The sequence below is a fragment of the Acrocarpospora sp. B8E8 genome, assembly GCF_039871605.1.
GTDB classification, from domain to species: Bacteria; Actinomycetota; Actinomycetes; order Streptosporangiales; family Streptosporangiaceae; genus Acrocarpospora; species Acrocarpospora macrocephala.
The window spans coordinates 114,317-171,987 of record NZ_JBDPLV010000011.1 but is presented as its reverse complement, the minus strand read 5'-3'; the positions used below and the strand labels follow the sequence as shown (position 1 = coordinate 171,987).

50 protein-coding genes (2 of these 50 running past the window's edge) are annotated in these 57,671 nt (G+C 69.2%); 29 read left to right on the top strand and 21 right to left on the bottom strand.

All coding sequences use genetic code 11. The annotated features are described in order from the left end of the window. A protein-coding gene (locus ABGB08_RS13245; RefSeq protein WP_347589864.1) for a hypothetical protein crosses the window boundary here: on the top strand, positions 1–921 show its 3' portion. The gene continues 435 nt to the left of window position 1, outside the view; 921 of the gene's 1,356 nt are visible here — the last part of the coding sequence; the start codon falls outside the window, past its left edge; its stop codon occupies positions 919–921. Here ABGB08_RS13245 and ABGB08_RS13240 read toward each other — a convergent pair. Both ABGB08_RS13240 and ABGB08_RS13235 read right to left on the bottom strand, forming a co-directional pair. Then, entirely contained in the window at positions 875–1,630 is a 756-nt protein-coding gene (locus tag ABGB08_RS13240; protein ID WP_347589863.1) for a hypothetical protein, read from the bottom strand. The two genes, ABGB08_RS13245 and ABGB08_RS13240, sit on opposite strands and share 47 nt — an antisense overlap. A gap of 45 nt (positions 1,631–1,675) precedes the next feature. Further along, on the bottom strand, positions 1,676–2,242 hold the full coding sequence (locus tag ABGB08_RS13235) for a peroxiredoxin-like family protein (protein WP_347589862.1): 567 nt from the start codon (positions 2,240–2,242) through the stop codon (positions 1,676–1,678). A gap of 73 nt (positions 2,243–2,315) precedes the next feature. On the opposite strand from ABGB08_RS13235, the gene ABGB08_RS13230 reads away from it, so the two are divergent. The 5 genes from ABGB08_RS13230 to ABGB08_RS13210 all read left to right on the top strand — a co-directional run bounded on the left by ABGB08_RS13230 (position 2,316) and on the right by ABGB08_RS13210 (position 5,334). Beyond that, the gene (locus ABGB08_RS13230) at positions 2,316–2,939 is read left to right on the top strand and encodes a TetR/AcrR family transcriptional regulator (RefSeq protein ID WP_347589861.1); all 624 of its coding nucleotides are present in this window, start codon (positions 2,316–2,318) and stop codon (positions 2,937–2,939) included. A gap of 244 nt (positions 2,940–3,183) precedes the next feature. Further along, positions 3,184–3,309, top strand: a complete 126-nt coding sequence (locus tag ABGB08_RS13225; RefSeq protein ID WP_347589859.1) for a hypothetical protein — start codon at positions 3,184–3,186, stop codon at positions 3,307–3,309. 37 nt (positions 3,310–3,346) lie between these two features. Continuing rightward, on the top strand, positions 3,347–3,847 hold the full coding sequence (locus ABGB08_RS13220; RefSeq protein ID WP_347589857.1) for a hypothetical protein: 501 nt from the start codon (positions 3,347–3,349) through the stop codon (positions 3,845–3,847). Positions 3,848–4,170: 323 nt separating this feature from the next. Beyond that, positions 4,171–4,632 (top strand): hypothetical protein, encoded by a 462-nt coding sequence (locus ABGB08_RS13215; RefSeq protein WP_347589855.1) that lies wholly within the window; start codon positions 4,171–4,173, stop codon positions 4,630–4,632. 201 nt (positions 4,633–4,833) lie between these two features. Continuing rightward, positions 4,834–5,334 (top strand): hypothetical protein, encoded by a 501-nt coding sequence (locus ABGB08_RS13210; RefSeq protein ID WP_347589853.1) that lies wholly within the window; start codon positions 4,834–4,836, stop codon positions 5,332–5,334. 311 nt (positions 5,335–5,645) lie between these two features. On the opposite strand, the gene ABGB08_RS13205 is transcribed toward ABGB08_RS13210, so the two are convergent. From ABGB08_RS13205 to ABGB08_RS13190, 4 genes are all read right to left on the bottom strand, one after another. Further along, complete coding sequence (locus tag ABGB08_RS13205) at positions 5,646–7,088, bottom strand: ATP-binding protein (protein ID WP_347589851.1); 1,443 nt, start codon at positions 7,086–7,088, stop codon at positions 5,646–5,648. Positions 7,089–7,200: 112 nt separating this feature from the next. After that, on the bottom strand, positions 7,201–8,028 hold the full coding sequence (locus tag ABGB08_RS13200; protein WP_347589849.1) for an ABC transporter permease: 828 nt from the start codon (positions 8,026–8,028) through the stop codon (positions 7,201–7,203). Positions 8,029–8,092: 64 nt separating this feature from the next. Then, a complete protein-coding gene (locus tag ABGB08_RS13195) occupies positions 8,093–9,019 on the bottom strand; it encodes an ABC transporter permease (protein WP_347589847.1) in 927 nt (308 codons plus the stop codon). A gap of 136 nt (positions 9,020–9,155) precedes the next feature. Beyond that, positions 9,156–10,352: a spermidine/putrescine ABC transporter substrate-binding protein gene (locus ABGB08_RS13190; protein WP_347589845.1), complete on the bottom strand. Its 1,197-nt coding sequence runs from the start codon at positions 10,350–10,352 to the stop codon at positions 9,156–9,158. Positions 10,353–10,494: 142 nt separating this feature from the next. On the opposite strand from ABGB08_RS13190, the gene ABGB08_RS13185 reads away from it, so the two are divergent. The 3 genes from ABGB08_RS13185 to ABGB08_RS13175 are packed head-to-tail and all read left to right on the top strand — an operon-like array spanning position 10,495 to position 14,640. Next, positions 10,495–12,117, top strand: a complete 1,623-nt coding sequence (locus ABGB08_RS13185; protein ID WP_347589843.1) for an NAD(P)/FAD-dependent oxidoreductase — start codon at positions 10,495–10,497, stop codon at positions 12,115–12,117. Next, positions 12,114–13,238, top strand: coding sequence for an aromatic ring-hydroxylating dioxygenase subunit alpha (locus ABGB08_RS13180; protein ID WP_347589841.1), 1,125 nt, complete (start codon positions 12,114–12,116; stop codon positions 13,236–13,238). The genes ABGB08_RS13185 and ABGB08_RS13180 overlap by 4 nt, the downstream gene beginning before the upstream one ends. 1 nt (position 13,239) lies before the next feature. Further along, a complete protein-coding gene (locus ABGB08_RS13175) occupies positions 13,240–14,640 on the top strand; it encodes an aminotransferase class III-fold pyridoxal phosphate-dependent enzyme (protein WP_347589839.1) in 1,401 nt (466 codons plus the stop codon). On the opposite strand, the gene ABGB08_RS13170 is transcribed toward ABGB08_RS13175, so the two are convergent. The 9 genes from ABGB08_RS13170 to ABGB08_RS13130 form a co-directional block, all read right to left on the bottom strand. Beyond that, a complete protein-coding gene (locus tag ABGB08_RS13170) occupies positions 14,613–14,870 on the bottom strand; it encodes a hypothetical protein (RefSeq protein WP_347589837.1) in 258 nt (85 codons plus the stop codon). The genes ABGB08_RS13175 and ABGB08_RS13170 overlap by 28 nt on opposite strands. Positions 14,871–14,941: 71 nt before the next feature. After that, positions 14,942–15,793 (bottom strand): helix-turn-helix transcriptional regulator, encoded by an 852-nt coding sequence (locus ABGB08_RS13165; protein ID WP_347589835.1) that lies wholly within the window; start codon positions 15,791–15,793, stop codon positions 14,942–14,944. An 80-nt stretch (positions 15,794–15,873) separates the two neighbouring features. Next, positions 15,874–16,080, bottom strand: a complete 207-nt coding sequence (locus tag ABGB08_RS13160; RefSeq protein ID WP_155343741.1) for a hypothetical protein — start codon at positions 16,078–16,080, stop codon at positions 15,874–15,876. A 203-nt stretch (positions 16,081–16,283) separates the two neighbouring features. Further along, positions 16,284–17,978 (bottom strand): acyclic terpene utilization AtuA family protein, encoded by a 1,695-nt coding sequence (locus tag ABGB08_RS13155; RefSeq protein ID WP_347589833.1) that lies wholly within the window; start codon positions 17,976–17,978, stop codon positions 16,284–16,286. Then, complete coding sequence (locus ABGB08_RS13150; protein WP_347589831.1) at positions 17,975–18,739, bottom strand: enoyl-CoA hydratase family protein; 765 nt, start codon at positions 18,737–18,739, stop codon at positions 17,975–17,977. Before ABGB08_RS13150 ends, ABGB08_RS13155 begins: the two co-directional genes overlap by 4 nt. 3 nt (positions 18,740–18,742) lie before the next feature. Beyond that, the gene (locus ABGB08_RS13145; protein WP_347589829.1) at positions 18,743–20,665 is read right to left on the bottom strand and encodes a biotin carboxylase N-terminal domain-containing protein; all 1,923 of its coding nucleotides are present in this window, start codon (positions 20,663–20,665) and stop codon (positions 18,743–18,745) included. 5 nt (positions 20,666–20,670) lie between these two features. Continuing rightward, on the bottom strand, positions 20,671–22,266 hold the full coding sequence (locus ABGB08_RS13140) for a carboxyl transferase domain-containing protein (protein ID WP_347589827.1): 1,596 nt from the start codon (positions 22,264–22,266) through the stop codon (positions 20,671–20,673). A 37-nt stretch (positions 22,267–22,303) separates the two neighbouring features. Beyond that, entirely contained in the window at positions 22,304–23,791 is a 1,488-nt protein-coding gene (locus ABGB08_RS13135; protein ID WP_347589825.1) for a serine/threonine-protein kinase, read from the bottom strand. Between the two features lie 43 nt (positions 23,792–23,834). After that, positions 23,835–25,187: an FAD-linked oxidase C-terminal domain-containing protein gene (locus ABGB08_RS13130; RefSeq protein WP_347589823.1), complete on the bottom strand. Its 1,353-nt coding sequence runs from the start codon at positions 25,185–25,187 to the stop codon at positions 23,835–23,837. A 124-nt stretch (positions 25,188–25,311) separates the two neighbouring features. Here ABGB08_RS13130 and ABGB08_RS13125 point away from each other — a divergent pair, with 124 nt between their 5' ends. From ABGB08_RS13125 to ABGB08_RS13095, 7 genes are all read left to right on the top strand, one after another. Further along, positions 25,312–25,545 carry a hypothetical protein gene (locus ABGB08_RS13125; protein WP_155343747.1) on the top strand — a complete coding sequence of 78 codons (234 nt, stop codon included), beginning with the start codon at positions 25,312–25,314 and terminating at the stop codon, positions 25,543–25,545. Beyond that, the gene (gene frdA / locus ABGB08_RS13120; RefSeq protein ID WP_347589820.1) at positions 25,535–27,280 is read left to right on the top strand and encodes a fumarate reductase (quinol) flavoprotein subunit; all 1,746 of its coding nucleotides are present in this window, start codon (positions 25,535–25,537) and stop codon (positions 27,278–27,280) included. The genes ABGB08_RS13125 and frdA overlap by 11 nt, the downstream gene beginning before the upstream one ends. A 230-nt stretch (positions 27,281–27,510) precedes the next feature. After that, positions 27,511–28,221 carry a succinate dehydrogenase iron-sulfur subunit gene (sdhB, locus tag ABGB08_RS13115; protein ID WP_347589818.1) on the top strand — a complete coding sequence of 237 codons (711 nt, stop codon included), beginning with the start codon at positions 27,511–27,513 and terminating at the stop codon, positions 28,219–28,221. Then, positions 28,218–28,586, top strand: a complete 369-nt coding sequence (locus ABGB08_RS13110) for a hypothetical protein (RefSeq protein WP_347589816.1) — start codon at positions 28,218–28,220, stop codon at positions 28,584–28,586. The genes sdhB and ABGB08_RS13110 overlap by 4 nt, the downstream gene beginning before the upstream one ends. Further along, the gene (frdD, locus tag ABGB08_RS13105) at positions 28,583–28,924 is read left to right on the top strand and encodes a fumarate reductase subunit FrdD (protein ID WP_347589814.1); all 342 of its coding nucleotides are present in this window, start codon (positions 28,583–28,585) and stop codon (positions 28,922–28,924) included. Before ABGB08_RS13110 ends, frdD begins: the two co-directional genes overlap by 4 nt. A gap of 230 nt (positions 28,925–29,154) precedes the next feature. Continuing rightward, on the top strand, positions 29,155–31,983 hold the full coding sequence (locus ABGB08_RS13100; protein ID WP_347589812.1) for an immune inhibitor A domain-containing protein: 2,829 nt from the start codon (positions 29,155–29,157) through the stop codon (positions 31,981–31,983). A gap of 17 nt (positions 31,984–32,000) precedes the next feature. Beyond that, on the top strand, positions 32,001–32,930 hold the full coding sequence (locus ABGB08_RS13095; protein WP_347589810.1) for a diacylglycerol kinase family protein: 930 nt from the start codon (positions 32,001–32,003) through the stop codon (positions 32,928–32,930). On the opposite strand, the gene ABGB08_RS13090 is transcribed toward ABGB08_RS13095, so the two are convergent. Further along, positions 32,853–33,137, bottom strand: coding sequence for a hypothetical protein (locus ABGB08_RS13090; RefSeq protein WP_347589808.1), 285 nt, complete (start codon positions 33,135–33,137; stop codon positions 32,853–32,855). The two genes, ABGB08_RS13095 and ABGB08_RS13090, sit on opposite strands and share 78 nt — an antisense overlap. Continuing rightward, positions 33,137–36,184 carry a DEAD/DEAH box helicase gene (locus ABGB08_RS13085; protein ID WP_347589806.1) on the bottom strand — a complete coding sequence of 1,016 codons (3,048 nt, stop codon included), beginning with the start codon at positions 36,182–36,184 and terminating at the stop codon, positions 33,137–33,139. Before ABGB08_RS13085 ends, ABGB08_RS13090 begins: the two co-directional genes overlap by 1 nt. 110 nt (positions 36,185–36,294) lie before the next feature. Here ABGB08_RS13085 and ABGB08_RS13080 point away from each other — a divergent pair, with 110 nt between their 5' ends. Both ABGB08_RS13080 and ABGB08_RS13075 read left to right on the top strand, forming a co-directional pair. Next, complete coding sequence (locus ABGB08_RS13080; RefSeq protein WP_347589804.1) at positions 36,295–37,488, top strand: transposase; 1,194 nt, start codon at positions 36,295–36,297, stop codon at positions 37,486–37,488. A 174-nt stretch (positions 37,489–37,662) separates the two neighbouring features. Then, entirely contained in the window at positions 37,663–39,420 is a 1,758-nt protein-coding gene (locus tag ABGB08_RS13075) for a hypothetical protein (protein WP_347589802.1), read from the top strand. Here the strand turns inward: ABGB08_RS13075 and ABGB08_RS13070 are convergent. Both ABGB08_RS13070 and ABGB08_RS13065 read right to left on the bottom strand, forming a co-directional pair. Beyond that, positions 39,417–39,929, bottom strand: a complete 513-nt coding sequence (locus tag ABGB08_RS13070; protein ID WP_347589800.1) for a M56 family metallopeptidase — start codon at positions 39,927–39,929, stop codon at positions 39,417–39,419. The genes ABGB08_RS13075 and ABGB08_RS13070 overlap by 4 nt on opposite strands. Positions 39,930–40,338: 409 nt before the next feature. Then, positions 40,339–40,557 (bottom strand): hypothetical protein, encoded by a 219-nt coding sequence (locus tag ABGB08_RS13065; RefSeq protein ID WP_347589798.1) that lies wholly within the window; start codon positions 40,555–40,557, stop codon positions 40,339–40,341. Positions 40,558–40,734: 177 nt separating this feature from the next. Here ABGB08_RS13065 and ABGB08_RS13060 point away from each other — a divergent pair, with 177 nt between their 5' ends. The 11 genes from ABGB08_RS13060 (at position 40,735) to ABGB08_RS13010 (ending at position 54,988) form a co-directional block, all read left to right on the top strand. Next, a complete protein-coding gene (locus tag ABGB08_RS13060; RefSeq protein WP_347589796.1) occupies positions 40,735–41,211 on the top strand; it encodes a hypothetical protein in 477 nt (158 codons plus the stop codon). A gap of 33 nt (positions 41,212–41,244) precedes the next feature. Beyond that, entirely contained in the window at positions 41,245–41,688 is a 444-nt protein-coding gene (locus tag ABGB08_RS13055; protein WP_347589794.1) for an Rrf2 family transcriptional regulator, read from the top strand. Positions 41,689–41,762: 74 nt separating this feature from the next. Beyond that, on the top strand, positions 41,763–42,947 hold the full coding sequence (locus tag ABGB08_RS13050; protein WP_347589792.1) for a globin domain-containing protein: 1,185 nt from the start codon (positions 41,763–41,765) through the stop codon (positions 42,945–42,947). 12 nt (positions 42,948–42,959) lie between these two features. Further along, positions 42,960–45,506, top strand: a complete 2,547-nt coding sequence (locus tag ABGB08_RS13045) for a multicopper oxidase domain-containing protein (RefSeq protein WP_347589790.1) — start codon at positions 42,960–42,962, stop codon at positions 45,504–45,506. After that, complete coding sequence (locus ABGB08_RS13040) at positions 45,503–45,940, top strand: hypothetical protein (protein ID WP_347589788.1); 438 nt, start codon at positions 45,503–45,505, stop codon at positions 45,938–45,940. The genes ABGB08_RS13045 and ABGB08_RS13040 overlap by 4 nt, the downstream gene beginning before the upstream one ends. A gap of 114 nt (positions 45,941–46,054) precedes the next feature. Then, positions 46,055–47,242: an MFS transporter gene (locus ABGB08_RS13035; RefSeq protein WP_347589786.1), complete on the top strand. Its 1,188-nt coding sequence runs from the start codon at positions 46,055–46,057 to the stop codon at positions 47,240–47,242. Positions 47,243–47,259: 17 nt separating this feature from the next. Next, entirely contained in the window at positions 47,260–50,907 is a 3,648-nt protein-coding gene (locus tag ABGB08_RS13030; RefSeq protein ID WP_347589784.1) for a nitrate reductase subunit alpha, read from the top strand. Next, a complete protein-coding gene (gene narH, locus ABGB08_RS13025; protein WP_347589782.1) occupies positions 50,907–52,559 on the top strand; it encodes a nitrate reductase subunit beta in 1,653 nt (550 codons plus the stop codon). Before ABGB08_RS13030 ends, narH begins: the two co-directional genes overlap by 1 nt. Further along, the gene (gene narJ, locus ABGB08_RS13020) at positions 52,556–53,164 is read left to right on the top strand and encodes a nitrate reductase molybdenum cofactor assembly chaperone (RefSeq protein ID WP_347589780.1); all 609 of its coding nucleotides are present in this window, start codon (positions 52,556–52,558) and stop codon (positions 53,162–53,164) included. The genes narH and narJ overlap by 4 nt, the downstream gene beginning before the upstream one ends. After that, positions 53,161–53,874, top strand: coding sequence for a respiratory nitrate reductase subunit gamma (narI, locus tag ABGB08_RS13015; RefSeq protein WP_347589778.1), 714 nt, complete (start codon positions 53,161–53,163; stop codon positions 53,872–53,874). The genes narJ and narI overlap by 4 nt, the downstream gene beginning before the upstream one ends. A 97-nt stretch (positions 53,875–53,971) precedes the next feature. Beyond that, positions 53,972–54,988: a hypothetical protein gene (locus ABGB08_RS13010; RefSeq protein WP_347589776.1), complete on the top strand. Its 1,017-nt coding sequence runs from the start codon at positions 53,972–53,974 to the stop codon at positions 54,986–54,988. A 126-nt stretch (positions 54,989–55,114) separates the two neighbouring features. Here the strand turns inward: ABGB08_RS13010 and ABGB08_RS13005 are convergent, their stop codons facing one another. Both ABGB08_RS13005 and ABGB08_RS13000 read right to left on the bottom strand, forming a co-directional pair. Then, positions 55,115–57,472: a glycoside hydrolase family 9 protein gene (locus ABGB08_RS13005; protein WP_347589774.1), complete on the bottom strand. Its 2,358-nt coding sequence runs from the start codon at positions 57,470–57,472 to the stop codon at positions 55,115–55,117. A 125-nt stretch (positions 57,473–57,597) separates the two neighbouring features. After that, positions 57,598–57,671, bottom strand: the final stretch of a protein-coding gene (locus ABGB08_RS13000) for a glycoside hydrolase family 48 protein (protein ID WP_347589946.1). Its footprint extends 2,614 nt past the window's final position; only the last 74 of its 2,688 coding nucleotides appear in the window; its start codon lies beyond the right edge, outside the window; the stop codon is at positions 57,598–57,600.

Here is a 57,671-nt window from a genome sequence, read left to right as displayed (position 1 = left end):
GTCGCCGCACTAGCGCTCATGGACCGGACACCCCTCGCCGCCGGACTGCTGCTCGCACTCGCGGGCCTGACCCGCACGGTGGCGGTCCCGCTGATCCTGCTGGTCCTGATCTTCTTCCTGGTACGCCGCCACTGGCGCCCCGCCCTCACCTTCGCCCTGGCCGCAACCCTCCCGCTACTCCTGTACGCCACCTGGTACCAAACCCACCACGGCCGTTTCGCCCTGAGCGGCGCCGACGGCGTGGCCCTCTGGGCCAGAGCGATGACCTTCGCCGACTGCCGGGTGATCGACCCCCCACCCGACGAAGCCCGACTCTGCCCCACCGAAGCCGTCCAGGACGCCGCGTCCGAATACGTCTGGGACCCCGCCGCAGCCATCAACCGCCTCCCCGGCGGCCGCTTCACTCACAACACCCTCGCGCGAAATTTCGCAATAAGAGCCATCAAAGCCCAGCCGTTCGACTACCTCCGCGAGGTCCTCAAAGACACTGCGATCACCTTCGCCTGGACCCCCATCCTGCACCCCGCCCGAGTCACTCCCGCCTTCGGCTTCGCCCGAGGCACCCAGACCCTCCCGAACCAGCCCCTCATCGGCCAAACCTTCCGGAATTACTCCGACATCCGAGGCATCCAGAGCGTCGAACCGTACGCGAGCTTCCTGATCGCGTACCAATACCCGGCCTACCTGCGCGGCCCGATGATCGCGGTGATTCTTCTCGCAGGGGCGTACGCCGCGTTAAGACGCCCACGCCTCGCGGCCCTGCCCTTCGCAACGGCGATGTACCTCCTGCTGGCCCCGATCGCCGTCCTCGACTTCGACCACCGCTACGTCCTGCCGATGATCCCCGTCGCCTGCTGGGCCGCCGCACTCGCCTTCAGGCCGAAGGACGCCCAGCCAGAAAGTCCTGAACCGCCCGTTTGACCCGCTGAACCGGCTCACGAATACGGCGATCGCGCCACTGCGATCGCGCGAGTTTGTACGGCTTACTGCGGTAACGCCAGCGAGCCCACGGCGAGCCCGGGCGAGCGAGACGGATCGCTCCGATCAGCGCGAGGGGAGTCAGATAGATGCCGAGCAGCCCGGTCCAGACCTTCCCTTTGATCAGGCTGAGGGCGGCGAACAGGATGTTCGTGCCGATGACAAGCACCACCTCGTCCCGGGAGAGGAGCTTCCCCGACTGGTCGGCGGTGAAGGCCTGTCCAACCTCGAACGGGCTGACACCAAGCAAAGCCAGCCCGCACAGGGCGACCGCGACAAAGACCGCATCCACCGAGAGCCGCCCATCCTCCGTCCAGTAGACGTCCTGCAAGCGCAGGATCAGGGCGAACTCATCCAGGACAAGCGCGGTGCCGGCCCCGAACAGCATGGCCAGGAGCGCAGCCGTCACCGATCCACTATCGGTAACAGCCAAGCCCCCGATGCCACCCAGACACATGAACACCAGCCCGAAGACGACATGGTGGATATGGGTGCCCCCCGGCGTGATGTTCCCCGGCCACCAGCTCACGCCAGCCCTGATCATGCGGACACTGACCCGGATGAACAGGAAGGCAAGAATGAACGCCACAAAGAAACAGAACAGCCGCAACTTGCCCGGATCGACGATCTCCCTGAGAAACCAGTTGCGCACGGCACCCCCCATCACCTGGGGGATTACCTGCCCGATTCTAGAACGTCACTTTGGCGCGTGGGACGCCAGGACGAGCAACTCGTCGACGGACCATTGGTCGTAGGCGTGCTCGCCGTACTTGGCGGCGAGCACGTGGCCGTCGCGGCCGATCAGGAAATCGGCGGGAAGGCCGAATCGGCCGCCGTGCGGCCGGGCAGCCGGTGCGCGATCGCGGCCGCGGAGGATCCCCCATGCGCTCACCGCGATCGCTCGGAGAATCGTTCCCCACACGCGTGGATCGAGCAGCGCGCGGGTCGCCGACTCCACGCCGAACTCGACGTACAGCCGCTTGCCGGGATCAGCGATCACGGGGAACGGCAGGTGCGCCGTATGCTCAGCCAGCTCTTCGGCGGGTGAGTGGAAGACAACGACCTCGCGGACTCCGGCCGCCTTGATCTCCTCATGCCGCCGCACCACGGAACGCAGATGCAGGTTGCAGACCGGGCAGCCCGCGAATCGGCGGAACTGCAGATGGATCAGCCGCTCGCGGTCGGGGATGGCGATCGGCTGGCCGGAGACCGCGGTCAGCTCGCGAGCGGCGAGCACGGCCCCGTTCTTCATCGCGGTTCGCATCGGGCAGCCCTCCCTGTAGGTGTACGGCATACGCTTAAGACGCTAAAGCGTATGCCGTACACTGTCAATCGCCATGCCGCGCCCGCGTTCGCTCACTCCCGCTCAACTGGCCTCGGCCGCACTCCACGTGATCGACCACGACGGACTGGCCGGACTGTCGATGCGCGCGGTCGCCCAGCAGGTCGGCATGAGCACGATGGCGCTCTACCGATACGTCGACGACCGGGACGAGCTCGAACAACACGTCATCGAACTCGTCCTCGGCGCCGTCGACACCACCCCGCCCGCCACGGACAGACCCTGGCACAAGCGAATCGAAATCATGGCCAATCGGGTCCGCGACATCGTGGGCGCCCACCCCGGGGTCGTCCCGCTGATCATCGCCCACCGGCACCGCTCCACTCGCCTGCTGCGCTGGTCGGAGACAGTGGTCGGCATCCTCACCGAAGCAGGCTTGACCGGCCGCGAACGCGTCATCGGCCTACGCTCCCTGCTCGCCTACGTCGTCGGGGCAATCCAACTCGAACACCTCGGCCCCCTGGCAGGCCCCGGCACCCAGGCCATCGCCGACCTCCCCCCAACCGAGTTCCCCCACATGTCCGAAACCGCCCGCCACGCCCGCACCGTCAACGCCGACGAGGAGTTCCGCGGCGGCCTGACCAACCTGCTCCGAGGCATGACATCTGAGTCGCCTTGAAACAAGACCGGTGACGCTCACGAAGTGGGGTGTGGCGGACCCCCTGGTGGTGACCGCTGGTGGTGCTCTCCGGGACGCGTCCAGCCGGTAGCGTCCGGGGGGTAGCACCCTCGACACCGCTGTGCGCCCGGCGATGTCATCCGGGCTATGACTCCTCCTGGCCGCACCGGCGACCTTGCTCCTGGCCGGCCTCCTGGCCGGTCTACTGGCCGACGGCCCAAGCAGGACCGCCGCCCCCCTTCGGGTGGCCGAGATCCTCAACGCCGAATACTGGATGGAAAGCGGGGAGCCGCCGCCCGCGGTGCGTGACTGCGTGAAAGCCGTGCGCACCTGGGCGAAGTGGGGCGCGTATGAATATTGGCAAGATTGAGAGCCGTAGCCAGACAGTGAGAAGAGGAGCCGCAGCCATGTCCTCCGTTCGAGGTGACAGGCTGAACTGGGTGCCTGCCGCCATGGCCGTTCTCCTGTGTTCGCTACTTCTAGTCGCCGGATGTCGTTCGGAGTACTTCCCTAGGACGGTCAAGGCCGATCCCGGCGCTGTCCGTGAGTTACGCGACGTGGGTACGGTCCTTGAGGAGACCAGGTTCGAGATCGCATGGGACGGTCTGACCACCGTCTCGGAAGTGCTCATCGTCGATGCGGGGAGTTCGGACACGCCGGAGGCTCTTGGCAAGGCGGTGGAGGTCCTGCGCAAGAGCGGCTGGGAGGTCACAACCGATCGGCTTCCTGAATGGGTGGAGCTGACGTCGGCTAAGTGGGGGAACGCGTCGGTCTCGATGCAGGGGATCGACGACTATCAGTACGACGAGCTCTTCGATCCGCAGGTGGGAACGGCGATCAAGGACGCCAGGGCTCGGGCCGGGACGGGTGCGCTCATGGTTTTGGAGGCGTATCCCAGCGACGAATGACTGTGCAAAAGGGAGATGACGCTCGGTTCAGGCTCGAACGCACCCTGGATCATGGATTGGCTCCGGCACGCGAATTGACCTGGACGAATAAATTATCAGCACTCAAACAGTTCTCGCAATCGGCCGACACGGACACAATAGTCCAGCCGGGCAGTGGGTAACATGCAACAACGTAAATCCTGACCCAATCGGGAGTATGTGGGCACTGAGGGGGTGGCTGCAGAACAACCAGGAATACCCGGTTCGTTGTCGACTGTAGAGGATGCAGCATCTCGGTGAAACTTCGCTACCGCTTTGGGCTCTTCATTCTATGCCTCCTAGCGATGGCCGCGTTCACGTTGTATTCCCTCGACAGAAGCATGTTCCTCTCAGAGGAATGCTCTTCGGAAAATATGGAGATCGCCCCTGGGCTGGCGTCGTATGAAATCTTCGACGTGCATCCCGAAGGAGCTTCATCAAGCGGGGGTGCCTCTGTCGAATGCGATGAGGACGATGATTATGTATATGCCGGAAAGTCCTATAAGACCTCGGATGGGAATGCTGACATCCTGTCGTACTATAAAGACGCGGCCCAGGCAGATGGGTGGCGACCCATGGTCTCCAATGCACCTTCCCCGCCACCAGGTGGATCCAACTCGCTTTGCTTCAGCAAGCCCATGGGCGATACGGCTGCCTATTTCAGTGTGCATCTCGATGGCGAGGTCGGCGCGCAGACTCGATCCTATTGGTTGATGGTCGCCGCAGCCCATGACTACGCGCCTCAAGACGGCGACGGGTTGTGCTGAGGAAATCCGTAGGCGATCCGGTCGCGTCTACGAAAACAGCGACAAGCTAGATCGAATCCGGATGGTAGTAATATCGGGAGCAAGTGACGGCTTGCAATATCGACGCATGTTTCTTGAACCAGAAGGTGGCGCAAATACACTTTGGCGCGAATTGCTGAACTGTTCGACATGATCGGGCACCCGCTCAGGCGGCCGGCCCACGTGGACTGGGCCGAGATGGAGTCGGACCTGGGCCTGGAGTTCCCGGACGACTACAAGCAGTGGCAGGCTCGCTACCCGGACGTGCGGTTGGATGAGTTCCTCTACATCTATCAGCCGAAGAGACGGGGCGGGCTGTCCGTGCGGGAGCAGGCGCTCCAAGCGGTGTATTCCCTCCGTGTTCTGGGGCAGGATAGTGATTTTATCTGGACGATGGACGACGACGGCGAGTCAAGGCGGGCCCGGCCATTCCCGATCTATCCCGATCCCGGCGGGGTTTACCCATGGGGAGTGACCGACAACGGTGACAAACTGCTTTGGCTTACGGATCCGGATCCGGAAAAGTGGACGGTGGTCATCACCGATGGAGGCGACTGGTGGCACTACCAGGGATCCTTTTCGGAATTCCTGGTAGGCGTGTTGACCAGGGAGTTGGTATGTCCAGCGTTGCCCGATGATTTTCCCGAAAGCACCAACATAGAAGAGCTCGAAGACGAGGAGTAAGATTAGCTCGATCGCGGTCAGCCTGCCCGGAACTTCTGTCGAGAAGGAGTTTGTCTTCCTCCGAATCCCAATGTTCGGGATGGGGCTTCAGGGGAAGGTATGGGAGGTATATAGTCGACCTTGTCTTGAGGGAGAGCAGGTACGAGTCCATTGGTTCGGTCGCCAGTTTCGGGCGAAAAATGTTCTTCGAGTTGGTTGAAGCAGTGGACGCCAAAGGAGCGGGCGTCTCATGAGAAGGGGTATCGCTATGCGGTAGCGAGCCTTTACCATGACGGAAGAATCGGATAATTCCGTAGGAGATTCGGTCGCGTTTACTCAGATCGGCGCCGATAGCTGGTCGGCTTCCCCGGGCCGCCTATCTGCTCGACCAGCCCTCTGGTTCGGAGTTCGCGCAGTGCCTTGCGTATATTAGGCTTGGACAGTCCGAGGGTATTCGTGAGATCTGTCACGCTTCTTGCCGTGCCGGCAAGCGCGTCATAAATCATCAGTTCGGTTGCGGTCAGGTCCTCGCCCGGCCTGACGGGCTGGGCTGGCTGTTGAAGTACGACAGTGAATCGGATGGCGGCGTCGACATAATGCGCAGGGGGGAGATCGGCTTCGGCTAGCGCGCTTGTCACGATCGGAATTCCGGTTGCCAGGGCCTCGATCACCCTGGCTCCGCTCCCCGGCGTGCGGACGTGCTGGCAGATGGCGACCAATCGTGCGTTCCTTGCCGAAGTGACCGCATCCTGGCCAAGCCGATCCACGGTTATTCCATACAGCCCGCCGGGATTCGATACGATCAACCGGTTTCTTCGTAGCCTGACCTCCACGGCCATTCCGATTGACCATTGGTCGAGATCGCGATGGATGAGCGCGTTGGAAATGATCTCCCGGAAAGCGACATAGGGATAGACGGGAACGTCGCGGACTATGCCGCTCGGGTCGGAGACGATCGTCGAATCAAAGGTACGTCGTGCCCATGTCAGCGCTTCGTCCATCATTCGCGGGATCGGGCCCGTGATGGTCATCTGATTGCGCGCACGTGAGCCGACAGGATCCGTGTCCAGCGGCTCTGCTGACGCTTGGATAACATATCTTGGGAACCATTCCTGCGGATATGTGCCAAGTGCCAGTAGACCTGCCACTGTTGGCGTGCCATTGGTCGTTGTCACGCCAGCACGGCGCAGTAGTTCGGCATCGTCTTGGAAACGTCCCAGGCCGTGAGGGTCTCGTTGCCGTACCGACTTGAGGTATTCGGCGATCAACTCTCGATCAAGGTCGTCCCGATTCGCCCCTGGGACGGGTTGCCGGTCGAAAAGCGGTGGTTGCCTCGCCGCGAGGAAAGCCTGCTCCTCCAGCGCCGATATCTGGAAATCGCCGTCGTATCCTCGTACATAAGCCGCGCCTGACGCCGTGATTCGGCAGGGTTTCATCGAGGGATCGCACTCATGAACCTGGGCGACGATCACCGGTTCCCCATCGATCTCGCCATCCGTCACCGTGAGATTCACCGGTGGCGTGAACGCGGACCTGCTCTTGTGTGCAAGACCTTGTTTGAGCGCCTGCGGATCCGGAAGCGGCACGGGCCTGAACCCTGTTGCCTCATCCAGGCCCAAAATGATCAGTCCACCCCCGGGATGGTTCGCCATGGCGCTCAGGGTGGCCAACAAGGACGCCGGCAGGCCGCCTGCGCCCGACTTCACCTCTACCTCGGCGGTGTCGCCTCCGGTCGCGCGCAGGCGGTCGACCAGCTCGATGAGATCGTGGATCACGAGTCAAATGTAACCGGTTCGCAGTTACATTTGCCTAGGTTCTGGTTACATTTACTCAGGATCCGGTTACATTTTCTGAGGATCTTGAGCCCATCGGCGTCGTCTGATGGCGTTAGAAGGAGGCCATTTGCTCCAGGGCTTTGGTGCCTGTGCGGCGGCGGAGGACGAGCCAGGCCAGGATGAGGGCTAGGGCTGAGGCGGCCAGGAGGAGGGTGGCCAGGGCGTTCAATGCGGGGGTGGGGGCGTTTCTGACTGCGGTGTAGAGCTTGATGGGGACGGTGGCTGTGGAGGCGTCGGGGGAGAGGAAGGCGGAGATGACGAAGTCGTCCATGGAGGAGGCGAAGACGATCATGGCGCCGGCGAAGATGGCGGGGGAGAGGAGGGGGAGGAGGATCAGGCGGAGGGCTTGGAGGCGGTTGCAGCCTAGGTCGCGGGCGGCGTCTTCGTAGTCGGGGCCGATGGAGGTCAGGCGGGAGCGGACGATCACGACGACGTACGAGACCGAGAAGGTGACGTGGCCGAGGACCTGGGCGGGGAGGCCGAGGGAGACGAACAGGTAGAGGTTGGTGAAGACCAGGTAGAGGGCGCTGCCCATGACGATTTCGGGGGTGGCCAGGGGGAGGAGCATGAGGCCGTTGGCGGCGCGGCTGGTGCGGCCCTTCCAGCGGGACAGGCCGAGGGCCATCGCCACGCCCAGCGGGGTCGCGATCAGTGTGGTGAGGACGGCCAGGATCAGGGTGTTCGTCAGGGCCAGGCGGAGGGAGGGGTCCTCGGCCACCGAGCCGGTCCCGCCGACGTACCACTGGGTGGAGAAGCCCTGCCAGGCGCTGCGGGATTTGCCGTCGTTGAAGGAGAACTGGATCGCGATCAGCACCGGCACCAGCGACCACACCACATAAGCCCAGGTCAGCGTGGCTAGGAAGATGGGACGCCGTCTCATGCGCCGACCTCCTCGGCCCACCGCGAGGCCACCAGGTCGTACGCCAGGAAGATCGGACGGCGTTTCATGCGGTCGCCTCCTCGGCGCGCCGGGACGCCACCAGGTAGTAGGCCATCAGGACCATCAGCAGCGCCGACATGAGCAGCACCAGCGACGCGCCGAGTTCCTTGCGGTTGCCGCCGAGCAGGTAGAACTCGATCTGGTTGGCGACCATCGTGGTGGTGGGGGAGCCGGAAACCAGCGTGTTGGTGTAGTAGTCGCCGAACATCGGCAGCGCGGTGATCGCCGCCGCTGTCATCAGGCCGGATCGGGACAACGGAAGCGTCACATGCCAGAACGCCCGGCGGCTGGAACAGCCGAGATCCCGGGCGGCCTCCAGCAGCCGCTCATCGATCCGGTCCAGCGACGAGAACAACGGCACGATGAAGAACGGGATATATCCGTAAACGAGGGCCAGGACCACGGTCATCGGATTGCCCGACAGCCACCGCACGGGCTCGTCCACCAGGCGGGTGAGCAGCAGCAGGTCGTTGACATACCCGTCGTCCTGCAGCAGGTTCAGCCAGGCCAGCATCCGGGTGATGTAGTTGACCCACCACGGTGCCAGGATCAACGCCAGCAGCAGCCCGCGCCGCCGCCCGGCATGCCTGGCCAGGTAGTACGCCACCGGATACCCCACCAGCACGCAGATCGCCAGCGCCACCAGCACGTAGAGCAGCGTACGCAGGAACACCGGCCGCAGATCCCCGGAGATCGACCGTGACAGGATCTCGCCGAACGCCGTGAAGTCCCAGTAGCGCGGGTCCCACTCCGGCACCGGCGAGTTGAACACCGGATCGGTGTATCCGAAGGCCACGGCGGCGACCGCGTAGAACGGGACCGCGAACAGGGCGATGATCCACAGCGTGCCAGGGGTGGCCAGTGCCGCCCACAGTCCGATTCGTGTCCTGCGTCGCGGGACACGACGTGGAGGCCCAGACACGGGGGTCATGTCGGCGGACCAGCCATCGCCGGCACGGCGACAGCGGCCGGCCGTCGGGGAACAGGGTCCTGGACATGGAGCCGGTCCCTGTGGTTCCCGGAGGTCGCGTTCATCGAGGCGCTGCCGGCGCGCAGCCCACGACGGGTCACTGGCCTGCCTTGAACTTGGCCCACGAGTCGTTCCAGAGCGCCTCTGCGGCCGGGGTGATCTGGAAGATCTGCTGGCTGCGCGCGTACACGTCCGGGGTGACGATCGCGCTCTTCAGCTGCTCGGTGACGAACTCGTCGGTGACCATCTTCTCGGGGGTGATCGCGGTCAGCGCGGGCTGGTAGCCGGTGTAGGAGAAGTTCTCCTGGCCGACGGCGTTGTCCAGGAGGTGGTTGAGGAGCATGTGGGCGAGGACCGGCTTGGTGGCCGTGCGGGGGATGGCGATGGAGTCGGTGCCGACCACGCCGGTGGTGTCGCCGGGGTACCAGTAGCCGAGGACGTCGGCCTTGACCCCCTTCGGCAGGTACGACTGCGCGTTGATCATGTCGCCGGACCAGCAGTGGTGCACGGTGGCCTGGCCCTCGGGGACGTACTGGTAGGCGGTGATGCCCAGCTTGATGTTCATCAGGTCGACCAGCTCGGTCAGCCAGCTCCCGGCTTGGGCGATCTTGGCGGGATCCTCGGTGTTGATCTCGATGGACCCGTTCTTCAGCATGGCCAGCGACAGCGCCTCACGCGGGTCGTCGATCAGGTACGCCTTGCCCTTGTACGCCGGATTCCACAGCAGGTCATACCCGGTCACGTCCGTGACCTTGTCGGCCCGATACCCGATCCCGGTCGTGTACGCGTTGTACGGCACCGAATACCGCGCGCCCTCGTCATAGAACGGACTCTGCAACTGCGGCCAGGCGTTGCCCAGATTCCCGAGATACGTCTTGTTCAACGGCAGCAGCAGCTTGCCCACCGCCGCCTTGCCGATCACGTCGGGCGTGGGGAACCACACGTCGAAGGAGGCTCCGGCCGTACGCAGCTTGGCGATCGCCTCCTCCTGCGTGGTGAAGGTGGTGATCTCCACCTCGACCCCGTGCTCCTTACCGAACTTTTTCACCACATCAGGGGAGATGTACTCGGCGTAGTTGAGCAACTTCAGCGTGCCACCCGTCTCCGGCGACAGGCCGTTGGCGATCATCGGCACATCGTCGTGCAGGGGGAGTGCGGCCGGGGAGTCGGTCCGGCTGAGTGGTACCGCGGAGGCGGCGGAGGGTCTTCTCGGCCGCTCGGATCCGCACGCGGCGGTCACGCTCGCGAGGGCGCTGACCAGCAGGAACTTACGTCTATCTATCGAGGGGGGCATGGCGGTCTCTCTTCTGGAACCCAAATCACCTCTTGCCAGACTGACTGGTTGCCCAGTTAGTCTGTCGCTGAGGACCAAAGGCCACAAGGCTTGCGGACACAAGTTTTCCGGGTCGTAACGCCGCGCAGAAGGGGTTCTCGCAGTGGACCTGAAGCAGACCGACCTGAAGCAGACATACGACGCCATCATCGTGGGCGGCGGGCACAATGGGCTCGTCGTCGCCGCGTACCTCGCCCGCGCGGGCCTCAAGCCCCTCGTCCTCGAAGCCCGCCCGGTCACCGGCGGCGCCGCCACCACCGAGACCCCCTGGGGCCCCGACTTCAAGGTGACCGCGCTCTCGTACGTGATGAGCCTGATGCCCCCCACGATCCTCAACGACCTGCGCCTGCCCGAACACGGCTACCAGGTCATCCCGATGGGCCCGAGTTTCGTCCCGTTCCCCGACGGCAGATCCCTGCTCACCGAAACCGGCGACCCCGCCCACGAGCACGCCCAGCTGGCCACCTTCAGCCCGAAGGACGCCGAGAACATGCCGAAATACGAGGCCTGGCTGCGCGGCATCGGCGATGTGCTCTCCCCGCTGCTGATGAAGACCCCGCCGAATGTCGGCTCCACCCGCCCGCGCGACCTGCTGGAGCAGCTCCGCCTGGCCTGGGGCATGCGCGGCCTGTCGACCCGGGGCGCCGCCGACGCGGTCCGCCTGTTCACCATGTCGGTCTCCGACCTGCTCGACGAGTGGTTCGAGTCGCCCGAGGTGAAGGGCACGATGGCCATCAACGGCGTGATCGGCACCTGGGCCGGACCGGCGGAGCCCGGCACCGCCTACGTGATGATGCACCACACGATCGGCGACGTCGGCGACGGCAAGATGGGCAGCTGGGGATACCCGGTCGGCGGCATGGGCGCGGTCAGCGCCGCGATCCGCAGCTCGGCGGAGGCTTTCGGGGCGACCGTGCTCACCGACGCGCCGGTGGCCCGCATCCTGGTGTCCGGCGGACGCGTCACCGGCGTCGCCCTCCGCGACGGCCGCGAATTCCAGGCCGGTACGGTCGTCGCCGCCACCCACCCGAGGATCACCTTCCTGGACCAGCTGGACCGAACCCACCTCCCGGACGATTTCGTCGCCGACATCGAACGATGGCGCTCCCGCAGCGGCGTCGTCAAGATCAACGTCGCCCTTTCCGAACTCCCGAAATTTACGGCAAATCCGGACCTGACCGAGGAGCAGCTCAGCGGTTCCGTCGAGCTCTGCCACTCCATCGAATACGTCGAGCGAGCCTTCCAGGAAGCCCGGGAAGGACGCGCCGCGACCGCCCCCTTCGCCGACAGCGTGATCCCCTCCACCCTCGACCGCACCCTCTGCCCCGAAGGCACCCACATCATGTCGATGTTCACCCAGTGGGTTCCGCACACCTGGGCCGGCGAACCGCACACCGAGGAGCTCGACGCCTACGCCGACCGCGTCATCGAGGGCTACGACCAGCTCGCCCCCGGCTTCAAGGCCTCCGTGCTGCACCGCCAGGTGATCGGCCCGCACCAGATGGCCGAGGAGTACGGCCTGGTCGGCGGCAACATCTTCCACGGCGAACTCTCCCCCGACCAGCTCTTCCACCTGCGGCCCGCCCCCGGCTTCGCCGACTACACGACCCCGGTGAAGGGCCTCTACCAGTGCTCGTCGGCCACCCACGGCGGTGGCGGCGTGACCGGCATCGCCGGATATCTGTGCGGCAAGCGGATTCTCAAGGACAGGAAGTGGCGGCGATGACACCGGCTCCGTTGGACCTCGATGCCGTCCGGGCGTGCCTGGAGCCGCCGGGGATGATGCTGCCGCGGGAGGCGTACACGAGCGACGAGGTCCTGGCCTGGGAACGGCGCGTCGTTTTCGGCGGCGGCTGGGTGTGCGCGGGCCGGGCCAACACGCTCGCGCCCCGATCCCGGATGGCCGTGGCCGTCGGCGACGACTCGGTGCTGCTGGTCCGGGACGGCGACGGCACGCTGCGCGGCTTCTACAACGTCTGCCGCCACCGCGGGCACGAGTTGCTGCCGTGCGGTTCCAGCGCCACCGGCCGGTTCATCGCCTGCCCGTACCACAGCTGGGTCTACGACCTGCGCGGCGACCTGCACAAGGTGCCCCGGGCCGAACCGCCCAAGCTCGGCCTGGTGCCGGTGCCGGTGGTCGAATGGCATGGGTTCGTGTTCGTGAACGCCTCCGGCGACGCGCCGCCCATCGGGGAGTATCTGGCCGGTCTTGAGGAGATCGTCGCCCCGTACGGCATGGCGGGCCTGGAGGTCGCCGCCTCGCACGACTACGAGCTGGACGCCAACTGGAAGCTGGCCGTCGAGAACTACCACGAGTGTTACCACTGCCCCGCCATCCACCCCGAACTGTGCCGGGTCTCCCCGCCGGACAGCGGCGACAACTACCGCCCGGAAGGACTGTGGGCCGGGGGCAGGATGGACCTGGTCGAAGGCGCGCAGACCATGTCCATGGACGGCTCCTCGGGGGCCGGGCCGCTGCCCGGGATCACCGGCGAGCGGCTGCGCATCGTGGAATACGTGCAGCTGTTCCCGAACCTGCTGCTCAGCATGCACCCCGACTACGTCATGACCCACGTGCTCGAACCGGTCAGCGGCGGCCGGACGAAGGTCACCTGCCAGTGGCTGTTCCCGCCGGGCACCACCGAGGTCGCCTACGCCGTGGACTTCTGGGACGTCACCAACCGCCAGGACTGGTCGGCCTGCGAGGGCGTGCAGCGCGGCGTCAACTCGCGCGGCTACCTGCCAGGCCCGTTCACCGTGGACGAGGACGTCACCTACCAGTGGATCGCCACCATGGCGACCGCGTATCTCACGGGCCGAGCTCCGGCCCTTCCCGAAAGGATCTGACATGTCTGTCGTCAGCGAGCCCTTGGTTCGCCCGGACAGCTTGGCACGACTGGACAGCATGATCGAGGACCAGGAAGCCGCCTTCCTGGCCCGCACCGGCGAATCCCGGCGCATCCGCCGGGACTGCGCCGACGTGCTGGCCGGCGGCGTCGCCTCCAACTGGCAGGACGCGCCCCCCGGCGCGGTGTGGATCTCGCACGGCTCCGGCTCCCGCGTCGTCGACGTGGACGGCACCTCCTACGTGGACCTGCACGGCGGCTTCGGCGTCGGCCTGGTCGGCCACGCTCACCCGGCCATCGTCGAGGCGGTCGGCGCGCGGGTCCGCAAGGGCACCCACTTCGCCCAGCCGACCGAGGACGCGGTCGTGGTCGCGCGGGCGCTGGCCCGCCGGTTCGGCCTGCCGATGTGGCGGTTCGGCAACTCGGGCACCGAGGCCACCATGGACGCGGTGCACCTGATGCGGGTGGCAACCGGCCGCATGAAGATCATCAAGGTGGAGGGCAGCTACCACGGCCACCACGACTCGGTGCAGGTGTCGGTCTACCCGTCGGCCGAGGACGCCGGGCCCGCGTTCCGGCCGCGTTCGGTGCGGCAGGGCCTGGCCGTGCCCCCGGATCTGGCCCGGCTGACGATCGTGGTGCCGTTCGGCGACCTGGAGGCGGTCGAGCGGGTGCTGATCGAGAACCCGGGGGAGATCGCCGGGATGATCGTCGAACCGATCATGATGAACATCGGGCTGATCCCGCCGCCGGACGGTTACCTGGGGACGCTGAAGGCGCTGCTCAACCGGTACGGCGCCTACCTGGCCTTCGACGAGGTCAAGACCGGGCTGGCGGTGGCTCCCGGCGGGGCCGGCGAGCTGCTCGGCGTGGTGCCCGACCTGATCTGCCTGGCCAAGGCGCTCGGCGGCGGGTTGCCGTGCGGCGCGATCGGCGGCACCCCCGAGCTGATGGGCCTGATCGCCGAGGGCGTGTACGAGCAGGTGGGCACCTTCAACGGCAACCCGCTCACGATGGCTGCGGCCAGGGCGGTGCTGCTGGACGTGCTGGACGACGGCGCGTACCGGCACTTCGAACGGCTGCGGGCGATCATGTCCGAGGGCGCGGTGGCGATCCTGCGGGCGCACGGCCTGGCCGGATACGTGCAGTCGTTCGGCGCCAAGGGCGCGGTGATCTTCCATGACCGGCTGCTCCGCAACTACCGTGACTTCCTGGACTATCCCGACCAGTGGGGGCAGGCGCACTGGCTCTACCAGCACAATGGCGGGGTGTTCCTGCCGCCTTGGGGCAAGTGCGAGCAGTGGACGGTGTCGGTCCAGCACGGCGAGGACGACGCCAGAAGGTTCCTGGTGAATCTGGAGCGGATGGCCCGCGACTACGCGGGCAGCGCCGCCATCAGGTAGGCGAGCCGGGCGGCGGCGTCCTCGACCGAGTCCACCGTGCCGAGGCGGTAGCCCCAGGAGGTGATGAAGGCGCCGCGCTCGGTGCAGGTGACCGTCTCGGTGAGGTTGTCGCTGAACCGGTTGCGGACCTGCACCCGGGGTGGGGCCGCGGTCATCACCCGGACCGAAAGATCGATGTGCTCACGTGTCGCGGCAGCGAACCGCTCAAGGCAGGACATTGTGTCCAGCATTGCACAATCACCTCCCGGTTAAGGGAAAAGGATTGCACGGCTGACTTCTACACTGCAAGCAATTGTTGCCGCTAATCCACCGATTGTTTCGCGTAGTCGTCGGCGGCCCGCACCAGAACCGACCGTGCCTCCTCCCGGAAGGCGGCGACTTCGGCGAACTCCTCGAATGCGCGCGCGTAAAAGGCGATGTCGTCGGGGTCGCGGAGCAGGATGTCCTTGGTCCTGGTGGGCACCGCCACCAGCGCGTCGTTGTAGATCCAGAAGGCGTTGAGCAGGGCCGAGGGGAGCGGGGTGGTGAACGGCAGGATGCCGAACTCGACGTTGGGCAGGGTGGTGACGGCCAGTAACCGGTCGAGCTGGCCGCGCATCACGTCGATCGGGGCGAGCCGGTAGTAGAGCACCGACTCCGGGATGATGAAACGGAACGTGCGCGTGGGGTCGTAGAGGATCTCCTGGCGCTGCATGCGGACCCGGATGGCGGCGTCCACGTCGTCGGTGGCCTCGTAGAGGCGGCGGACTTTGGCGAAGATGTGGCGGGCGTACTCGGAGGTCTGGAGCAGGCCGATCACCACCCCTGGCTCGAACGCCCGGAACGTCCGGGTTCGTGACTCTAGGTCACGAATGTCCTCCTGGAGTGCGGCGAGCCCGCTCTTGTGCCGCCCGCGCCAGGAGTCCTGCCGCTCCACCAGGCCGACCGCCTGCTGGATCAGCCCGTCCACCACCGCCGGTTCGGCCCGTACGACCTGCGCCCACACCACCACGTCGTCCTCGGTGGCGGTCTGCCGCGCGTTCTCGATCCTGGACACCTTGGAGGGCTGCCAGTTGAGCCGTTCGGCGAGATCCTTGCCCGACAGGTGCGCGCTTTCCCGCAATTGCCGCAGCTGCAACCCGAGATCGATCCGCGCCTGCTGGAACCCGCTCACCAATAACCTCCGGCCGTAGTGCGCTCAAAGGTAGACGCGCGACCGCCGGTCAGACCATAGGGAACTCCCTAACAGTCCGATCAACTAAGCACCCTTCTAGCGATCTCGACCAGCAGTTCCCGTGGGACCTCCACGGCGGTCTCCCCGTCGAGCACGTGCCGCAGATCGGCCCGCGCGTCCGCGTCCACCAGTTCGAGTCCCTGGACGACGATGGTGCCGCGGTCGGTCTCGTACAGTGAGGGGCAGGCTCCCGCCTCGGAGGTGGAGCCTAGAAATCGGAGTCGCATGACGACGTCCTTCCCCGAACAATTGCCGCAATTGCGGGCAATTGTAGGTGGTTTGGCCGCGCCTGTGTCTGGACTGAGGAACGCAGGTCGCGAAGCGGCCGGAGAGACGAGGGAAGACACAGGCTGAAGGCGGCCAAACCCGCCGATCCGGAGGATCGGCCATTAGCACGGCTCATGTTTCTGCGGTATGTCATTCAGAAAACTCACAAACTGGGCAAAGGCACCCGAACTGCTCTTAGGCGTTCGCCTAGGGCCTTGGCCTGGGGGTCGAGTCGCGGGCTGGCGGCGACTCCTTGGCCGAGCAGGCCGTACACCAGGAAGTTGAGGGCGAGCAGGTTGGGCAGGACGAACCGCTCGATGGGCCGGTCGCGGACCTCGGGCAGGAGTTCGCGCAGGCGCTCGACCGTGAGGTAGCCCGACAGCCAGGCGTACTCCTCGGGGGTACGGACCCAGACGCCGAGGTTGGCGTCGCCGCCCTTATCGCCGGAGCGGGCGCCGGCGATGCGGCCGAGCGGGACGGTCTCCTCGGTCACGTCGGCGGGGAGGGGGAGCCCGGCGGTGGTCCACGGGCCGACATGGGTGCCGTACGGGAGCCCGCTCGCGGGCGCGGCGGGGAGGGGCAGGGGTCGCGGGAGATCGTCGGGAGGGATCGGGATCTCCCGGCCGTCCAGCCACACCTGGACGTGGACCTTGTCCCTGGCGATCGAGGACGGCGTGTAGACGCCGTAGGCGGTGGCGTCGCCGGGCGGGGTGAGGCCGTAGAGGCCCGGGTAGGAGGCCAGGCCGGTTTCCACGACGGCGGAGGAGAACGCGCGCCCGGCCCGCTTCCGGTCGGGGTCCATGACAGTGATCCGGAGCAGGGCGGTCTCGCCGTCCAGCGGGGTGAGGTCCATGTGCGCCTGCTCGAAGGACTCCTTCGGCACTCTGGCCCAGATCGCCTCTTCCGCGAGCTGGGCTTTGGCGGCCAGGTCCAGGCCGGTGAGCACGAGCGTCATCGTGTTGCGGTAGCCGCCCAGCCGGTTGACGGCGACCTTGAGCGTCTCCGGCGGGGGTTCGCCGGTCACGCCGGTGACCAGGACGCGGTTGGGGCCGATCTGGGTGAGGCGGATGGTGTCGAAGCGGGCGGTCACGTCCGGCCCCAGGTAGCGCGGGGACGCGATCTCGTACAGCAGTTGCGCGGTGACCGTGCCGACGCTGACCAGGCCGCCGGTGCCCGGATGTTTGGTGATCACCGACGAGCCGTCGGGACGCAGCTCGGCGATCGGGAAGCCGCAGCCTGCCAAGTCGGGCACCTCCTCGAAGAAGGCGTAGTTGCCGCCGGTGGCCTGGCAGCCGCACTCGATGATGTGCCCGGCGACCACGGAACCGGCGAGCGCGTCCAGATCGCCGGGGCCCCAGCCGTGCCGCCACATGCCGGGCCCGGTGACCAGGGCGGCGTCGGTGACCCTCCCGGTCACCACCACGTCCGCGCCCGCCGCCAGCGCCGCCGCGATCGGCCGCCCGCCCAGGTACGCGTTGGCGGTGACCGCCCCCTCCCCGGCCAGCTCCCGCACGTCATCCCCGGTGACGTGCGCGATCCGCAGCCCGTGAATGCCCAATCGGGTCGCCAGATCGGCGACCGCCTGCGCGCACCCGGCCGGATCCAGCCCGCCGGCGTTGGAGACGATCTTGATGCCGCGTTCCTGGCAGCGCCCGAGCACCTGCTCCAGCTGCGTCAGGAAGGTCGGCGCATAACCTGGCCGACCTTTCAGCTGGTTTCCCGCCAGGATCAGCATGGTCAGCTCGGCCAGCCAGTCGCCGGTCAGGACGTCGATCGGGCCGCCCTCGACCATCTCCCGCGCGGCCGACAGCCGGTCGCCGTAGAAGCCGGAACAGTTGGCGATCCGCAGCGTGTTCACTGGACAGCCCAGGACGGGGGCCGTTTCGTCAGGAAGGCGCTCATGCCCTCGCGGGCTTCGGCCGAGGAGAACAGCTGGGCGGACCGGGCGGCCATCTCCGCGCCGCGCTCGGCGAGGGCGTGCCTGACCTGCTCGGTGACCAGGCGCTTGGATTCGGCCAGCCCCTGCGGCGAGCCCGCGCGCAGGCCCGCCAGGACGGTCTCGACGGCCGCGTCCAGCTCGTCGGCGGGCACGGCTTTGGTGAGCAGGCCGATCCGCTCCGCCTCCGGCGCGCCGAACGTCTCGCCGGTCAGGAAGTAACGCCCGGCGGCGCGGGCGTCCAGCCGGGGCAGCAAGGTGAGGGAGATCATCGCCGGGCTCAGGCCGAGCCGCGCCTCGGTGAACGCGTAATCGCCCCGGTCGTCGGCGAGCACGATGTCGCACGCCCCGAGCAGGCCGAGCCCGCCCGCCCGCGCCTTCCCCGTCACCTTGGCGAGCACCGGCTTGGGCAACTCGACGATCAACGTCAGCAGATCGATCAGACGCCGGCTGCCCGCGTCCATGCCCTCGGCGGCGGCCTCGCCCAGATCCGCGCCCGCGCAGAACACCGTGCCGGTGTGGGTCAGCAGCACCGCGCGGACGTCCTCGTCGGCGGTGGCGGCCTCCAGGTGGCCGGACAGCTCCTCGATCAGCTGCCGGGACAGGGCGTTGCGGTTGCGCGGTGAGTCGAGCGTGACCGTCGCGATGCCCCGGCTCGTCTCCAGGTGAACCACACTTTCCATGCGCTACTCGCCCTTCTGGATGACCGCGAGCACGGTCCCGCCCTCGACATGATCGCCGGGGGCGACGTTCAGTTCCGCTACGACGCCCTCCGCCGGGGCGAGGATTCGATGTTCCATCTTCATGGCCTCCAGCACCACGACCGGCTGGCCCTGGGTCACCGGGTCGCCCGCTTTGACCTCGACGCGGAGGACGGTGCCCGGCATGGGGGCGGGCAATGACCCGGGGGCGGCCTTCTCGGTGGGTTCGGGGAGGCGGTCGAGGGGCGTGAGCCGTACCGGGCCGAGGGGGGAGTCGACGAACGTCGCGCCCGGGTAGGCGGCGATGTCGAACCTGCGGCGGACGCCGGAGGTGTCCAGGACGACCTGGGTGTCGTCGGCGCTGATCAGGCTGACGCCGGGGAGGGAGTGCAGGCCGTCCCGGGTGAGGCGGTAGGTGATGGTCTGCTCGGTGAATTCGGTGCGCTGGGGTTTGGCGGGCACGTTGCGCCAGCCGCTCGGGAGGCCGCCGAGGACCTTGGCGGTGGCGCGGTTCGCGGCGGCCTGGGCCAGCGCCGCCGCCAGCGCGGAGACGCGGACCGCCTCGTGGCCGGCGAGCGGGGCGGTGAGGTCGTGGCGGTCCAGGAAACCGGTGTCGATCGTGCCCGCCCGGAACTCGGGGTGGCGGAGCACGTTGACCAGCAGGTCGCGGTTGGTGGCGGGGCCGTGGATCCGGGCCCTGGCCAGGGCGGTGGCGAGGCGGCGGGCAGCAGCCTCGCGGGTGGGGGCGTAGCTGATGAGCTTGGCCAGCATCGGGTCGTAGTGGGTGCCGATCGCGGAGCCGTCGATCACGCCGGAGTCCAGGCGCAGGCCGCTCACGGTGAACTCGGATTCGACGCCGGGGATCTCGAACCGGTGCAGCGGGCCGCTGCCGGGACGCCAGTCGTGGGCGGGATCCTCGGCGTACAGGCGGACCTCGATGGCATGGCCGACCGGGCTCGGCGGCAGCCCGGGGAGGGCGGCCCCTTCGGCGATCTCGATCTGCAGGCGGACCAGGTCCACGCCGTACACGGATTCGGTGACCGGGTGCTCGACCTGGAGACGGGTATTGGTCTCCAGGAAGTAGAACCCTTCGTCGGCGAGCAGGAACTCCACCGTGCCCGCCCCGCGATAGCCGATCGCCCGGGCGGCGTTCACCGCCGCTTCGGCCAGCTCCTTGCGCAGCTCCGGGGTGACGGCGGGGGAGGGCGCCTCCTCGACGACCTTCTGGTGCCTGCGCTGGATCGAGCACTCACGCTCGCCGAGCGCCCAGATCGTGCCGTGCGCGTCGGCGAGGATCTGCACCTCGACGTGCCGCGCGCCGACCAGCAACCGTTCGACGAACACGTCGCCGTCCCCGAACGCGGCCTCCGCTTCCCGCCGGGCCGATTCGAGCGCCTCGGGCAACTCCGCCGGATCGTGCACGATCCGCATGCCACGCCCGCCACCCCCGCCCGACGCCTTGACGATGAAGGGACCGGCGTCCCCTTCCGACAGGCCGGGCAGCACGGGCACGCCCGCCTCGGCCATCAGCGCCTTGGCCTCGATCTTCGAGCCCATCGCCGCGATCGCCTCCGGCGGCGGACCGATCCAGGTCAGCCCCGCCTCCAGCACCGCCCGCGCGAACGCGGCGTTCTCCGACAGGAACCCATACCCCGGATGTACGGCATCCGCCCCCGAAACCCGCGCCGCCTCCACCACCAGCCCGATGTCCAGGTACGCCTTCGGCGACCCGTCGCCCAGCAACACCGCGTGGTCGGCCTCCGCCACGTGCGGCGCGCCGGCGTCCGCATGGGTGAACACCGATACGGTCTCGATGCCCAGGTCCCGGCAGGTACGGAACACCCGCCGCGCGATCTCGCCCCGATTGGCGACCATAAGTCTCTTGACGGTAAGCCTCTGCACGGTCATGCGGCTCACATCCGGAAGACGCCGAACCCGGCGGGCTCGGGCTCGGCGGCGTTGTTGATCGCGGACAGGCACAGGCCCACCACGGTGCGGGTGTCGCGCGGGTCGATCACCCCGTCGTCGTAGAGGCGGCCGGACAGGAAGAACGCCAGCGACTCCGCCTCGATCTGGGCCTCCACCATGGCCCGCATCGCGGTGTCGCCCTCCTCGTCGTAGACCTGGCCGCGCGCCTCGGCCGCCGCCCTGCCGACGATGGAGAGCACCCCGGCCAGCTGGACCGGGCCCATCACGGCCGCCTTGGCGCTCGGCCACGCGAACAGGAACCGGGGATCGAACGCCCGGCCGCACATGCCGTAGTTGCCCGCGCCATAGGAGGCCCCCATCACGATCGTGATGTGCGGGACCGTCGAGTTGGCCACCGCGTTGATCATCATCGAGCCGTGCTTGATGATCCCGGCACGTTCGTAGTCCCTGCCCACCATGTAACCAGTGGTGTTCTGCAGGAACAGCAGCGGAGTCCGGGACTGGTTGGCCAGCTGGATGAACTGGGCCGCCTTCTGCGACTCCGCGCCGAACAGCACGCCCTGCGCGTTGGCGAGCACCCCGATCGGGTAGCCGTGCAGTCTGGCCCAGCCGGTGACCAGGCTCGCTCCATAAAGCGGCTTGAACTCGTCGAAATCGCTTCCGTCCACGATCCGGGCGATCACCTCGCGCGGGTCGAACTGGACGCGCAGATCCTCGGGGACGACGCCGAGCAGCTCGTCCTCGTCGTAGTGGGGGTCCTCCGTCGGTTCGGACAGGCGGCCGAGCTTGCGCCAGTCGAGGCGGCGGACGATCTGGCGGCCGATGCGCAGGGCGTCGTGCTCGTCGGCGGCCAGGTGGTCGGCCAGGCCGGAGTCGCGGGCGTGCATCTCGGCGCCGCCGAGCGACTCGTCGTCGGCCTCCTCGCCGGTGGCCATCTTGACCAGCGGCGGGCCGCCGAGGAACACCTTGGCGCGTTCCTTCACCATGACGACGTGATCGCTCATGCCGGGAACGTACGCGCCCCCGGCCGTCGAATTGCCGAAGACCAGCGCGATGGTGGGAATCCCCGCCGCCGACAACCGGGTCAGATCCCGAAATATCCGGCCGCCCGGGATGAAGATCTCCTTCTGCGTCGGCAGGTCGGCGCCGCCGGATTCGACCAGGTTGATGAGCGGGAGCCGGTTCCGCAGGGCGATGTCCGCCGCGCGGAGGGTCTTGCGCAGCGTCCACGGGTTGGACGCGCCGCCGCGCACGGTCGGGTCATTGGCGACGATCACGCATTCGACGCCCTCGACCACGCCGATGCCGGTCACCACGCTCGCCCCGACCGGGAAATCGCTGCCCCACGCCGCCAGCGGCGACAGTTCTAGAAACGGCGAATCCGGGTCGATCAGCAGCTCGATCCGCTCCCGGGCCAGTAGCTTGCCCCGGGCGCGATGCCGGTCCACATACTTCTCGCCGCCGCCCCCGACCGCCTTCTCCTGCTCGGCCGTGAGCTCGGCGAGCTTGGCCAGCATGGCGGCCCGGCGCGCCTCGTACTCGGCGGCGGACGTGTCCAGCCGGCTGGTGATCACACTCATGAACCCTCCCCTCGTGCGATCTATATTGTGACCGGCCTCAGTAGCCGCAGTGCGACCAGGCGCTCTTCCAGGTGGCCTGGCCGTAGCCGCCGCCCCAGATGACGCATTTGCCCGCGGCGGGCAGCTTGATCGGGCCCGTGTGCGTGCTGTGCCTGCGCCAGTCGCCGGCGTTCTGGCCGCCCTGGACCCGCAGCGAGACCCCCATCCTGACCTTGCCAGGCATCACGTTGGTCGACAGGGTGACCACGCACGCGCGGCCGGTCGATTCGTTGACCAGCAGGTACGTGGTGCCCTTGCCGTTCCAGCCATGGGAGTCGACGATCTTGAAGGCCCAGCCGCAGAGCCCGCGCGGGTTCCGTGGATTCGGCGTGGGCGGCGCGGTGGGTTTCACGGTGGGCGTCACGGTGGGCGAGGGGCTTGGGGACGGCGTGGGCGAGGGTGACGGGCTGGGTGTCTTCACCGGGAGCGCTTGTTTCACCGGGACCACCGTGCTGCGGGTGGGGGCGGGCTGCTGCCGTACGGACCGGGTGGCGGACGGGCGGCGAGGGCTGGGGGACGGCGGGGGAGCGGCCGAGGGGAGCGCGGCGGCCGGGGTCGGCGAAGGTCCGGCGGGTCCGGAGGGGCGCAGCGTGATCACCGCCGCGGCGGTCACGGCGAGCGCCGCCGCGGTGACGGCCGCCGCCAGGAGCAGCGGCCTTCGGCGCCTCCCGGGCACGGGCGAGGTCAGGTCGATGGCGGGACCGCCGGTCAGATGCGCCACGATCGCCTCGGCTGTGGGCCGCTGCGCCGGATCCTTGGCCAGGCAGACCCGCATCAGGTCGCGCAGCGGCCCGGACATCTCCCCCAGATCAGGCGGGCTCGTGAGGATCCGGTGCATCACCTGCGGGATCGAGTCGGCCCCGAACGCGGGCTTGCCCGTCGCCGCGTAGACGATCGTCACCGCCCACGCGAACACGTCCGAGGAGCCCGTGGCCACCCCGGTGCTCATCAACTCAGGCGCGAGATACGACGGCGTCCCCATCGTCGTTCCGGTTCCCGTGGTCTGCGGCGAGTCCAGGGCCTTGGCCACCCCGAAGTCGATCACGACCGGACCTTCCGGGCCCATCAGCACGTTGGCCGGTTTGAAGTCCCGGTGCGTGATCCCCGCCCGGTGGATGGCGGCCAGCGCGGTGGCCGTGCTGATCGCCAGCCGATCCAGCGCCGCGCCCCGGCGCGGGCCCTCCTCCTCGACCAGGTCGCGCAGGGACTTGCCGGGCACGAACTCGCTCACGATGTACGGCTGGTTCCCGGCCAGGTCGGCGTACAGGACGGGCGCGGTGCAGAACCGGGCCACCCGCTGGGCCAGCGCCACCTCGTGCAGGAAGCGGGAGCGGGCGTCGGCGTCGGCGGCCAGCCGGGTGTGCAGCAGCTTGATCGCCACCTGCTCGCCAGACGGCCCCTCCCCGAGGAAGACGACCCCCTGCCCGCCCTCGCCCAGCCGCCTGACGATCGCGAACGGCCCCAGCCGACTCGGATCGCCTTCCACTACACCCCCCGAAATTTCGTGACTAGTGTGGCAGAACGGTACCTCAGATGGCTTTGCCCGGGTTCATGATGTTCAACGGGTCGAAGACGGCCTTGATCTCCCGCTGCAGGCCGGTCACCACCGGCCCGGCCTCCAGCGCCAGCCAGCGCCGTTTCAACAGGCCGACCCCGTGCTCCCCGGTCAGCGTCCCGCCCAGCCGCAGCGCGGCCCGGAACACCTCGTCGGCCGCGGCCCACACCTGCGGCGGCGGCTCGGCGAAGCCCCGGTCGAAGACGAACACCGGATGCACGTTGCCGTCTCCGGCATGCGCCACCGTGCAGATCAGCACGTCGTGCCGGGCGCCGGCGGCCTCCACCGCCGAGATCATCTCCGGCAGCGCGGACCGGGGCACGCACACGTCCTCCACCAGGCACGCGCCCAGCCGCTCCTTCGCCTCGTACGCCAGCCGCCGCACCGCGACCAGCTCCTCGGCCTCCTGGGGCGTGCTCGACACGGCCGCGAAGGTCGCGCCGTTCTCCTCGCAGAGCTCGCCCATCCTGGCGATGGCCGTGGCCGAGTCGGCGGCGTCGGACTGGCCGATCAGCATCGCCTGGGTGGCCGCCTCCAGGCCGATGTGCTTCCAGTCGTCGATGGCCTTCAGGGTGGCCCGGTCGAGCAGCTCCAGCATGGACGGCTGGCACCCGGCCGCGATGATCGCCGCCACCGCCGCGGCCGCGTCCCGGAACGAGGTGAACTCGGCCGCGATCGTGGCGGGCGGCTCGGCGGGCGCGCGGCGCAGCCGCAGGGTGGCCTCGGTGATCACGCCCAGGGTGCCCTCGGAGCCGACGAACAGGCCGGTGAGGTCGTAGCCGGTGACGCCCTTCATGGTGCGGCGGCCGGTGTTCAGGACGCGCCCGTCGGCCAGCACGACCTCCAGGCCGAGGGTGGAGTCGCGGGTGACGCCGTATTTCACGCAGCGCAGGCCGCCCGCGTTGGTGGCCAGGTTGCCGCCGATGGTGGAAATTTCATAGGAGGAGGGGTCAGGGGCGTACATCAGGCCGTGGGCGCGGGCGGCCCGGTCCAGGTCGGCGGTGATCACTCCGGGCTGGGCGACCGCGATCTCGTCGGCCGGGGAGAGCTCGGTGATGGCGGTCATCCGGTGCAGCGACAAGATCAGGCAGCCCTCGATGGCGGTGGCCGCGCCCGCGAGGCCGGTCCCGGCGCCGCGGGGCACCACCGGCACCCGGTGCGCGCTCGCCCACTTCAGCGTGGTCGCGACCTCGTCGCGGGTGCGGGCGAGCACCGCTCCCGCGGCCTGGCCAGGGCCGAGGAACGTGCGGTCGCGGGCATAGGAGTCGATCACGTCCGGATCGGTGACGACGCGGCCTTCCGGGAGTGCGGCGATGAGATCTTTCACAGTTTTGACCCTATGGCCGGATTCCGAGTGAGTGCGAACACCCCGAAAGGATGTTCTGGCCTTTCCGAAGAGCCATAGCGGTGCTTGTGTGGAAAGCACCCTTGATCTCGGAAGGAGGGCGAAGATGACCGGAACGCGCACGACCTTCCATGACTTACTCGCGCCCTGCGGACGGAAGGGTGGTGGTGAGCACTTCGTCGAAGAGGACGGCGACGGGCTCCTGATCCGGGACGACTACTTCGACTGCGGCTGCCGCAGGATGCGCCACGAATACCACGACGGCAGCATCCACGTGCACGCCACCCGCCACGACGGCCGAAGGGTCAGCGACGAGTTCGGCCCGGACCATGGCTGCTGAGGAAGTAGACGTCCTTATCGTGGGCGGCGGCGGCGCCGGTCTGCGCGCGGCCATCGCGGTCGCCGAGGCCGAGCCGGACGCCACGGTGGCCATCCTGTCCAAGGTCTACCCGATGCGCAGCCACACCGTGAGCGCCGAAGGCGGCGCCGCCGCCGTGATCGGCCTGGCCGACAGCCTCGACGAGCACGCCTACGACACCATCTCCGGCGGCGACTGGCTCTGCGACCAGGACGCCGTCGAGGCCTTCGTCCGGGAGGCCCCGCGCGAGCTGATCCGGCTCGAACACTGGGGCTGCCCGTGGAGCAGGGAACCGGACGGCCGGGTCGCGGTCCGCCCGTTCGGCGGGATGAAGCAGCTGCGCACCTGGTACGCGGCCGACAAGACCGGCTTCCACCTGCTGCACACCCTCTTCCAGACCACCCTCAAGCACACCGAGATCAAACGGTTCGACGAGTGGTACGCCACCCGCCTGGTCACCGACGGCGAGCGCGTGCACGGCGTCACCGCGATCGACATCAGAACCGGCCGGATCGACACCATCGCCGCCCGCGCCGTCATCCTGGCCACCGGCGGCTGCGGCCAGGTCTTCCCCTTCACCACCAACGCCGCCATCAAGACCGGCGACGGCATGGCGCTCGCCTACCGGGCCGGAGCCCCGCTCAAGGACATGGAGTTCATCCAGTACCACCCCACCGGGCTGCCGTTCACCGGCATCCTCATCACCGAGGCGGCCCGGGCCGAAGGCGGCTGGCTGATCAACAAGGACGGCTACCGCTACCTGCAGGACTACGACCTCGGCGTGCCCACCGACACGCCGAAGCTGCGCAGCATGGAGCTCGGGCCGCGGGACCGGCTGTCGCAGGCGTTCGTGCACGAGATGCGGCGTGGGCGCACGGTGGAGACCCCGTACGGGCAGGTCACCTACCTCGACCTGCGCCATCTCGGCGAAGCCAAGATCAACGCGCGGATCCCGTTCGTGCGGGAGCTGTGCCTGAGCTACGAGAAGCTCGACCCGGTCACCGATCTGATCCCGGTGCGGCCGGTGGCGCACTACATGATGGGCGGCGTGCACACCGGCGTGGACGGGGAGACGCCGCTGCGGGGCCTGTACGCGGCGGGGGAGACCGCGTGCGTGAGCATCAACGGCGCCAACCGGCTGGGGTCCAACTCGCTGCCCGAGTGCCTGGTGTTCGGGGCGCGGGCCGGGGTGGCGGCGGCGCGGTACGCCGTACAGGCCGGAGCGCCGGACCACCAGGCGGTCCGGACGCAGGGCGCGGACGAGCGGCGGCGGCTGGAACAGGAGCGGGACGGGCGGGACGGCGGCCGGGAGCGGATCTCCGAGGTGCGCGCGCTGATGCGGCGCACCCTGGAGGAGTCGGCCGGCATCTACCGCGACAGAGACTCCCTGGAGAAAGCCGCCGGAACCCTCGCCGACCTGCGGGAACGGGCCGCGGTGGCCAGGCTGGACGACCACAGCGCGGCGTTTAACACCGAGTTGCCGGCGGCGCTGGAGCTGGATTCGATGCTGGACGTGGCCGAGGTCATCGTGGCCTCCGCGCTCAACCGGGAGGAGTCGCGTGGTGCCCACCAGCGCACCGACTTCCCGGCTCGCGACGACGCCGCGTTCCTCGCGCACACCCTGGCCCACCGCGGCCGTGACGGGCACCCGGCCCTCAGCCTGCTGCCCGTCACGATCACGCGTTGGCCTCCGGGAGAGAGGGTCTACGGACGTTGACTGTTCCCTCCCGCAAGGGAGGGATTCCTGCTTCATCGCCGGCTGCCCGCCAGAGAGGGAATCTCCTTGAGGTCTTACGTCAGCTCCACAGGCGTTTCACCTGTCCGCCAGCCCGGCGGCCAGGGCATTGCCTCTCACGTTGCAGGCGGCTTGGTTGTCGCCACCGTCGAACATGTTACCGAAGAACGCGGCCTCGCACCGCGTTTCCGCCCTGGCCTGCGGGAGGAACGATGATCCTGAGAGTGAGCCGCTACCGGCCGGGCGTGGACGACGCGCCGGTGTTCCAGGACTACGAGGTGCCGGACCGCGAGGACTGGGCGATCCTGGACGCCCTCACCCACATCAAGGACACGGTCGACGGCACGCTGTCGTTCCGCTGGTCGTGCCGGATGGGGATCTGCGGGTCCTGCGGCATGAACGTCAACGGGGAGCCCAAGCTGACCTGCGGCACGTTCCTCACCGACTACTCCGGGCCGGTGACGGTGGAGCCGCTGCGCGGGTTCCCGGTGATCAGGGACCTGGTGGTGGACATCGACCCGTTCCTGGCCAACCTGTCGAAGGTCAGCCCGTGGCTGGTCCGGGAGGGGGAGGAGCCCGAGACGGAGTTCGCGCAGACGCCGGAGCAGTTGGAGGCGTACAAGCAGTATTCGATGTGCATCAACTGCATGCTCTGCTACTCCGCCTGCCCGGTCTACGTGCTCGACCCGGACTTCCTCGGGCCCGCCGCGATCGCGCTGGCGCAGCGCTACAACCTGGACTCGCGGGACATGGGGGACCGGTTCGACGTGCTCTCCGCCGAGGAGGGCGTGTGGGGTTGCACGTTCGTCGGCGAGTGCACCTCCGCCTGCCCGAAGCACGTGGACCCGGCCGAGGCCATCCAGCGCTACAAGCTGACCGCCGCGATGCGCAGCGTGTTGCCGTTCACCAGGAGGCGGTCGTGAGCTACTCGCCGCCGCGCGACCGGCTCTGGTTCCTGCGCCGCCGCGCCTACCTGGTGTTCGTGCTCCGCGAGCTGACCAGCGTCTTCGTGGCCTGGTCGATCGTCTACCTGATCCTGCTCCTGGACGCGGCCACCGCCGGCACGCTGCCGGAGTTCTGGGCCTGGGCGGGCGCCCCCTGGGTGGTCGCGGTGAACGTGCTCGCGTTCGCCGCCACCGCCTTCCACGCGGTCACCTTCCTCAACCTCGCGCCGAAGGCCACGGTGATCCGGCTGGACGGGTGGCGGGTGCCCAACTTCATGATCTCGGGCGGGAACTTCTCGGCCTGGCTGGTGGTCTCCGCGCTGATCCTTTGGGTGCTGTCGTGAGCCCGCTGCGACGGCGGGCGGAGCCGTACCTGTGGCTGCTGTTCGGGGGCGGCGGGGTGGTGTCGGCGATGACGCTGCCCGCGCTGTTGCTGATCCTGGGCGTGCTGGTCCCGCTCGGGGTCCTGTCAAGGCCGGACCTGACTGCGCTGCTGTCAAATGTGCTGGTCCGGCTGGCGCTGGTGGGGCTGGTTCTGCTCGCCCTCTTCCACGCGGCGCACCGGATCAGGTTCACCGCCGAGGAACTGCTCGGAATAGCCCGCTGGGACCGCCTCATCGCGCTGACCTGCTACGGCCTCGCCCTGGCCGGAACCGCCATTACCGTGTTGATCTTGTTCTGACTCCCCGTGTGACAAATACAGATCGATTACGGTTTCGCAACATCACCAGTTGACTTTACCAATGCATTACCCGTTCATCTAACGTCCGGCATGCGGCGTGTGTGGCCTTATGTCACATGCGTCGTAATGCGGCGTAGGCAGGCTTCGTCCTGCCTGCGTCGCGTGGGCGCGCGACATCCCTAGCGCGTCTCGGATGTCGCCCGGTAACCCCGGGCAGGGAGGGACATACCTTGTCAGGCAGAACATCCTCAGGACGGGCCCGGCGTCTGGCCGCCATCGTGCCCGCCCTCGGCCTCGCGGCAGCGGGACTGGTGGCCATTCCCGGGGCCACGGTCACCATCGCGGCGGCCGACACGACCGTGGCCAGCTACATCCCGTCAGCCAGCGACCACTACATCAACTACGCGCCTCCGATGGTCCAGGGAGACGTCGCATCCCGGGACGAGGAGCGCATCACCGCCGGCTCCCAGAGCCGGGCCGGCCGGTCCGCGCAGCAGACCACCGCGCACACCTTCGACCGCAAGTACGCGGGCGGCAACCCCGTCGCGGCCCGCAGGCTCGCCGACAACGAGCGGCGCGCCGTCAGGACCGGCAAGAACCCGTTCGAGTTCATCTTCAAGAAGGCCGGCACCAAGCAGACCGCGAAGCTGCTGACGCTGCTGGTGGAGTTCAACGAGAACGCCAACGACGACTTCTCCGGCTTCAGCCGTCAGGAGTCCACCGCCACCCCGAACACCTGCGTGGTGGAGCCGGCCGGAACCACGATCAACGGCCCGCTGCACAACAAGATCCCGAATCCGGCGACCCTCCCTGGGCCCGGCAAGGACAACAACTCGATGTGGGTGTCGGACTTCAGCACCGACCACTTCAACAAGATGCTCTACACCGACAAGGGGATCACCACCCGGGTCCGTCCGGACCTGAAGGACCCCCGCGACGGCAGGAGCGGCATCGACATCTCCGGCTTCACCATGAAGAAGATGTACGAGGAGATGTCCAAGGGCGCCTACACCGTCACCGGCGCGGCCGTGGGCTGGCTGAAGGTCCCCCACTCCGAGGGCTGGTACGGCGCCGCCGAGTGCAACCCGGCCGGCAACAACGCCCCGCAGAACATGAACGGCCACCCCGACAACCCGGCCGGCCCGGCGCAGCTCGGCATCGACGCGGTCAACGTGCTGGCCGCCCAGCAGCCGAACTTCCCGTGGGCCGACTACGACGTCGAGGACGTCAGCGACGCCGACGGCGACGGCAACCTCCTGGAGCCGGACGGCGTCATCGACCACCTCGTGCTTGTGCACGCCGGTGAGGACAAGTCCGGCGGTGGCGGCGCCGAGAACACCTACGCCATCTGGGCGCACTCCGCCACCATCCCCGGCGGCTACACCATCCCCGGCACCGGCAAGCGCATCTCCAACTACATCGTGCAGCCCGAGGACTCCGGCGTCGGCGTCTTCGCCCACGAGTACGGCCACGACCTCGGCCTGCCCGACCTGTACGACTCCACCGGCGGGGGCGACACCAGCGTCGAGTTCTGGGACCTCATGTCGACCGGCTCGCACTCCGGGCCGATCTTCCAGTCGATGCCCGCCCACATGGGCATCTGGGACAAGTGGGTGCTCGGCTGGGTGAACCCGAAGGCCTTCAACCCCGGTGACGGCACCAAGCTCGTCACCGTCGGCCAGGCCTCGCGCACGCCCAAGCTGACCGAGGACGGCGTCCGCATCAACCTGCCGAACAAGTCGGTCACCATGACGACCCCGCACAGCGGCGCCAACGCCTGGTGGACCGGCAACGACCAGAACTGGGCCGACGTGCGGCTCACCCGCACGGTCGACGTCCCGGCCGGCTCCGACGTGAAGTTCTGGATGTGGAACGACTACGTCATCGAGGCGGACTGGGACTTCGGCTTCGTCGAGGTCTCCACCGACGGCGGCGCCACCTGGACCGAGCAGAAGATCTTCACCGAGGGCGGCGCGCTCGTCTCCACCGACGACGGTTACGCCGACCCCAACAACCGCATGCAGGACTTCGGCGGCAAGAAGTACGGCCTGACCGACCACACCGAGGGCTGGCGGCACGACTACATCGACCTCGCCCCGTTCGCGGGCCAGACCGTCCAGGTCCGGCTGCGGTACGCGACGGACGAGGCGTTCGTGGAGCGCGGCTGGTTCGCCGACGACTTCTCGCTCACCAACGGCGGCACCACCGTCTGGAGCGACGACGTCGAGGGCGGCGCCAACGGCTGGACCCCCGCCGTCACCACCTTCACCGACACCCGGGGCGCCGGCTGGACGCGGCACTCCGGCACCGTCATCACGGAGCTGTTCTACCTGGCCGAGTGGCGTAACTACGACGGGTTCGACCAGGGCCTGGCGTACACCTACGACACCACCTACCAGCGGAACAACGTCTGGAAGGTGGAGAAGGTCAAGTACAACGCGCCAGGCCTGCTGGTCTGGCTGCGGGACGCGTCCTTCGCCGCCAACAGCGTGGCGGCCAACCTGCTGTCGCTGCCGTCGCTCGGCTCCAAGGGCGAGATGCTGCTGGTGGACTCGCACTTCGACCCGCTGCGCCGGTCCGGTGTCGCGGCCACGAAGGACACCAGCGTCCTGAAGAACATCCCGATGCGCCCGCAGGCCTCCAACGCGGCCTTCGGCTTCACCAAGACCTACCCGTTCAAGGAGTGCCTGGAGGCCGCGGGCGAGCCGTTCAGCGAGTACTGCACCTCGTTCCCGGCGCAGAACCCGGTCAAGGCGTTCACCGACGCCAAGACCTGGTACCCGGGCATCGAGGACCGCGGCGCCCAGGGCCTGTTCGCCCGTAACCGCGACGCCTCGGCGGTCGTGCCCTCCCGGGACGACCAGCAGTACAGCGTCCGCGTGGTCAACCCGGACGGCTCCCCGGCCACCGGGCTCTACGGCGAGGACTTCCTCGGCTTCACCCTCGGCACCGGCAACCCCGGCGACGAGGGCAAGCAGCTGGGCGCGCAGATCAAGCTGATCAGCCCGCTCCCGCTCAACCTCGGAGTCATCCTCCAAGTGACGGCGGCGAAGAAGTAACGCATTAGCATGTGATCATGCGGAGCAAGGCAGACCATACGGCGGCCGTCCGGGAACACCGGAGGGCCGCCGTAGTGGTCAACACCAAGTCCCGGCGCGGGCGCAGGCACTACGACGAGGTGCTGCGCCTGATCCGGGCCGCCGGGTTCGCCCCCCTCGGGGTCTTCCCGGTGGACGAGCCCAAGCGGCTCCCGGCCACCCTGGACGAGGCCCTCGCGCTCGGCCCCGACCTGCTCATCGTGGGCGGCGGCGACGGCACGCTGAGCACCGCCGTCAAGCAGCTGGCCCACCGCGACGTGGCCCTGGGCGTGCTGCCCCTGGGCACCACCAACAACTTCGCCCGCAGCCTCGGCCTGCCGCTGACCCGCACCGGCGCGGTCCGGATCTTCACCGCGGGCAAGGTCGCCGACGTGGACCTGGGCCTGTGCGGCGACCGCCCGTTCGCCAACCTGGCCAGCTTCGGCGTCTCGGTGGAGGTGGCGGGCACGGTGAAGCCGTGGCTGAAGCGGGCGCTCGGCCGGGCCGCCTACCCGCTCACCGCGCTGACCATCCTGCCGGGCCACCACGCGTTCCGCGCGTTCATCACCGTGGACGGCGTCCGGCACGAGCTGCTCACCCACCAGCTCAACATCGCCAACGGCCGGTTCCACGGCGGCTGGCAGATCGCCAGGGACATCAGCATCGACAACCGGCGGCTGGTCGCCTACCAGCTGGGTTCCGGCAAACGTTTGAGGCTGCTGGTGGAGACCATGAACCGGGCCACCACCGGCAAGTGGCGCAGCCTGGCCGGGGGCCCCTTCGTGATCGGCCGGGAGATGCTGATCGAGACCGACCCGCCGATGGCCGCCGACATCGACGGCGAGGTACGGCTACGCACCCCCCTGACCCTCACCACGATTCCGAACGGCGTCCGGGTGATGGTCGCCCAGGACTTCGTCGACAACTGACGCCAGCCGCCGGTAGGCCGGGCGGAGCAGGTCCAGCAGCGGGATGTGCCTGATCTTGATCGGCGGTGGCTCCAGCGCGCGCAGCAGCAGGTCCGCGGGCGTGGCCACGCTCGGGTGCTCCTTCAGCCGGGCCAGCGAGACCGAGGGCCCGTAGAAGTCGTCAAGCCGCTCCTCGAACGGCACGTCCTCGACGTCCAGGGGATCCATCAGCGCACCGCCTCCGGGCTGAGCCGGAACAGCTCGCGCAGCTGGTCGGCGGACAGGTCGGCCAGCCAGTCCTCGCCCCCGCCGACCACGCTGTCGGCCAGGGCCAGCTTGCGTTCGATCATCTCGTCCACCCGCTCCTCCAGCGTGCCCACACAGATGAACTTCCTGACCTGCACGTTCCTGGTCTGCCCGATCCGGAACGCGCGGTCGGTGGCCTGGTTCTCGACCGCCGGGTTCCACCAGCGGTCCACGTGGATGACATGGTTGGCGGCGGTCAGGTTCAGCCCGACGCCGGCCGCCTTCAGCGACAGCAGGAAGATCATCGGCTCGTCGTCGCCCTGGAACCGCTCCACCAGCTCGTCCCGCCGCCGTTTGCTCAGCCCGCCGTGCAGCCACAGCACCGGCCGATCCAGCCGGGCCTCCAGGTACGGCTGGAGCATGGTGCCGAACTCCGCGTACTGGGTGAACACCAGCGCCTTGTCGCCCTCTTCGATGATCTCCTCGGCCAGCTCCTCCAGCCGGGCCAGCTTGCCGGAGCGCCCGTCCAGCCGGGAGCCGTCCTTCAGCAGGTGCGCCGGATGGTTGCAGACCTGCTTGAGCCGGGTCATCGTGGCCAGCACGTTGCCGCGCCGCTCGATGCCGTCGCTGCGCTCGATCCGGCCCATCATGTCGGCCACCACCGCCTGGTAGAGCCGGGCCTGCTCGGGGGTGAGCGTGCACCAGACCTTCATCTCCTGCTTGTCCGGCAGGTCGGAGATGATCGTCTTGTCGGTCTTGAGGCGGCGCAGCACGAACGGCCCGGTCGCCCGGCGCAGCGCCCGCATCGCGTTCTCGTCCCGGCGGAGCTCGATCGGCTCCTGGTAGCGGGTCCGGAACGCCCGGGCGGGGCCGAGCAGGCCGGGATTGCAGAACTCCATGATCGACCAGAGCTCGGCCAGGTGGTTCTCGACCGGCGTGCCGGTCAGTGCCAGCTTGGTCCTGGCCCGGATCTGGCGGACGGCCTGGGCCTGCCGGGCCGCGCTGTTCTTGATCGCCTGGGCCTCGTCGCAGACCACCCGCTCCCAGCCCTGCCGGGCCAGCGCGGGCAGGTCGCGGAGGGCGGTGCCGTAGGTGGTGATCACCAGGTCGGCGGCCCCGATCGTGGCGGCGAGCTCCTCGTCGCGGTGGCGTCCGCCGCCGTGGTGGATGTAGAGACGCAGGCTGGGCGCGAACCTGGCGGCCTCCTTCTGCCAGTTGTTGATCAGCGACATCGGGCAGACCAGCAGGGTCGCGGCGGGCCGGGCGTCCTCGCGCTCGGCCAGCAGCAGCGCGAGCGTGGTGATCGTCTTGCCCAGGCCCATGTCGTCGGCGAGGATGCCGCCCAGGCCGAGCCCCGACAGGAAACCCAGCCAGGCCAGGCCGCGCTCCTGGTAGGGGCGGAGCGCGCCGTCCAGGGTGGCGGGGGTGGGCACGGGGCGCAGGCGGCGTTCGGTCTCGCCGGAGAGCAGGTCGCCGAGCAGGCCGTCGGCGTCCACCTCGACCAGCGGCAGCTCGTCCGCGCCGCCGAGCACGACCTCCCTGATCACGTCGCCCACGGTCAGCTCGGTGACGCGCCGCTCCTCGACCGCGCGCAGGGCGGCCTTCAGCTGGCGGTCGTCCAGCTCCACCCATTCGCCGCGTACGCGGACCAGCGGCACCTTGAGCCGGGCCAGCTCGGCCAGCTCCGCCTCGTCGATCACCTGGTCGCCGACGGCCAGGTCCATCCGGAAATCGACGACTTCGCGGAGCCCCAGGTTGGGCGGCCCCGGCCGGGACCGGGTGGTCATCTTCAGGCCCAGGCGGGTCCTGCCCGCCCAGGAGGGCAGCCGCACGCCGTATCCCGCGGCCTCCAGCAGCGGCGCGGCGTGGCGGAGGAACGCGAACGCGCCCCGGGTGTCCATGCTCAGCCGCGCCGGATGGGGAACGCGCAGCGCCCAGTCGAGGTCGGGGTAGAGCCTGACCGCCCGGCGCAGCCCGCCGGCCAGCGTCTTCTGCGGCTCCGGCGTCGCGGCGAACTCGGCGCCCGCCCACACGTCCTCCGCCGCGATCCGCACGTCCGGGTCCTCGGCCGACCGCAGCCCGAACTCCACCCGCCACTTGTCGTCGGCGCCCGGCTCGACCAGCCGGAAGTCCACCCGGACCGGGCCGCCAAGACCGCGCGCGGCCTCGAACCACGCCGCCAGCGCGGTCCTGAGCCGCGCCGCCTCGGCCTCGTCCACCTCTTTGTCGTCCACCTCGTCCAGCCGCGGCTCCGGGTCGGTCAGCGCCAGCAGCCAGCGATCCGCCAGCGCGCTCTTGCGCCCTGGCCGGTACGCGCCGATGAGCTTGTCCGGAAACGCCCGCCGCGCGACCCCATCCACCAGCTCGGTCAGCGCCCCCAGCAACACCTCACTGGACCGCCCCTCCTCCTGTACGGCCCTGCACACCGGCGGCATGGCCGCCGCCAGCTCCCGGAACCGCGCGGCATCCACCCCCGTCAGCACCGGCCGCCACCGCGCCTCGTCCCCGGTGAGCCACGGCAGGATCCGCCCCCTCCGGACGAGATCACGCGCGAAATCCCCAACAATCCCGAAATATCGCACCGAAGGCCCAGGAATCGCGTCGAGCTCCTCCGGCGTGTACGGCAGGAGCGGTACCCGCCAGCGCGCGACACGCGGATTCCTGACGGTGATGTCCGCCCCAAGCTCGGGGGAGGGGGCGGGGCCGCGCCCCGAACTCGGCAGCAGCAACACGGCGGAGGGCTGCGCGTGCGTCACAGGACCGGAACTCGCGAGGCCCGGCCGAGGGGCGGCGCGAGCCCGGCGCCCGGACAGCGGGCCGCCGGGTGCCGTGGCCTCGTAGGCCGTGGCCTTAGGTGCCGTGACCTTGGCAGTCGTGGGCGTTGTGAGTTTGGGCAGGGCGGAGGCGGGAAGCGCGAACGGGTGGTCGCGGATCTCGGCGCGGGAGGTGGTGGTCAACGGCAGCGTGCTGTCCTCGGCCCACAACGCCAGACGGCCCTCCGCCCAGACCGCGTGCAGCACCCTCGTCACCGGATACCTACAGCGTGGAGCTCCCGTCCTTCAGCACGGGGAGGGAACGTGGAACGGTCCGGCATGGTCGGGTCCCGGTTTTGTCGGTGGTGGCCGCTAGGTTGATCGGCATGTCGCGCTACCGGCTCCAGCCCACGCCCGCCCAGGAGGCGGCGCTTCTGGAGCACTCCGGGCATGCGCGCTTTGTGTGGAATCTGGCTGTTGAGCAGCACGCCCATTGGAGGCCGGGCCGCAAGAGCGCGCCGGGGTTCGCCGAGCAGTGCCGTCAACTGACCCAGGCGCGAGCCGAGTTCGCCTGGCTCGCGGCCGGGTCGATCATCGTCCAGCAGCAGGCATTGAAGGACTTCGCGCTGGCGATGGCAAACTTCTTCGGCGGCACCCACCGCCGTCCGACCTTCCGGAAGCGGGGCCACGGGGAGGGCTTCCGGATCGTATCGGTCAAGGCGCACGATGTTCGCCGCCTGTCCCGCAATGTGGGCGAGGTCCGCGTCCCCAAGGTCGGCTGGGTGCGCTTCCGATGGTCGCGGGCAGTGCCGGAGGGCGTCAAGTCCTACCGGGTCACCCGCGATCGGGCGGGCCGCTGGTTTCTCGCGTTCGCCGCGATCCCCCAGTCCGTCCCGGCACCGGGAACCGGTGAGATTGTCGGCGTGGACCGGGGAGTGGCGGTCAGTGCGGCGCTGTCCACCGGCGAATTGCTCAACGCGCCCGCCCTTGGCGAGCGGGAGAGGGCTCGGCTGCGACGGCTGCTGCGGAAGCTGGCGCGGGCGAGACGCGGGTCCAACCGGCGGAGCAAGGTCAAAGCTGCGATCGCGCGGTTGAAGGCCCGCGAGACCGATCGGCGCAGGGATTGGGTGGAGAAGACCAGTACCGACCTGGCCCGGCGCTTCGACGTCATCGGCATGGAGGACCTGAAGATCTCCGATATGACCCGTTCCGCCAGGGGCACCATCGAAGCGCCTGGCCGTAACGTCTGTCAGAAGACGGGCTTGAACCGGGGCATCCTCGCCAGCGGATGGGGCCAGCTGTTCGAACGCCTGGAGCAGAAGGCTCCCGGCAGGGTAGTCAAGGTCAATCCCGCGTACACGAGTCAGCGGTGTTCGGCGTGCGGGGTCGTGGATCGGGAGGCGCGCGAGAGCCAAGCGTGTTTCCGGTGCAGGTCCTGCGGATACGCCGGCAACGCTGATGTGAACGCGGCCCAGAACATCGGACACGCGGCAGGGCATGCCGTGTCCGCGCGGGAAGGGCCGCGGGTTGCCGGGCCGGTGCACCGCGAACCTCAACGCGATCTCCTCCTGGTGGGGTAGCCGCTGTTGGAATCCCCCTCGTTCGCTGGGGGGGAGGATGTCAACACGCCGTTCAAGCTAGCAGCGCCGGTGGAGTGCCAAGGAACCTCCTCCCCGTCCCCGGTCGTTTCCCGTTAGCAGTTCGTAGTCAGATCCACATGGCGGGTATGCCCGCCGTTGAAAGGATCAGTGCCTGTGATCCGGTTCTCCCTGGTGCCGATGTCGTTGCGACGGCGGTACACGATCGAGGCGCTTCTCGCCCAGGACGAGGAGAGTGACCTCTATCTCGCCCAGCCCAGAAACGGCGAACCCAGCCCCATCGCGTTGCGCGTCTACCAGCCGGGGCGCTGGCTGGACGAAGGGGTGCTCGACCGCCTGGTCGGCCAACCGGTGGCCGGGCTGGTCGGGTACGGGCGGGCGGGTTCCGGTGACGGCGACCTGCCCTGGCTGGTCCAGACCCACCTGGGCACCGATTCGCTGCGCGGCCTGATCACCGGCGAGCCGTGGAACGAGGAGCGGACCAAGGAAGCCGTCGCGGCCGTCGCCGCCCTGGTCGCGGAGTGGCGGGCCGCCACCGGCCAGGAACTGGGCGACTTCCGCCCCGACGACCTGATCGTCACCGGCCTGGAGCCGCTCACCCTGCGCCTCGGCCTGATCCCCCGCCCCGACCGGTACGGCTGGTCGCAGCCCCCGCCCCCGGAGAGCGCCGCCGGTGCGCAGGACGCCTGGTGGGCGCTGGGCGTGCTCGTGCACGAGCTGCTGACCGGGCGGCCACCCCGGTTCGAGCCCGGCGACCCCGCCGTCGAACTCGGCGACACCGGCCTGGGCCGCTGGCAGCACCTGCTCGCGGGCCTGCTCACCGTCGACCCGAACGCCCGCTGGACCGGCCGCGAGGTCGCCGCCTGGCTGGCCGGCGGCACCCCCGCCGTCACCCCCGACCGGGTGCCAAGACCGATCGCCTTCGAAGGCCGCGAGCACCGGACCATGATCTCGCTGGTCACCCACATGACCGCGCACCCCGCCGACACCGAACGCTGGTGGCTGAACGGCGGCGACGTCCTGCTCACCAACTGGCTCGACCTGGACCTCGCCGACGAGACCCTGGACCGCACGCTCCTGGACACCGCGCCACCGCTCGTCCTGACCGGCCTCGCCGCCACCTACCTCGCCGGGCACCGCCCCCGATACCGCGGCTTCGCCGTGGACGCCGCCGGGCTGACCGAACTCGCCGCGGGCGAGTCCACCGGGCACCTGGTGCTCGCCGAGGCGGTCACCTCCGGCGCGCTCGCCCACGCCGCCCGGCACCGCTGCGAGCACCGCGCGTGCCACTCCGGCGGCTTCGACGGCTGCCGCGAGATCACCCGCGTGCTGACCGACGTGCCCATCATCCTGGGCCAGGCCCGCGACGTCCTCGACCAGATGCGCGAACGCACCGGCGAGATCGCCGCCCGCGAGTGGAACCGCGGCGTCGCCGTCGCCGTCCAGACCACCCTCGACCCCGCCAGCGTCCGCCGCCACCGGCGCAGGCTCCGCGTGGAAGGGCTCACCTCCCTCGGCAAGGGCGGCCCCGCCTGGGTCGGCTGGTGGCGGGAACAGCGCAGATACGCGCTGGACGGCCGCGTCGACGAACTCGGCACCCGCGTCGCCCTGATGGTGGTCGTCCTGCTCACCGCCGGAGCCGACGTGCTCGGCAAGCAACTCGCCGAGGAGAACAAGCAGGAGATGCTCCGCCGCCGCGACGAGGCCACCGACCAGGGCCGCGCCCTGCTGGCGCGCGGGCAGGAGGGTGCGCTGACCCTCTTCGGCGAACTGCGCAGGCGGCTGCCCATCCTGCTCCGGCGGCTCGCCCTGCTGCTCATGGACGGCGGCGAGCGAGCCCGCGCGGGCGCCAAGGTCCTGCGGACCCGGGCGCGGCACCGGTACGCCCGCTACCAGCACAGCCGCCGTGGCTAGGGAATTCCGCACCACACCGGGGCCAGCGGAATCGCGATCGGCCCGCTGAGGAGCAGACCTCCGACCAGGTACGCGGCCGGGGAAACCCAGCGCGACCGTGACCGGACACCGGTGAGCAGACGTTCCACCCGCTCGGCCGCCGCGGGACCCGCCAGCGCCATCGTCCCCGGCGCCGAATCGCGGCGGGCGCTCATGTGCCCGATGGCCTGGGCCAGCTCGAGGCTGCCGTGCGCGCGTCGCGCCTGATCGTCCGCGAGCAGTTCCAGCAGCACGGGGACGGCTTCCCGGGCGTGCCTGGCCGCGGGCAGCCAGGGGAAGGCGTGGGCCAGCGCGATGAACGGGAGCAGGAGCAGGTCGTGCCGCCCGTAGAGGTGGGCGCGCTCGTGCGCCAGCACCGCCTGGAGCTGGCCGCGGTCCAGCACGTCCAAGGTCCCCCGGCTGAGGACGATCCGCGGCTCCGAGCCCGGGACGCAGTAGGCGACGGGCATCATCGCGAGTCCCGATCGCACCGTGCACCCCTTCCCCACCACGACCCCCGACCCGGCAAGCCATCCATTGGCGGCCACACCTCAGCAGCATGAACCGGCCAGGACTTACTACGGTGGCCGGAGCAGCCAGGTGGTCTTCATCGTGCCGTAGGCAGAGCTCATGCATGTGACGGAACAACACGACGGCCGCGATCAGCGCCAGTAGCGCGACACCTGCGATCGTCTTACATGTGGGATTCGGCGTACGGCGTAAGTACTCGGTTCCACCACCGCTCAGCCCTCCCAACCAGGGAGAACGAGCCGGGTGGACGCCGTGAACAGCATGTACGTATCGAAGGTGTCCGCCCTCGGACACAGATAAAGCCCTACTCAGCGGGGCTTTCTTCATGTCGGGGTTGCAACGCGGGGATGCAACACAGCCTGATCTACGTCAGGCGAAGAGAGCGGACACGGTTTCGGCGGCTTCCGCCCTGCACGCTGGATGCGTCGGCGCAGCCTCCCCGATCAGCAGGCTGGGCGTGCCGGCCGGGACCAGGATGGTGCTGATCCCGGGGCCGTTTCCCTGGCCCGTCTCGCCGGTGCCGGTGATGGCGGCCACCCGATCACGGCAGTGCCGGTGGTGGCCATTCGAGTATGTTTGCGCTAACATTTTTGTCAACAGTGTCGAATTGTTAACGATAACATGAATATCTTCACGCGTTCCTGTTATCAACAGGCAATTGCACGGTTCCTTGGCGTGGCAGCGTCGGCATGGCTCTGCGCACTGCGACGTGCGCCGCAGGTCAATCGCCGACGAGCACCCTGTTATAACATGCGGGTTTCCGCTGTGTTTCGACCAAAGTGTCATCAACGATGCGGCGACTGTCAATACGCCGAGCGGCTCGGCGCGCTGGATGACGTCGCCGACCTGCTGTGCAACCGGGGCGACTACCGCGTCCAGCAGGCGGTCGGCGAGGCCCGGGTCTGGTACGTACGCGCCGTCGAGGCGGCCCTGGCCGGGCCACTACCCGAAGGTGCCCGAGCGATCGAGGCCCTCGCCGGAATGGCCCTGGCCGGGAACGACGCGGCGGCGGCGCGGCTCCTCGGTGCCGCCACGGTGCTGCGGGGCGCCGCCCGGCCCGGCTCCGCGAAGCTCGCCGCCGCGGCACGTGCCGCCCTGGGCGACTCGCCGTACCAGGCCGCCTATCAGGCCGGTGCGCTGCTCCCCTTGGCCGACGCCCTTCGCCTGGCCGGCGTACCCGAGTCGGCCATCCACATGCTGGCCGAGAACATGGGCAAGAAGGAGCCCCGGCATCCCAAATAGGAGTCTTAGATACCACTTTGATACGGTTCTATCGTGAGGCTGACGAAGTTCACCGATCTCGCGTTGCGGGTCACTATGCGTCTGGCGGTCATCGATGGGGCGACGACGCCCACGTCGAGGGAGGTGGCCGAGTCGGTAGCCGCCTCGTATACGCACATCGCGAAGGTGGTGAGCCGGCTTCAGCATCTCGGGGTGGTGGAGGCGAAACGCGGGCGAGGTGGCGGGCTTGAGATCACAAGCGGGGGCCGGCGGGCGTCTGTCGGCTGGCTGGTGCGCGAACTCGAAGGCCCGGGCGATGTGGTCGGCTGCGAAGACTCGCCGCCCTGCCCCCTGCGCGGAGCGTGCCGTCTGCGCGGCGCGCTCCGTGAGGCGCAGGAAGCGTTCTACGCCGCGCTTGACCCGCTGACCATACAGGACCTCGTCAGCGAGCCCACGCGACCGGTGCTGGTCCGGTTGCTCACCCCCGCTCGCAGATAGCGAGATCAACATCCACGTCAGCCGGGGATTTACGGCCAAAAATAAGAATCTAATATGCATATTTAGGAGATGTCATGCTGTCCGAGCAGTCCACCGGCCTCGTCCGCGCCACTCTGCCGATCATCGCCGAGACGATCGAGCAGATCACCCTCGCCTTCTACCAGAGGATGTTCACCGCCCACCCCGACCTCCTCCGAGACCTGTTCAACCGGGGCAATCAGTCAAACGGCACCCAGAGCCGCGCACTGGCGGGCTCCATCGCGGCCTTCGCCTCCATGCTGATCGACCATCCCGAACACCGTCCCGACCAGCTGCTCGACCGCATCGCCCACAAGCACGCCTCGCTGGGCGTCACCGCGGAGCAGTACACGATCGTCCACCGGCACCTGTTCGCCGCCATCGCCGAGGTGCTCGGCGACGGCCTCACCGACGAGGTCGCCGCCGCGTGGAACGAGGTGTACTGGCTGATGGCCGGCGCTCTGATCGCACGGGAGTCGCGTCTGTACGCGCTGACGGGGATCTCGGACGGAGATGTCTGGCGGCCCTGGCGGGTGGTCGGCCGTATCGAGGAGACCCCTGATGTGGCGACCTTCATGCTGTGCCCCGCCGACCGCGGCCCGATCCCCCCGTTCCGGCCCGGCCAGTACGTCTCGGTGCAGGTCGAACTCCCTGATGGGGCACGCCAGATCCGGCAGTACAGCCTGTCGTGCGCGCCGGACGGCACCGCCCGGTGGATCGCGGTGAAGCGGGTCACGGGCACACCTGAGGGTGAGGTGTCGAACTGGCTGCACGCCAACATCCGTGAGGACGACGTGCTCCGTGTGAGCGCACCGTTCGGCGACGTCGTCCTCGACGACGAGGACTGCCCCGTGCTGCTCGCTTCAGCGGGCATCGGCTGCACTCCGATGATCAGCATGCTGGCCCATCTGGCCGCCGCCAGCACCATCCGGCCGGTGACCGTGGTTCACGGCGACCACTCGGAGCGCACCCATGCGTTCCGCTCCGACCTTGGACTGCTCACCGAGAAGATCCCCCAGGCGGCCAGCCACGTGTGGTACGAGAACCCCGAAGGGCCGTGGCCGGCGGAACGCACCGGCCTGGTCGACCTGTCGGGTATCGAAATCCCCGAAGACACCCGCGCCTACCTGTGCGGACCCGTGCCGTTCATGCGCTCGGTGCGCGCTCAGCTCCTCCAGTACGGCGTTCCCGCCTCCCGCATCCACTACGAGGTCTTCGGCCCCGACCTGGGCCTCGACTGAGAGGTAACCCCCATGACATCGGTCGATGCGCCGATCAAGCCGCGCTCGCGGGGCGGGCCGTCTCGTCCTCGCGCGCCATGGCATCTGCGGGCGAACGCGGTCGTGGTGTGCTGGCTTGGGTTGACGGTCGTGGCTGCGCTGGCGCAGGAGGGGTTACCCGCTCCCCGCTGGCTCCTGATCCACGTCTTCCTACTGGGCGCGGTCAGCAACGCCATCCTCATCTGGACCGAGCACTTCGCGGTCACGCTGCTCCACGCGAGGGAGCCGGACCCGCGCCGAAGCCTCATCCGTCTCGGCACGCTTAACGTCGGCGCGTTGGCAGTACAGTACGGCACGGCGGTCGGCCCCTGGCAGGTGGCGGCGGCAGGAGCGGGAGCGGTCGTGGCAGCGGTGGGCTGGCACGCGGCCGCCCTGGCCGGGATGGCCAGGCGGGCGTTGCCCGGTCAGTTCGGCCACGTCGTCCCCTGGTACGTCGCCGCGAGTGGCACGCTGGCGGTCGGTGGCACCCTCGGCGGCCTGCTGGTCGCGCACGTCGGCTCCGGCACCCTGCACGCGGCGCACGCCCAGGTGAACCTGTTCGGCTGGGTGGGTTTGACCGTGCTCGGCACGCTGTTCACGCTCTGGCCGACGATCCTGCGCACGCGGATGTCCGCGCTGACCCGCAGGGCCTCCCGAGCGGCGCTGCGGCTGGCGGTGCCCGGCCTTACGCTGGCCACCGGGGGCCTGCTGCTGGGCATGCGGTGGCTCGCGGTCCTGGGGCTGGCGGTGTACGCGGCCGCCGTGGTCGTGGCTCTGGCGCCGCTCGCCGACACCGTACGGCGGCGCCGGCCGCACACCCCGGCCGCGTGGATGCTGGCGGCCGCCGTCGTCTGGTTCCAGGTCGCGCTCGTCGTGGATCTCGTGATCACGTTTACCCGGCCTCCCGGCGAGGTCGCGGACGCGCTGGAGCCGCTGCTGCCGCTGGTGCTGGTCGGATTCGTGGCGCAGACGCTGATCGGTTCGCTGGTCCACCTGCTGCCTGTGGTGCTGGGGGGCGGTCCCGCCAGACTCAAGGAGAACTCGGCGCTGTTGGAGCGCGGCTGGACGGTCCGGTTCGCGATGGTCAATCTCGCGGTGCCCCTGCTGGCCCTGCCGGTGCCGCCGCAGGTGCGTCTGCTCGGCTGGGCTGCCCTGCTCGGCGCGGCCACGGCGTTCGTGGCCCTGGCCCTGGCAGCCCTGACCCGCGAGCGGCTGCGGACACCTGTCGCATCTCCCGCGCTTGCCGGGGTGGTCGCGGGCTGCGTGCTCACCGGCGCGGCGATCGTGGTCGCCGACTATGACGGCTCCGCGCCGTCCATGACCGTCACCGCGTCAGGCGCTCAGCAGACTGTCGAGGTCACGCTGATCGGGATGCGCATCCAGCCCGGCGTCATCGAGGCCGCCCCCGGCACGCGCCTGACGCTCCACGTCACCAACAACGACGCCCAGCGCCACGACCTTCGGCTGTCAACGGGCGAGCGCACCCCCCTGCTGGGCCCGGGTGAAAGCGCCAGGCTCGAGGTCGGCGTGCTCGCCGGGGCGGTCGACGGCTGGTGCACCGTGGCGGGGCACAGTGCCGCGGGCATGACGATGCGCATCGTGCCGAAGGGCGTGGCGGCCGCATCCGATCCTGGATCGCATGCCGCCCACACCGCGAGCGCCGGCGAAAGCCTCGATCTCGCCGCATCCATGTCACCCGGGTGGAAACCCTACGACGCGACCCTTCAGCCTGCGCCTCAGGAAAAGGAGCACCAGGTCGAGATCCGAGTCCAGGAGACGGACCTGGAGGTGGCCCCCGGCGTCCGGCAGCGGATGTGGACGTTCAACGGGACCGTGCCCGGCCCGGTGCTGCGCGGCCGGGTGGGTGACGTGTTCACGGTGACGTTCGTCAACGACGGCACCATGGGGCACGGCATCGACTTCCACGCCGGCGCGCTGGCCCCGGACCAGCCGATGCGCACGATCCAGCCCGGACAGCGGCTGACCTACCGGTTCCGTGCCGATTTCGCCGGAGCCTGGCTGTACCACTGCTCGACGATGCCGATGTCCCAGCACATCGCCAATGGCATGTACGGCGCGGTCGTCATCGACCCGCCGGACCTCCCCCGCGTGAACCGGGAGTACCTCCTCGTGCAGAGCGAGCTCTACCTGGGACAGCCGGGCAGCCAGGCCCAGGTCGCCAAGATGCGCCAGGGGCGCCCGGACGGCTGGATGTTCGACGGCACCGTTGCGGGCTACGACCACGCCCCGCTTCCGGCAAAGGCCCGAGAGCGGGTGCGGATCTGGATGGTGGCCGCCGGGCCGGACTCGGGGACGGCCTTCCACGTGGTGGGCGCGCCGTTCGACACCGTCTACAAGGAAGGCGCCTACCTGCTGCGCGAGCACGATCCGGGCGGAGCGCAGGTGCTGGACCTGGCCCCCGCGCAGGGCGGCTTCGTCGAGCTGGAGTTCCCCGAGCCGGGCCACTACCCGCTCGTCGATCACAGCATGCGACACGCCGAAGCCGGGGCGCATGGGATGTTCGCGGTGGGTGCGCCATGACCTGGTGGTCGCTGGTCCGGTTCCTGCACGTGCTGTCGGCGGCGTTGTGGGTCGGCGGGCAGCTCACGGTGTCGCTGGTGGTGCTGCCCCTGGCACGCCGCATGCTGGACGACGACCGGCGCGGCCAGGTGCTGCGCGCGGTCGGCCGCCGGTTCGGGCTGTTCACCGGGGCGGTGTTCCTGCCGGTGCAGATCGCCACCGGCGTGGCGATCACCTGGCACAAGGGAGTGACCTGGACCTCGCTGGCCCTGCCCGGTTATGGGCGGGTGCTCGCCGCCAAGCTGGTGCTGTTCTGCGTGGTCATGGCCGCGGCGGGGCTGCACGGATGGGCGTCGGGCAAGGGACACCCCAGCCTCGCCCGGGCGATGGCGGTCACCGCCATGGTGGGCTCGGTCGGTGTCGTCCTCCTGGCCACGGCGCTGCCGGCCACCTGAGCCGGGCCCGTGCGACGGGCCTTTTAAGCCCGTCGATGGGACCAAAGACCCTGATATCGGATGACGTCGCGGCCTGAGGGTAGGTCTGCCTGCTGCCGGAGGGATTGACACACGATGACGACCGTCAAAAAGATCACGCCGCTAACTACGAAGGGCGGCCGGACGACTGCGCTGGTGCTGGCGACGGCGGCCTTCGCGGTGAACTTTTGGGCGTGGGCGTTGCTCAGCCCGCTGGGCCCGACGTACAAGGAGTTGCTCGGGCTGAGCCCGCTGGCGGTGTCGGTGCTGGTGGCCGTGCCGGTCATCGTCGGATCGCTGGGCCGGATCGTGCTCGGCGGACTGACCGACCGGTACGGCGGCCGCGCCGTGTTCGCCGTGGCGAGCCTGCTGGGCGTGGTCCCCGTGGTGTTCCTCGCCTTCGCCCAGAGCTACCCCACCCTGCTGATCGGCGGCTTACTGCTGGGGATGACCGGCGCGACCTTCGCCATCGGCGTGCCGTACGTGAACGCGTGGTTCCCCCCGGAGCGGCGCGGTCTGGCGCTGGGGATCTTCGGGATGGGCAACATCGGCACGGCGGTGTCGGGATTCGCCACCCCATGGCTGGCCACCGAGTTCGGGCGCCGGGTGCCGTTCTTCGTGGTCGCCGTGGCCTTGGTGGCGGTCGGCCTGGCGTTCCTCGCGGTGGGGCGCAACGCCCCGGGCGCCGCGGGAGCCGCCGAGCCGTTCCTGACCCGGTTCCTCGCCGCCGCGCGGCTGCGGATCACGCGGGAACTGGCGGGGATGTACGCGATCACCTTCGGCGGTTTCGTCGCGTTCGGCGTCTACCTGCCGCTGTACCTGAAGGCGGCCTACGGGCTGAGCACCGCGGACGCGGCGGCGCGTGCGGCCGGGTTCGTCCTGCTCGCCACCCTCGCGCGCCCGGTCGGTGGCTGGCTGGCGGACCGGATCGGGGGACGGCTGGTGCTGAGCGGGGCGCTGGGCACCGTGTTCGTGTGCGCGATCATCGTCTCCTTCAGCCCGGTGATGCCGCTGGCCACGGTCGGTTTCCTGACCATGGCCGCCGCACTCGGCCTGGGCAACGGCGCGGTGTTCGCGGTGCTCGGCAAGGCGGTGCCCGCGCGCATGGTGGGCTCGGCCACCGGCGTGGTCGGCGCGGCCGGGGGCCTGGGCGGGTTTCTCCCGCCGATCGTGATGGGACTGATCTACCAGGCCACCGGCTCCTACGCCATCGGCCTGATGCTCCTCGCGGCTGTCGCCTTGGCAGCGTTCGTCTACTGCTGGTTCGTCCTGAGCGTGGCATGAAAGAAGGAAGAGTACACATGACGGACTTGGAAGACGCCCTGCTCCGGCTGGGCCGGTACCTGCGTCCCGGCAAGGTCTCCGATGACCTGCGGACGCTCCATCAGATCGGCGGGCGGCAGGGTGACGTCTTCTACCGGGACCGGTGGAGTCATGACAAGGTGGTGCGCTCCACCCATGGCGTGAACTGCACCGGCTCGTGCTCGTGGAAGGTCTACGTCAAAGACGGGATCATCACCTGGGAGGCACAGCAGACCGACTACCCCAGCGTCGGCACGGACCGGCCGGAGTACGAACCGCGCGGCTGCCCGCGCGGCGCCGCGTTCTCCTGGTACACCTACTCGCCGACACGCGTGCGCTACCCGTATGCGCGGGGCGTGCTGGTGGAGATGTACCGCGAGGCGAAAGCACGGCTGGGCGACCCGGTCGCGGCCTGGGCGGAGATCACCTCCGACCCGGTCAAACGCCGCCGCTACCAGTCCATCCGCGGCAAGGGCGGCCTGGTCCGGGTCACCTGGGACGAGGCCACCGAGATCATCGCGGCCGCGCACGTGCACACGATCAAAACCTACGGCCCCGACCGGGTCGCCGGATTTTCCCCGATCCCTGCGATGTCGATGGCCTCGCACGCCGTCGGCGCCCGGTTCGTCTCACTGGTCGGCGGATCGATGTTGTCGTTCTACGACTGGTACGCCGACCTGCCCGTCGCCTCGCCGCAGGTGTTCGGCGACCAGACCGACGTGCCCGAGTCGGCCGACTGGTGGGACGCGGCCTATCTGATGCTGTGGGGCTCCAACGTGCCGGTCACCCGTACGCCGGACGCCCACTACATGACCGAGGCCCGCTACCGCGGCCAGAAGGTCGTCGTGCTGGCCCCCGACTACAACGACGCGGCCAAGTTCGCCGACGAATGGCTCGCCCCGCACCCGGGCACCGACGGCGCGCTCGCCATGTCCATGGGCCACGTCATCCTGAACGAGTTCTTCGTCGAGCGGCAGACGCCCTACTTCACCGACTACGTCAAGCGCTTCACCGACCTGCCGTTCCTGGTACGGCTGCGCGAGCACGACGGGTCGTATGTCCCGGACAAGTTCCTCACCGCCGCCGACCTCGGCGAGGAGGGTCAGGAGGCGGCGTTCAAGACGGTGCTGCTGGACGAGCGGACCGGCGAGCCCGTGGTGCCCGGCGGCTCGCTCGGCTTCCGCTACTCGCCCGAGGGGCAGGGCCGCTGGAACCTCGACCTGGGCGACATCGACCCCACGCTGACACTGCTCGGCGAGGGGAGCGAGGCCGTGCCGGTCGCGTTGCCCCGGTTCGACCAGGCCGACGGCGGGGTGCTGCACCGCGGCGTCCCCACCCGGCGGGTGGGCGGCCAGCCGGTGACCACGGTCTTCGACCTGCTGCTGGCCCAGTACGGCGTGGCCAGGCAGGATCTCCCCGGCCAGTGGCCGACCGGGTACGACGACCCGGCGGTGCCGTACACGCCGGCCTGGCAGGAGACGATCACCTCGGTTCCGGCGGCCACGGCGACCCGGATCGCCCGGGAGTTCGCGGGCAACGCCGAGGAGTCCCGGGGGCGCTCGATGATCATCATGGGCGCGGGCACCAACCACTGGTTCCACTCCGACACGATGTACCGGTCCTTCCTGACGCTCACGACGCTGACCGGCTGCCAGGGCGTCAACGGCGGCGGCTGGGCGCACTACGTCGGCCAGGAGAAGTGCCGCCCGATCACCGGCTGGGCGCAACTGGCGTTCGGTCTTGACTGGGCGCGCCCGCCCCGCCAGATGATCGGCACGGCCTACTGGTACCTGCACACCGACCAGTGGCGCTACGACACCTACAGCGCCGACACCGTCTCCTCGCCGCTCGGCAACGGCGCCTTCACCGGGAAGGCGACCGCCGATCTGCTGTCGCAGTCGGCACGGCTCGGCTGGATGCCGTCCTATCCGACCTTCGACCGCAATCCACTCGACCTGGCGGACGAGGTGGCGGCCGCCGGGCGGGACGCGGGGCCGTACATCGCCGAGCAGGTCGCCTCGGGCCGGTTGGGCTTCGCCTGCGAGGACCCCGACGACCCGCGTAACTGGCCTCGGGTGCTGACCGTGTGGCGGGCCAACCTGCTGGGCTCCTCGGCCAAGGGCAACGAGTACTTCCTGCGTCACCTGCTGGGCACCGACTCCGCCGTACGAGCCGAGGAAGCCGGGCCCGAGCAGCGTCCCGCGGACGTTGCCTGGCGGGCGGACGCGCCGCAGGGCAAGCTCGACCTGCTGCTGTCGCTGGACTTCCGCATGACGTCGACGACGCTGTTCAGCGACATCGTGCTCCCGGCCGCCACCTGGTACGAGAAGCACGACCTGTCCTCCACCGACATGCACCCGTTCGTGCACGCCTTCAGCCCCGCCATCGACCCGCCGTGGCAGACCCGCACCGACTTCGCCGCCTTCCACGCGATCGCCAGGTCCTTCAGCGAGCTGGCCCGCACCCATCTGGGCGCACGCACGGATCTGGTGGCGGTGCCGCTCCTGCACGACACGCCGGACGAGCTGGCCAACCCGCACGGCCGGACCTGCGACTGGCGCGAGACCGGCGAGACCCCGGTGCCCGGCCGGAACTTCCCCAAGATCGTCACGGTGGCGCGGGACTACGCGGCGGTCGCGGCGAAGATGGCGGCCCTCGGGCCGCTGGCAGAGCGGCTCGGCGCCACCACCAAGGGCGTCACCTTCGATGTCAAAGCCGAGGTCGAGCGGCTCCGCCGCACCAACGGGACCGTGCGCGAGGGCGTCGCCGCGGGCCGGCCCTCGCTGGCCGGGGACGTCCAGATGTGCGAGACGATCCTGGCCCTGTCCGGCACGACCAACGGGCACCTGGCCGCGCAGGGCTTCGCCACGCTCGCCCACCGCACCGGAACCTCCTTCGACGGGCTGGCCGACGAGCACCGGCGCATCACCTTCGCCGACACCCAGTCCCGCCCGGTGCCCGTGATCACCTCGCCGGAGTGGTCAGGCAGCGAGAGCGGCGGCCGGCGCTACTCGGCCTTCACCATCAACGTCGAGCACCGCAAACCGTGGCACACCCTGACCGGACGCCAGCACTTCTACCTTGATCACGACTGGATGCACGAGGCCGGGGAGGCGCTGCCCATCTACCGGCCACCGTTGAACATGACGGCGATGTTCGGCGAACCGGGGGTCGGCGAAAGCAGCGAGCAGGGCATCACGGTGCGGTATCTCACGCCGCACTCCAAGTGGTCCATCCACTCCGAATACCAGGACAACCTGCTGATGCTCACCCTGTCCCGGGGCGGGCCGACCATCTGGATGAGCCCGGACGACGCCGCCAGGGTGGGCGTCCGCGACAACGACTGGGTCGAGGCGGTCAACCGCAACGGCGTGGTCGTCGCCCGCGCGGTCGTCTCCCACCGCATGCCCGCCGGGACCGTGTACATGTACCACGCCCAGGAACGGGTCGTGGACGTGCCGATCAGCGAAACCTCCGGCAAGCGCGGGGGCATCCACAACTCCCTGACCCGGCTGCTGATCAAGCCCACCCATCTGATCGGCGGCTACGCTCAGCTGTCGTTCGCCTTCAACTACCTCGGCCCCACCGGCAACCAGCGTGACGAGGTCACGGTGATCCGGCGCCGCTCGCAGGAGGTCGATTACTGATGCGCGTCATGGCCCAACTCGCCATGGTGATGAACCTGGACAAGTGCATCGGCTGCCACACCTGCTCGGTCACCTGCAAGCAGGCGTGGACCAACCGGGCCGGCACCGAATACGTCTGGTTCAACAACGTGGAGACCCGGCCCGGGCAGGGCTACCCGCGTACGTACCAGGACCAGGAGAAGTGGCGGGGCGGCTGGGAGCTGAACCGCCGCGGTCGGCTCCAGTTGAAGACCGGCGGGCGGCTGCGCCGGCTGCTGTCGATCTTCGCCAACCCGCTGATGCCGTCCATCGGCGACTACTACGAGCCCTGGACCTACGACTATGACCGGTTGTTTTCCGCGCCCGTCCAGCAGGACACCCCGGTCGCCCGGCCCACGTCGCTGATCAGCGGCAAGCCAACGAAGATCACCTGGAGTGCGAACTGGGACGACAACCTCGCTGGCGGCCCGGAGCTGGCGCCGGCCGACCCGGTCCTGAAGAAGGTGTCGGACCAGGTCAAGCTGGAGTTCGTGCGGGCCTTCATGTTCTACCTGCCACGCATCTGCGAGCACTGCCTCAACCCCGCGTGCGTGGCCTCCTGCCCCTCCGGGGCGATGTACAAGCGCTCGGAGGACGGCATCGTCCTGGTCGATCAGGACCGCTGCCGGGGCTGGCGGATGTGCGTCACCGGGTGCCCGTACAAGAAGGTGTACTTCAACCATCGCACCGGCAAGGCCGAGAAGTGCACCTTCTGCTACCCCCGCGTCGAGGTGGGCATCCCCACGGTCTGCTCGGAGACCTGCGTGGGCCGCCTGCGCTACATCGGCCTGCTCCTCTACGACGCCGACCGGGTGGCCGAGGCCGCGTCAGTGCAGGACGAGAAGGCGCTGTACGAGGCGCAGAAAAGCGTCCTGCTCGATCCGCACGACCCCGAGGTGATCGCCGCCGCCCGGGCGAGCGGCATCCCCGAGGATTGGCTGGACGCGGCCAGGCGCTCGCCGATCCACAAGCTCATCTTCGAGTACGGCGTCGCGCTCCCGCTGCACCCGGAATACCGGACCATGCCGATGGTCTGGTACATCCCGCCGCTGTCGCCCGTGGTCGACGTCCTCGCCGGGAGCGGCCACGACGGCGAGGACGCCGGCAACCTGTTCGGCGCCATCGACGCCCTGCGCATCCCCATCGGCTACCTGGCGGAGCTGTTCACCGCGGGCGACCCCGCCCCGGTGCGGAACGTGCTGCGCCGCCTCGCCGCGATGCGCTCCTACCTGCGCCGCGTCAACCTCGGCAAGGACCCTGACGAGTCGATCGCCAGGTCGGCCGGCATGACGGGCGCGCAGGTCGAGGAGATGTACCGGCTGCTGGCCATCGCCCCCTACGCCGAGCGCTACGTCATCCCCAAGGCTCACGCCGAGCAGGGCGCGCAGCTGGAGGAACTCGCCACCGGCTGCAGTCTCGACTACGACGGCGGCCCCGGCATGGGCGGCCCCTTCGGTGAGGCCTCCGGGCTGCCGGCGCCTGTGGCCGTGGAGAACTTCCACGCCCTCAAGGACCGCCAGGAGACCGGAGCCCTGGTCGATCCGGCCGACCGGGCAGGCCGGGTCAATCTGCTCAACTGGGACGGCAAGGGCCTGCCCCAGGGGCTGTTCCCGAAGCGGAAGGACAACTCGTGAACGCGCGCGCCGTCCATCTGACCGCCTCGATAACGCTGGGCTACCCCGACGAGCGGCTGATCGAGGCGTTGCCGCTGCTCGCCGGGATCGTGGCCGACCTCCCGCCGGGGGAGGCCGCGACCAGGCTGGCCGCCTTCCTCGACCACCTGGCCGCCACCCCGCTCCCCGACCTGACCGCACACTATGTGGCGACCTTCGACCTCAAGCGCCGGTGTTGCCCGTACCTGACCTATTACGCCTACGGCGACACCCGCAAGCGCGGCATGGCGCTGCTGCGTTTCAAGCACGCCTACCGCGCCGCCGGCTTCGAGATCGCGTGCGACGAACTGCCCGACCACCTGGCCGTCGTGTGCGAGCTGTCCGCGCGCGGTGCCACCGACCAGGCGGTACGGCTGCTCCGCGAGCACCGCGCCGGCCTGGAGACACTGCTGCACGCCCTGGAGGGCGAGGATTCGCCGTACGCCCACGTCGTCGCGGCGGTGCTGGCCACGCTCCCCGAACCCACCCTGCGCGAGCGCACCGCCGCCCTACGACTGGCCGCCGCGGGGCCGCCGGTCGAAGAAGTCGGCCTGGACCCCTACAGCATGCTCGGAGGACCACGATGAACACGGTGCTATGGGTGGTCGCCCCCTATGTTGCCCTCACGGTGTTCGTACTAGGCCACATCTGGCGCTACCGCTACGACAAGTTCGGCTGGACCACCCGCTCCTCCCAGCTCTACGAGTCGCGGCTGCTGCGGATCGGCAGCCCGCTGTTCCACTTCGGCATCCTGGTCGTCCTCCTCGGGCACATCGGCGGCCTCGTGATCCCCAAGAGCTGGACCGAGGCCGCCGGAGTGAGCGAGGAGGCCTACCACCTCACGGCCGTCGTGCTCGGCACGATCGCGGGCGTCTGCACGCTCGCCGGGCTGGCGATCCTCATCTACCGCCGCCGTACGGTGGGACCTGTCTTCACCGCCACCACCCGCAACGACAAGCTGATGTACGCGGTCCTCGCCCTGGTCATCGTGCTCGGCCTGGCCGCCACCGTCGCCGCCAACATCATCGGCGGCGGGTACGACTACCGCACGACGATCTCACCGTGGTTCCGCTCGGTCTTCTTCCTTCAACCGGAGAGCGAGCTGATGGCCGACGCCCCGGTGCTGTTCCAACTGCACGCGCTCAGCGCACTCCTGCTGTTCTCGATCTGGCCCTTCACCCGCCTGGTCCACATGCTCACCGCTCCCATCGGCTATCTCACCCGCCCTTACATCGTCTACCGCAGCCGCGACGCCCGCACTCCACAACGCGGCTGGGAACCCATCAACCGCTCCTGATCACGCCTGTCTCAGACGGCTCGGGCGATGCGGATGCGCGCGCTCAGCCGCGGCCCGGCCTCGTAGAACATGTACGAGACGCCGTCCTGGGTGCCGAATGACGGTGCCGCCACCCTGCCGTTGTCGGAGGCGATCCGAGGGCTCGGCGATCTCGCGGTGCCAGCTGGTCAGGTACGCGGGCGTCGGCGCGACGCTGGTCGCCGCGAGCCCGCTGGTCGCCGCGAGCCCGCTGGTGGCCACCGGCCCGGCGCTGGCGCACGACCATGACGACAACGACGGCAGGCGTGGCGACTCCCGCAACCGGGTGTGGCGCGCCGGCGACCACCACATCCACTCCGAGTCCAGCGGCGACTTCGACGCCTCCGTCAACCCGCCGAGGTTCAGCAAGGGCGCCGACGCCGTCTACCCGATCGTCACTAACGCGATCATGGCGAAGCACTTCGGCCTGACCTGGGCGATGTGCACCGACCACGGCGGTCCGACGCACTCGAAGGTGAACCTGGAGCAGGCCTACCCCGACCTGCTGCGCTCCCGCATCCTGGTGCCCGACGTGATCGAGTTCCTGACCGCCGCCAAGGGCATGGGACACAAGCCGCTGGTGATCGCCCACCACGCCGCGCGGTCCGCGACCGGCCTGGGTGTCTACGGGCAGGACACGCCCCGGGAGTTCCGCAACGGCAACAACCTCGCACCGGAGATCTACGTCGGCTTCGAGGGCGCTCCCGGCCACCAGGCGGGCCCGCTCAACGGCGGCGCCCGCGGCGGGTACGGCAACCACCCCACCTACGGCGGCTACGACCAGATGACCGCTCGCGTGGGCGGCCTGTGGGACTCGCTGCTCGGCGAGGGCCGGCGCTGGTGGATCACCGTGACCTCCGACTCGCACGTGCACTGGACCCGCGGCGGCTCCGACTTCTGGCCGGGCGAGTACAGCAAGACCTACGTGCTGGCCAGGCAGGACTACGGCGACATCATGGACGGCCTGCGCACCGACCTCTACGCCCGGGTCCGCGGCACCAGCACCGACGAGGCCGAACCCACCGCCGACGGTCTGGAGAGCCCGTGGGAGGACCTGTGGTTCTACTCCAACCCGGTCTTCGTCCAGGTCCGCTAGTCCCATGAGCAGGCGGCCTCTCCCGTGGCCCGGGGAGGCCGCCTTTTGGCGTGCTGGGGTCCCGATGGACCCGGAGCCCGCCTCCCCCAGAGGGGTCCTTCTAGGGGAAGGCGGGCGGCTCGGGGGTCAGGCGGGCGTGCAGGTCACGGCCGCGGGGACAGTGTTGGTGCCGGACCAGGTGCCGTTGAAGCCGAAGCCGCCGGTGGCGTTGACGGCGAGGGTTCCGTTGTGCCCGGCGTCGCGCACCGAGACGTTCGCGCCGGTCTGGGTGGGTGTGCCGTTCCACAGGTTGCTGATGGTCTGGCCGTTCGCGAAGGTCCAGCGGACCGTCCAGCCGGTGATGCCGACCGAGCCGGAGTTCCGCACGACGACCTCGCCGCCGAATCCGCCGGGCCACTGGTTCGTGATCCGGTAGGTGGCCACGCACGCCTTCGTACCCGGAGATGGGGACGGGGATGGCGACGGGCTGGGGCTGGGCGACGGTGACGGGCTTGGCGACGGCGAGGGCGAGGGCGAGGGCGAAGGGCTGGGGGAGGGTGACGGAGAGGGAGACGGGGACGGGCTAGGGGACGGGGAAGGCTGGTTGCCTGGGGGGTTGCCCCAGATCTTCGTGGTGCCCGACCACAGGGTGATGTTGTTCACGCGGACCGGCGTGGAGCCGGGCGTCGTGGACACCCCGGTGTAGGACCAGTCGTTCGTCGGGTCCCACTGCTTGGTGCTGGCGATCCGGAACTGCACCTCACGCCGGTGCTGCGACTGCCCGGCGGGGGCGATGATCTGCCCGGTGCAGTCGATGGTCACGTAGTAGATCCGGCCCGAGTGCTGGGCGATGCCCGACGGCGGGCGGCACTGGTTGTAGTTGGCCGTGATCGTGATGTCGGCGGGCTGGCTGTCGCCGTCCAGGGTGAAGTAGTAGCGGAACGAGCCGTTGCTCAGCACCCGCGCCGGCCACCCCGACTGGTTGCGCACCATCGTCTTGATCTCGGTGAAGTTGGTGCCCGCCGCGTTCACCGACGCCTCGACGAAGATCTCCGCCGGGTCCGGGGTCTCGGCGACCGGGAAGTTGGCGAGCGGGGTGCCGCCGAACTCGCCGTACAACCGGGCCAGGGCGCTGGTGAAACCGGCGTTGTAGTCGGTGGCGACCTCGTTCATCACGAAGTCGTCGCGCTTGTCGGTGTAGGCGTCGTTCGGGTCGGGCGGGCCGCCGACCAGCGCGCCGTACAGGGTGTGCCGGGTCTCGACCGGGTTGGTCATCTGGTCGGTCCAGGAGCCGTGAGCGGTGCGGTGGTGCGGGTTCTTGGGGGCGTTGGCGCCGAACCCGATCACGTACGACGAGTTGCGCGGGTTGTCGCCGAGCGCGTAGTCGATCTGGCGCTTGGCGAAGTCGTGGTAGCGGGTTTTGCGGGTGGCGTCGGTGATCGAGTCGCTGTGCACCAGCGCCGCGAACGCGGTGTTGGCGGCATACCGCAGCGAACCCCACCGGTCCAGCACGGCCTGCCCGCCCGGCGAGTACGCCACCTTCTGCCCGTTGACCCCGACCGTCCACCAGTCGAGCCACCGGTTGGCGTCGTCCAGATACTGCTGCTTGCCCGTGAGCTTGGCCAGCAGCACGTACGCCCCGTAGGACTTGTCATCCCAGGCGATCGTCCACTTGTACGACTTCGTGGTGCTCTGCGGCTCGGTCCCGAGGTTCGCGTACCCCGCCTCGGCCTTGGCCAGGTAGGACGCCTCGCCGGTGGCGCGGTAGAGCCAGAGCGCCCCCCACACCAGCTCGTCGTTGTAGCCGCTCCACGAACGGTAGTAGCCGCTCGCGTCGGTGATGCAGTCGCTGTAGGCCCTGCGGACCGTGTCGGCGAAGGTGTAGAGCTGCCGCGCGTGCGTGAGCAGCGTGTTCGCGTACGCAGGATCGGTCGGCCTGAACACCATCGAGGAGGCCGCCATCGCCGCCGCCGTCTCCCCGGCCAGGTCGGCCCCGCCGCAGCTGGCGTCGATCTTGTACGCCGGGCGGTTCATCGCCATCGCCTCAGCCGGACCCCACCAGGCGTGGTCCAGGCCACCGTTGCCCACCTGGCCGTACAGCACGTTCGCCGACGGGTGGGCCTTGATGAAGTAGTCGTTGACCCAGCGCAGGTTGTTCAGCAGGTGGGTCAGCTGGGTGCCGTACGAGGAGCGGTACTCCACCGCCCCCCAGGCCAGCATGGTCGTCGAAGCCGCCATCGGCAGGCCGAACTTGACGTGGTCGCCGGCGTCGTACCAGCCGCCGGTGAGGTCCAGGCCGACGTCCTGGCCGTCGGTCAGGCCCGAGTCGCCGCGCCAGCCGACGCGGTTCCAGCTGGGCAGATCGCCGGACTGCTGGGCCTCGTAGAAGAACAGGGATTTCTGCAGGGCTTCGCCGTAGTTGAAGACGGCGGCCGAGGCGGAGCTGGGCTGGAGGGTCGTGGCGGCGATCAGGGCCACCACCGCGACGCGGAGCGTTCGGCGCATCGGAGCGTCCTTACCGGTACCGGAGGGGGGTCAGGGGCGCGACAGCGGGTCAGGCGCCGTCGCGCCCCGGCTTTTGGGGGTAAGGAGGGCGGCGGCCGGTCAGGGACCGCCGCCCTCAGGCGGGATTAACCGTTCGGGAAGAGCCGCCCGAACTCGCCCATCGCCACGGCCACGTCCACCTGCGCCCAGAAGCGGTGGT

What these genes read in the sequence shown, in the direction of transcription:
- ABGB08_RS13235 (WP_347589862.1), bottom strand. Translation starts at nt 2,242, where the DNA reads ATGCGAACCGCGATGAAGAACGGGGCCGTGCTCGCCGCTCGCGAGCTG.
- ABGB08_RS13230 (WP_347589861.1), top strand. Translation starts at nt 2,316, where the DNA reads ATGCCGCGCCCGCGTTCGCTCACTCCCGCTCAACTGGCCTCGGCCGCA.
- ABGB08_RS13220 (WP_347589857.1), top strand. Translation starts at nt 3,347, where the DNA reads ATGTCCTCCGTTCGAGGTGACAGGCTGAACTGGGTGCCTGCCGCCATG.
- ABGB08_RS13215 (WP_347589855.1), top strand. Translation starts at nt 4,171, where the DNA reads ATGGCCGCGTTCACGTTGTATTCCCTCGACAGAAGCATGTTCCTCTCA.
- ABGB08_RS13200 (WP_347589849.1), bottom strand. Translation starts at nt 8,028, where the DNA reads ATGAGACGGCGTCCCATCTTCCTAGCCACGCTGACCTGGGCTTATGTG.
- ABGB08_RS13195 (WP_347589847.1), bottom strand. Translation starts at nt 9,019, where the DNA reads ATGACCCCCGTGTCTGGGCCTCCACGTCGTGTCCCGCGACGCAGGACA.
- ABGB08_RS13190 (WP_347589845.1), bottom strand. Translation starts at nt 10,352, where the DNA reads ATGCCCCCCTCGATAGATAGACGTAAGTTCCTGCTGGTCAGCGCCCTC.
- ABGB08_RS13180 (WP_347589841.1), top strand. Translation starts at nt 12,114, where the DNA reads ATGACACCGGCTCCGTTGGACCTCGATGCCGTCCGGGCGTGCCTGGAG.
- ABGB08_RS13175 (WP_347589839.1), top strand. Translation starts at nt 13,240, where the DNA reads ATGTCTGTCGTCAGCGAGCCCTTGGTTCGCCCGGACAGCTTGGCACGA.
- ABGB08_RS13170 (WP_347589837.1), bottom strand. Translation starts at nt 14,870, where the DNA reads ATGCTGGACACAATGTCCTGCCTTGAGCGGTTCGCTGCCGCGACACGT.
- ABGB08_RS13160 (WP_155343741.1), bottom strand. Translation starts at nt 16,080, where the DNA reads ATGCGACTCCGATTTCTAGGCTCCACCTCCGAGGCGGGAGCCTGCCCC.
- ABGB08_RS13150 (WP_347589831.1), bottom strand. Translation starts at nt 18,739, where the DNA reads ATGGAAAGTGTGGTTCACCTGGAGACGAGCCGGGGCATCGCGACGGTC.
- ABGB08_RS13145 (WP_347589829.1), bottom strand. Translation starts at nt 20,665, where the DNA reads ATGACCGTGCAGAGGCTTACCGTCAAGAGACTTATGGTCGCCAATCGG.
- ABGB08_RS13140 (WP_347589827.1), bottom strand. Translation starts at nt 22,266, where the DNA reads ATGAGTGTGATCACCAGCCGGCTGGACACGTCCGCCGCCGAGTACGAG.
- ABGB08_RS13125 (WP_155343747.1), top strand. Translation starts at nt 25,312, where the DNA reads ATGACCGGAACGCGCACGACCTTCCATGACTTACTCGCGCCCTGCGGA.
- frdA (WP_347589820.1), top strand. Translation starts at nt 25,535, where the DNA reads ATGGCTGCTGAGGAAGTAGACGTCCTTATCGTGGGCGGCGGCGGCGCC.
- sdhB (WP_347589818.1), top strand. Translation starts at nt 27,511, where the DNA reads ATGATCCTGAGAGTGAGCCGCTACCGGCCGGGCGTGGACGACGCGCCG.
- ABGB08_RS13095 (WP_347589810.1), top strand. Translation starts at nt 32,001, where the DNA reads ATGCGGAGCAAGGCAGACCATACGGCGGCCGTCCGGGAACACCGGAGG.
- ABGB08_RS13090 (WP_347589808.1), bottom strand. Translation starts at nt 33,137, where the DNA reads ATGGATCCCCTGGACGTCGAGGACGTGCCGTTCGAGGAGCGGCTTGAC.
- ABGB08_RS13080 (WP_347589804.1), top strand. Translation starts at nt 36,295, where the DNA reads ATGTCGCGCTACCGGCTCCAGCCCACGCCCGCCCAGGAGGCGGCGCTT.
- ABGB08_RS13065 (WP_347589798.1), bottom strand. Translation starts at nt 40,557, where the DNA reads ATGTTAGCGCAAACATACTCGAATGGCCACCACCGGCACTGCCGTGAT.
- ABGB08_RS13050 (WP_347589792.1), top strand. Translation starts at nt 41,763, where the DNA reads ATGCTGTCCGAGCAGTCCACCGGCCTCGTCCGCGCCACTCTGCCGATC.
- ABGB08_RS13045 (WP_347589790.1), top strand. Translation starts at nt 42,960, where the DNA reads ATGACATCGGTCGATGCGCCGATCAAGCCGCGCTCGCGGGGCGGGCCG.
- ABGB08_RS13040 (WP_347589788.1), top strand. Translation starts at nt 45,503, where the DNA reads ATGACCTGGTGGTCGCTGGTCCGGTTCCTGCACGTGCTGTCGGCGGCG.
- ABGB08_RS13035 (WP_347589786.1), top strand. Translation starts at nt 46,055, where the DNA reads ATGACGACCGTCAAAAAGATCACGCCGCTAACTACGAAGGGCGGCCGG.
- ABGB08_RS13030 (WP_347589784.1), top strand. Translation starts at nt 47,260, where the DNA reads ATGACGGACTTGGAAGACGCCCTGCTCCGGCTGGGCCGGTACCTGCGT.
- narH (WP_347589782.1), top strand. Translation starts at nt 50,907, where the DNA reads ATGCGCGTCATGGCCCAACTCGCCATGGTGATGAACCTGGACAAGTGC.
- narI (WP_347589778.1), top strand. Translation starts at nt 53,161, where the DNA reads ATGAACACGGTGCTATGGGTGGTCGCCCCCTATGTTGCCCTCACGGTG.
- ABGB08_RS13010 (WP_347589776.1), top strand. Translation starts at nt 53,972, where the DNA reads ATGACGGTGCCGCCACCCTGCCGTTGTCGGAGGCGATCCGAGGGCTCG.
- ABGB08_RS13005 (WP_347589774.1), bottom strand. Translation starts at nt 57,472, where the DNA reads ATGCGCCGAACGCTCCGCGTCGCGGTGGTGGCCCTGATCGCCGCCACG.